Origin of the sequence: Cereibacter changlensis JA139, from assembly GCF_003034985.1 — a bacterium.
GTDB lineage: Bacteria > Pseudomonadota > Alphaproteobacteria > Rhodobacterales > Rhodobacteraceae > Cereibacter > Cereibacter changlensis.
The window spans coordinates 1-52,858 of record NZ_PZKG01000018.1 but is presented as its reverse complement, the minus strand read 5'-3'; the positions used below and the strand labels follow the sequence as shown (position 1 = coordinate 52,858).

General features: G+C 68.0%; 51 protein-coding genes and 1 pseudogene. 35 read left to right on the top strand and 17 right to left on the bottom strand.

The annotated features are described in order from the left end of the window. The 12 genes from C5F48_RS06300 to recN all read left to right on the top strand — a co-directional run. Nucleotides 1–552: glycosyltransferase (locus C5F48_RS06300; RefSeq protein WP_308812742.1), on the top strand; the 552-nt coding region annotated here is incomplete at its 5' end. Next, on the top strand, nucleotides 549–1,961 hold the full coding sequence (gene murC, locus C5F48_RS06295) for a UDP-N-acetylmuramate--L-alanine ligase (protein WP_107663061.1): 1,413 nt from the start codon (nucleotides 549–551) through the stop codon (nucleotides 1,959–1,961). The genes C5F48_RS06300 and murC, both read left to right, overlap by 4 nt. A gap of 13 nt (nucleotides 1,962–1,974) precedes the next feature. Beyond that, nucleotides 1,975–2,235, top strand: coding sequence for a DUF2484 family protein (locus C5F48_RS06290; RefSeq protein WP_181247673.1), 261 nt, complete (start codon nucleotides 1,975–1,977; stop codon nucleotides 2,233–2,235). After that, on the top strand, nucleotides 2,232–2,483 hold the full coding sequence (locus tag C5F48_RS06285; RefSeq protein ID WP_107663060.1) for a DUF2484 family protein: 252 nt from the start codon (nucleotides 2,232–2,234) through the stop codon (nucleotides 2,481–2,483). Before C5F48_RS06290 ends, C5F48_RS06285 begins: the two co-directional genes overlap by 4 nt. Further along, nucleotides 2,480–3,421 carry a UDP-N-acetylmuramate dehydrogenase gene (murB, locus tag C5F48_RS06280; protein ID WP_107663059.1) on the top strand — a complete coding sequence of 314 codons (942 nt, stop codon included), beginning with the start codon at nucleotides 2,480–2,482 and terminating at the stop codon, nucleotides 3,419–3,421. The genes C5F48_RS06285 and murB overlap by 4 nt, the downstream gene beginning before the upstream one ends. A gap of 54 nt (nucleotides 3,422–3,475) precedes the next feature. Then, nucleotides 3,476–4,399, top strand: a complete 924-nt coding sequence (locus tag C5F48_RS06275; RefSeq protein WP_107663058.1) for a D-alanine--D-alanine ligase — start codon at nucleotides 3,476–3,478, stop codon at nucleotides 4,397–4,399. Next, nucleotides 4,387–5,271 carry a cell division protein FtsQ/DivIB gene (locus tag C5F48_RS06270; protein ID WP_107663057.1) on the top strand — a complete coding sequence of 295 codons (885 nt, stop codon included), beginning with the start codon at nucleotides 4,387–4,389 and terminating at the stop codon, nucleotides 5,269–5,271. Before C5F48_RS06275 ends, C5F48_RS06270 begins: the two co-directional genes overlap by 13 nt. Further along, nucleotides 5,268–6,602, top strand: a complete 1,335-nt coding sequence (gene ftsA / locus C5F48_RS06265; protein ID WP_107663056.1) for a cell division protein FtsA — start codon at nucleotides 5,268–5,270, stop codon at nucleotides 6,600–6,602. The genes C5F48_RS06270 and ftsA overlap by 4 nt, the downstream gene beginning before the upstream one ends. Before the next feature lie 181 nt (nucleotides 6,603–6,783). Beyond that, on the top strand, nucleotides 6,784–8,439 hold the full coding sequence (gene ftsZ / locus C5F48_RS06260) for a cell division protein FtsZ (RefSeq protein ID WP_107663055.1): 1,656 nt from the start codon (nucleotides 6,784–6,786) through the stop codon (nucleotides 8,437–8,439). A 228-nt stretch (nucleotides 8,440–8,667) separates the two neighbouring features. After that, the gene (gene lpxC, locus C5F48_RS06255) at nucleotides 8,668–9,588 is read left to right on the top strand and encodes a UDP-3-O-acyl-N-acetylglucosamine deacetylase (protein WP_107663054.1); all 921 of its coding nucleotides are present in this window, start codon (nucleotides 8,668–8,670) and stop codon (nucleotides 9,586–9,588) included. A gap of 117 nt (nucleotides 9,589–9,705) precedes the next feature. Further along, nucleotides 9,706–10,548: an outer membrane protein assembly factor BamD gene (locus tag C5F48_RS06250; RefSeq protein WP_107663053.1), complete on the top strand. Its 843-nt coding sequence runs from the start codon at nucleotides 9,706–9,708 to the stop codon at nucleotides 10,546–10,548. A 42-nt stretch (nucleotides 10,549–10,590) separates the two neighbouring features. Next, nucleotides 10,591–12,234 carry a DNA repair protein RecN gene (gene recN / locus C5F48_RS06245; protein WP_107663062.1) on the top strand — a complete coding sequence of 548 codons (1,644 nt, stop codon included), beginning with the start codon at nucleotides 10,591–10,593 and terminating at the stop codon, nucleotides 12,232–12,234. Here recN and C5F48_RS06240 read toward each other — a convergent pair. From C5F48_RS06240 to C5F48_RS06230, 4 genes are all read right to left on the bottom strand, one after another. Then, complete coding sequence (locus tag C5F48_RS06240) at nucleotides 12,231–12,614, bottom strand: nuclear transport factor 2 family protein (RefSeq protein WP_245941419.1); 384 nt, start codon at nucleotides 12,612–12,614, stop codon at nucleotides 12,231–12,233. The genes recN and C5F48_RS06240 overlap by 4 nt on opposite strands. Nucleotides 12,615–12,702: 88 nt before the next feature. Then, nucleotides 12,703–13,359, bottom strand: a complete 657-nt coding sequence (locus tag C5F48_RS06235; RefSeq protein WP_107663051.1) for a DUF1638 domain-containing protein — start codon at nucleotides 13,357–13,359, stop codon at nucleotides 12,703–12,705. Further along, nucleotides 13,356–13,505 (bottom strand): hypothetical protein, encoded by a 150-nt coding sequence (locus tag C5F48_RS25080; protein WP_170139642.1) that lies wholly within the window; start codon nucleotides 13,503–13,505, stop codon nucleotides 13,356–13,358. The genes C5F48_RS06235 and C5F48_RS25080 overlap by 4 nt, the downstream gene beginning before the upstream one ends. A gap of 109 nt (nucleotides 13,506–13,614) precedes the next feature. Continuing rightward, nucleotides 13,615–14,316, bottom strand: coding sequence for a cobalamin B12-binding domain-containing protein (locus tag C5F48_RS06230; protein WP_107663050.1), 702 nt, complete (start codon nucleotides 14,314–14,316; stop codon nucleotides 13,615–13,617). A 154-nt stretch (nucleotides 14,317–14,470) separates the two neighbouring features. Here C5F48_RS06230 and C5F48_RS06225 point away from each other — a divergent pair, with 154 nt between their 5' ends. Then, on the top strand, nucleotides 14,471–15,556 hold the full coding sequence (locus C5F48_RS06225; protein ID WP_107663049.1) for a PA0069 family radical SAM protein: 1,086 nt from the start codon (nucleotides 14,471–14,473) through the stop codon (nucleotides 15,554–15,556). 175 nt (nucleotides 15,557–15,731) lie between these two features. Here the strand turns inward: C5F48_RS06225 and bmt are convergent, their stop codons facing one another. The 3 genes from bmt to C5F48_RS06210 form a co-directional block, all read right to left on the bottom strand. Continuing rightward, nucleotides 15,732–16,739 (bottom strand): betaine--homocysteine S-methyltransferase, encoded by a 1,008-nt coding sequence (gene bmt, locus C5F48_RS06220; protein WP_107663048.1) that lies wholly within the window; start codon nucleotides 16,737–16,739, stop codon nucleotides 15,732–15,734. Nucleotides 16,740–16,829: 90 nt separating this feature from the next. Beyond that, entirely contained in the window at nucleotides 16,830–18,689 is a 1,860-nt protein-coding gene (locus C5F48_RS06215; RefSeq protein ID WP_107663047.1) for a phosphatidylglycerol lysyltransferase domain-containing protein, read from the bottom strand. Nucleotides 18,690–18,781: 92 nt separating this feature from the next. Then, nucleotides 18,782–19,096, bottom strand: coding sequence for a DUF1476 domain-containing protein (locus C5F48_RS06210; RefSeq protein ID WP_107663046.1), 315 nt, complete (start codon nucleotides 19,094–19,096; stop codon nucleotides 18,782–18,784). Nucleotides 19,097–19,307: 211 nt separating this feature from the next. Here C5F48_RS06210 and C5F48_RS06205 point away from each other — a divergent pair, with 211 nt between their 5' ends. From C5F48_RS06205 to C5F48_RS06185, 5 genes are all read left to right on the top strand, one after another. Further along, nucleotides 19,308–20,069, top strand: coding sequence for a phosphoribosylaminoimidazolesuccinocarboxamide synthase (locus C5F48_RS06205; RefSeq protein WP_107663045.1), 762 nt, complete (start codon nucleotides 19,308–19,310; stop codon nucleotides 20,067–20,069). Between the two features lie 11 nt (nucleotides 20,070–20,080). After that, nucleotides 20,081–20,320, top strand: a complete 240-nt coding sequence (purS, locus tag C5F48_RS06200) for a phosphoribosylformylglycinamidine synthase subunit PurS (RefSeq protein WP_107663044.1) — start codon at nucleotides 20,081–20,083, stop codon at nucleotides 20,318–20,320. Nucleotides 20,321–20,660: 340 nt separating this feature from the next. After that, nucleotides 20,661–21,329: a phosphoribosylformylglycinamidine synthase subunit PurQ gene (gene purQ, locus C5F48_RS06195; RefSeq protein WP_107663043.1), complete on the top strand. Its 669-nt coding sequence runs from the start codon at nucleotides 20,661–20,663 to the stop codon at nucleotides 21,327–21,329. Between the two features lie 47 nt (nucleotides 21,330–21,376). After that, nucleotides 21,377–23,140, top strand: coding sequence for a sensor histidine kinase (locus tag C5F48_RS06190; protein WP_107663042.1), 1,764 nt, complete (start codon nucleotides 21,377–21,379; stop codon nucleotides 23,138–23,140). A gap of 7 nt (nucleotides 23,141–23,147) precedes the next feature. Next, a complete protein-coding gene (locus C5F48_RS06185; protein ID WP_107663041.1) occupies nucleotides 23,148–24,476 on the top strand; it encodes a sigma-54-dependent transcriptional regulator in 1,329 nt (442 codons plus the stop codon). A 28-nt stretch (nucleotides 24,477–24,504) separates the two neighbouring features. Here C5F48_RS06185 and C5F48_RS06180 read toward each other — a convergent pair whose 3' ends face one another. Further along, a complete protein-coding gene (locus C5F48_RS06180; RefSeq protein WP_107663040.1) occupies nucleotides 24,505–25,575 on the bottom strand; it encodes a hypothetical protein in 1,071 nt (356 codons plus the stop codon). Then, nucleotides 25,572–26,210 (bottom strand): hypothetical protein, encoded by a 639-nt coding sequence (locus C5F48_RS06175; protein WP_107663039.1) that lies wholly within the window; start codon nucleotides 26,208–26,210, stop codon nucleotides 25,572–25,574. Before C5F48_RS06175 ends, C5F48_RS06180 begins: the two co-directional genes overlap by 4 nt. A gap of 560 nt (nucleotides 26,211–26,770) precedes the next feature. On the opposite strand from C5F48_RS06175, the gene C5F48_RS06170 reads away from it, so the two are divergent. Beyond that, nucleotides 26,771–29,398 (top strand): Rne/Rng family ribonuclease, encoded by a 2,628-nt coding sequence (locus tag C5F48_RS06170; protein ID WP_107663038.1) that lies wholly within the window; start codon nucleotides 26,771–26,773, stop codon nucleotides 29,396–29,398. A 213-nt stretch (nucleotides 29,399–29,611) separates the two neighbouring features. On the opposite strand, the gene C5F48_RS06165 is transcribed toward C5F48_RS06170, so the two are convergent. Further along, nucleotides 29,612–29,845, bottom strand: coding sequence for a sulfurtransferase TusA family protein (locus C5F48_RS06165; protein WP_107663037.1), 234 nt, complete (start codon nucleotides 29,843–29,845; stop codon nucleotides 29,612–29,614). A 138-nt stretch (nucleotides 29,846–29,983) separates the two neighbouring features. Here C5F48_RS06165 and C5F48_RS06160 point away from each other — a divergent pair, with 138 nt between their 5' ends. Next, on the top strand, nucleotides 29,984–30,736 hold the full coding sequence (locus C5F48_RS06160; RefSeq protein ID WP_107663036.1) for a cytochrome c biogenesis CcdA family protein: 753 nt from the start codon (nucleotides 29,984–29,986) through the stop codon (nucleotides 30,734–30,736). 5 nt (nucleotides 30,737–30,741) lie between these two features. Here C5F48_RS06160 and C5F48_RS06155 read toward each other — a convergent pair whose 3' ends face one another. After that, nucleotides 30,742–30,993 carry a hypothetical protein gene (locus C5F48_RS06155; protein ID WP_107663035.1) on the bottom strand — a complete coding sequence of 84 codons (252 nt, stop codon included), beginning with the start codon at nucleotides 30,991–30,993 and terminating at the stop codon, nucleotides 30,742–30,744. Between the two features lie 90 nt (nucleotides 30,994–31,083). Between C5F48_RS06155 and C5F48_RS06150 the strand changes: the two genes are divergently transcribed. Further along, entirely contained in the window at nucleotides 31,084–31,671 is a 588-nt protein-coding gene (locus C5F48_RS06150; RefSeq protein ID WP_107663034.1) for a TetR/AcrR family transcriptional regulator, read from the top strand. A 3-nt stretch (nucleotides 31,672–31,674) separates the two neighbouring features. Here the strand turns inward: C5F48_RS06150 and C5F48_RS06145 are convergent, their stop codons facing one another. The 3 genes from C5F48_RS06145 to C5F48_RS06135 are packed head-to-tail and all read right to left on the bottom strand — an operon-like array spanning nucleotide 31,675 to nucleotide 34,546. Then, nucleotides 31,675–32,235, bottom strand: a complete 561-nt coding sequence (locus tag C5F48_RS06145) for a TadE/TadG family type IV pilus assembly protein (RefSeq protein ID WP_245941420.1) — start codon at nucleotides 32,233–32,235, stop codon at nucleotides 31,675–31,677. Beyond that, complete coding sequence (locus C5F48_RS06140; RefSeq protein ID WP_107663032.1) at nucleotides 32,235–32,777, bottom strand: TadE/TadG family type IV pilus assembly protein; 543 nt, start codon at nucleotides 32,775–32,777, stop codon at nucleotides 32,235–32,237. The genes C5F48_RS06145 and C5F48_RS06140 overlap by 1 nt, the downstream gene beginning before the upstream one ends. After that, complete coding sequence (locus tag C5F48_RS06135; protein WP_245941421.1) at nucleotides 32,774–34,546, bottom strand: pilus assembly protein TadG-related protein; 1,773 nt, start codon at nucleotides 34,544–34,546, stop codon at nucleotides 32,774–32,776. The genes C5F48_RS06140 and C5F48_RS06135 overlap by 4 nt, the downstream gene beginning before the upstream one ends. Before the next feature lie 275 nt (nucleotides 34,547–34,821). Between C5F48_RS06135 and C5F48_RS06130 the strand changes: the two genes are divergently transcribed. Then, on the top strand, nucleotides 34,822–36,252 hold the full coding sequence (locus C5F48_RS06130) for a Glu/Leu/Phe/Val family dehydrogenase (protein WP_107663030.1): 1,431 nt from the start codon (nucleotides 34,822–34,824) through the stop codon (nucleotides 36,250–36,252). Nucleotides 36,253–36,306: 54 nt separating this feature from the next. Here the strand turns inward: C5F48_RS06130 and C5F48_RS06125 are convergent, their stop codons facing one another. Next, complete coding sequence (locus C5F48_RS06125) at nucleotides 36,307–36,936, bottom strand: cation efflux transmembrane domain-containing protein (protein ID WP_107663029.1); 630 nt, start codon at nucleotides 36,934–36,936, stop codon at nucleotides 36,307–36,309. Nucleotides 36,937–37,010: 74 nt separating this feature from the next. On the opposite strand from C5F48_RS06125, the gene C5F48_RS06120 reads away from it, so the two are divergent. From C5F48_RS06120 to C5F48_RS06085, 9 genes and pseudogenes are all read left to right on the top strand, one after another. Further along, nucleotides 37,011–37,502 (top strand): MerR family transcriptional regulator, encoded by a 492-nt coding sequence (locus C5F48_RS06120; protein ID WP_107663028.1) that lies wholly within the window; start codon nucleotides 37,011–37,013, stop codon nucleotides 37,500–37,502. A 52-nt stretch (nucleotides 37,503–37,554) separates the two neighbouring features. Then, nucleotides 37,555–38,805 carry a sarcosine oxidase subunit beta family protein gene (locus C5F48_RS06115; protein WP_107663027.1) on the top strand — a complete coding sequence of 417 codons (1,251 nt, stop codon included), beginning with the start codon at nucleotides 37,555–37,557 and terminating at the stop codon, nucleotides 38,803–38,805. 12 nt (nucleotides 38,806–38,817) lie between these two features. Next, complete coding sequence (locus tag C5F48_RS24765) at nucleotides 38,818–39,336, top strand: hypothetical protein (protein WP_146170562.1); 519 nt, start codon at nucleotides 38,818–38,820, stop codon at nucleotides 39,334–39,336. Then, on the top strand, nucleotides 39,336–39,599 hold the full coding sequence (locus tag C5F48_RS06110) for a sarcosine oxidase subunit delta (protein WP_107663026.1): 264 nt from the start codon (nucleotides 39,336–39,338) through the stop codon (nucleotides 39,597–39,599). Before C5F48_RS24765 ends, C5F48_RS06110 begins: the two co-directional genes overlap by 1 nt. Then, nucleotides 39,596–42,518 (top strand): annotated as a pseudogene (locus tag C5F48_RS06105) (sarcosine oxidase subunit alpha family protein). The gene C5F48_RS06110 and the pseudogene C5F48_RS06105 overlap by 4 nt, the downstream one beginning before the upstream one ends. Then, the gene (locus C5F48_RS06100; protein ID WP_107663025.1) at nucleotides 42,511–43,053 is read left to right on the top strand and encodes a sarcosine oxidase subunit gamma; all 543 of its coding nucleotides are present in this window, start codon (nucleotides 42,511–42,513) and stop codon (nucleotides 43,051–43,053) included. The pseudogene C5F48_RS06105 and the gene C5F48_RS06100 overlap by 8 nt, the downstream one beginning before the upstream one ends. Nucleotides 43,054–43,241: 188 nt before the next feature. Then, nucleotides 43,242–45,176, top strand: a complete 1,935-nt coding sequence (gene dnaG, locus C5F48_RS06095; protein WP_107663024.1) for a DNA primase — start codon at nucleotides 43,242–43,244, stop codon at nucleotides 45,174–45,176. A 105-nt stretch (nucleotides 45,177–45,281) separates the two neighbouring features. Then, nucleotides 45,282–47,279, top strand: coding sequence for an RNA polymerase sigma factor RpoD (gene rpoD, locus C5F48_RS06090; RefSeq protein WP_107663023.1), 1,998 nt, complete (start codon nucleotides 45,282–45,284; stop codon nucleotides 47,277–47,279). 9 nt (nucleotides 47,280–47,288) lie between these two features. Next, on the top strand, nucleotides 47,289–47,687 hold the full coding sequence (locus tag C5F48_RS06085) for a hypothetical protein (RefSeq protein ID WP_107663022.1): 399 nt from the start codon (nucleotides 47,289–47,291) through the stop codon (nucleotides 47,685–47,687). A 55-nt stretch (nucleotides 47,688–47,742) separates the two neighbouring features. On the opposite strand, the gene yghX is transcribed toward C5F48_RS06085, so the two are convergent. Beyond that, entirely contained in the window at nucleotides 47,743–48,630 is an 888-nt protein-coding gene (yghX, locus tag C5F48_RS06080) for a YghX family hydrolase (protein WP_107663021.1), read from the bottom strand. Nucleotides 48,631–48,856: 226 nt separating this feature from the next. Here yghX and nrdR point away from each other — a divergent pair, with 226 nt between their 5' ends. Together nrdR and ribD are read left to right on the top strand one after the other, a co-directional pair. Further along, nucleotides 48,857–49,324, top strand: a complete 468-nt coding sequence (gene nrdR, locus C5F48_RS06075) for a transcriptional regulator NrdR (protein ID WP_107663020.1) — start codon at nucleotides 48,857–48,859, stop codon at nucleotides 49,322–49,324. A gap of 14 nt (nucleotides 49,325–49,338) precedes the next feature. Next, on the top strand, nucleotides 49,339–50,409 hold the full coding sequence (ribD, locus tag C5F48_RS06070) for a bifunctional diaminohydroxyphosphoribosylaminopyrimidine deaminase/5-amino-6-(5-phosphoribosylamino)uracil reductase RibD (RefSeq protein ID WP_107663019.1): 1,071 nt from the start codon (nucleotides 49,339–49,341) through the stop codon (nucleotides 50,407–50,409). A gap of 14 nt (nucleotides 50,410–50,423) precedes the next feature. On the opposite strand, the gene C5F48_RS06065 is transcribed toward ribD, so the two are convergent. Continuing rightward, complete coding sequence (locus C5F48_RS06065) at nucleotides 50,424–50,852, bottom strand: VOC family protein (RefSeq protein ID WP_107663018.1); 429 nt, start codon at nucleotides 50,850–50,852, stop codon at nucleotides 50,424–50,426. Between the two features lie 130 nt (nucleotides 50,853–50,982). Between C5F48_RS06065 and thyX the strand changes: the two genes are divergently transcribed. Both thyX and C5F48_RS06055 read left to right on the top strand, forming a co-directional pair. Beyond that, nucleotides 50,983–51,903 carry an FAD-dependent thymidylate synthase gene (gene thyX, locus C5F48_RS06060; protein WP_107663017.1) on the top strand — a complete coding sequence of 307 codons (921 nt, stop codon included), beginning with the start codon at nucleotides 50,983–50,985 and terminating at the stop codon, nucleotides 51,901–51,903. A 3-nt stretch (nucleotides 51,904–51,906) separates the two neighbouring features. After that, complete coding sequence (locus C5F48_RS06055) at nucleotides 51,907–52,740, top strand: DUF3800 domain-containing protein (protein WP_107663016.1); 834 nt, start codon at nucleotides 51,907–51,909, stop codon at nucleotides 52,738–52,740. Nucleotides 52,741–52,858 lie beyond the last annotated feature (118 nt).

Below are 52,858 nucleotides of genomic sequence, written 5' to 3'. Positions count from 1 at the left end.
CCGATGAGCCTGCTGGTCATCGGCGGCAGCCAGGGCGCGCGCATCCTCTCCGACGTGGTGCCCGAGGCCATCGCCGGCCTGCCGGAGGAGCTGCGCGGCAACGTCCGCGTCGCGCATCAGGCCCGGGCCGAAGACCTCGACCGCGTGACCCGCGCCTATGCCGAGGCGGGCATCCTCGCCGATGTGCAGCCCTTCTTCGCCGACATCCCGCGCCGCCTCTCCGAGGCGCAGCTGGTGATCTCGCGCTCGGGCGCCTCCTCGGTCGCCGACATCTCGATCATCGGCCGCCCCTCGATCCTGATCCCCTTCGCCGCCGCCACCGGCGACCACCAGAGCGCCAATGCGCGCGGGCTGGTGGAGGCCGAGGCCGCGATCCTGATCCCCGAATCCGCGCTTGACCCCGAGACGCTGAGGTTGCACATGACCGCCGTGCTGACCCAGCCCAAGGCGGCGCAGCAGATGGCGCGCAACGCGCTGGCGCATGGCCGCCCCGACGCCACCGAAAGGCTGGTCGAGGTGGTCGAGCACCTTGCAAGGAAAGAGACCACATGAACGCCGCGACCAAACTGCCGGGCGAGCTCGGCCCCATCCATTTCGTCGGGATCGGCGGCATCGGCATGTCGGGAATCGCCGAGGTGCTGATGACGCTGGGCTACCGGGTGCAGGGCTCCGACGCCAAGGCCTCGAAGATCACCGACCGGCTGGTGCAATTGGGCGCGACCTTCTTCGAGGGGCAGAAGGCCGCGAACCTCGGCGAGGCGGCGGTGGTGGTGATCTCCTCCGCCATCAAGAAGGGCAATCCCGAACTGGAAGAGGCCCGGCTGCGCGGCCTGCCGGTGGTGCGCCGGGCCGAGATGCTGGCCGAGCTGATGCGGCTGCGCTCCAACATCGCCATCGCCGGCACCCACGGCAAGACGACGACGACCACCATGGTCGCCACGCTCCTGGACAAGGGCGGCTTCGATCCCACCGTCATCAACGGCGGCGTCATCCATGCCTACGGCTCCAACGCCCGCGCCGGGGCAGGGGAGTGGATGGTGGTCGAGGCCGACGAATCGGACGGCTCCTTCAACCGCCTGCCCGCGACCATCGCCATCGTCACCAACATCGACCCCGAGCATATGGAGCACTGGGGCACCTTCGACGCGCTCAGGAAGGGCTTCTACGACTTCGTCACCAACATCCCGTTCTACGGTCTCGCCGTCTGCTGCACCGACCACCCCGAGGTGCAGGCGCTGGTCGGCCGGGTCACCGATCGCCGCATCGTCACCTTCGGCTTCAACGCGCAGGCCGACGTGCGCGCCATCAACCTGCGCTACGAGAACGGCTCGGCCCATTTCGACGTGGCGCTGCAGGGCGAGGGCGAGGGCGCGGTGATCGAGGGCATGGTCCTGCCGATGCCGGGCGACCACAACGTCTCGAACGCGCTCTCGGCCATCGCCGTCGCCCGCCATCTCGGCATGAAGAAGACCGAGATCCGCGAGGCACTGGCGGCTTTCGGCGGCGTCAACCGCCGCTTCACCAAGGTGGGCGAGGTGAACGGCGTGACCATCATCGACGATTACGGCCACCACCCGGTCGAGATCGCCGCCGTGCTGAAGGCCGCGCGTCAGGCCACCAAGGGTCGGGTGATCGCCGTGCACCAGCCGCACCGCTACACCCGGCTGCACACGCTGTTCGACGATTTCTGCACCTGCTTCAACGAAGCCGATGTCGTGGCCATCGCCGAGGTCTATGCCGCGGGCGAAGAGCCGATCCCGGGCGCGAGCCGCGATGATCTGGTGGCGGGTCTGATCGCCCACGGCCACCGCCACGCCCGTGCGATCCTGTCCGAGGAAGACCTCGAACGGCTGGTGCGCGAGCAGGCGCGGCCCGGCGACATGGTCGTGTGCCTCGGCGCGGGCACCATCTCGACCTGGGCCAACGGCCTGCCCACCCGGCTCATGGGGGCCGCCGCGTGATGCGGGCCCTCTGATGAGCCCGCCGCTCGTCCTCAGCTGCGTCTGGGTGCTTGCGGCCACCGGCACGGCGCTCCTGCCGATGCGGGCACAGATAATCCCCGGCCTCGCCCTCCTTGTCGCAGCCCCGCCGCTGCTCTGGGCGATCGCCGCCTCCCACGGCCTGCTTCCCACGCTGGCCGCCCTGTTCGCCGTCCTGTCGATGTTCCGTCGCCCGCTTTTCTTTGCCACAAGCCGTCTCATGCGCGCCGCCGCCGCGCGGGAGGATGACCGATGAGCCCCTCACTGATCGCCGCCTGCATCTGGGCCGTCGTCGCCTCGGTGGCGGCGATGCTGCCGCAGCGCACCCACTGGCCCGCGGCCTTCCTGCTGATCGCCTGCGGCATCCCGCTGATCGGCTGGGTCACCTATCAGAACGGCCCCTACTGGGGGATGATCGTGCTCGCCGCCGGGGTGTCGATCCTGCGCTGGCCGGTGATCTACCTGATCCGCTGGCTGCGCCGCCAGCCGGAGCGTCCCGAATGACCGACCTGTCCCTCCCCCCCGTCCGCGGTGCCCTCACCGCCAACCGCCCCTTGGCCGATCTCACCTGGCTGCGCGTCGGCGGTCCTGCCGACTGGCTGTTCCAGCCCGCCGACGAGGCCGATCTCCGCGACTTCCTCGCAGCCCTCGACCCCGGCATCCCGGTCTTCCCGATCGGCGTCGGCTCCAACCTCATCGTCCGCGACGGCGGGTTGCGCGCGGTGGTCATCCGCCTCGGCCGCGGCTTCAACGCCATCCGCGTCGAGGGCGACCGCGTCATCGCCGGGGCCGCCGCGCTCGATGCCCATGTCGCGCGCAAGGCCGCCGAGGCCGGGCGCGACCTCACCTTCCTGCGCACCATCCCCGGCGCCATCGGCGGCGCGGTGAAGATGAACGCGGGCTGCTACGGCAGCTACACCGCCGACCACCTGATCGAGATCCGCGCCGTGACGCGCGAGGGCAGGGCGGTGACGCTCCCCGCCGCCGACCTGCATCTGGCCTACCGCCAGAGCCGGCTGCCTGAAGGCTGGATCATCACCGAGGCCAGCTTCCGCGCCGCCCCCGGCGACCCCGCAACGCTCGAGGCCCGGATGGCCGACCAGCTCGCCAAGCGCGACGCGAGCCAGCCGACGAAAGAGCGCAGCGCCGGCTCCACCTTCCGCAACCCCGCGGGATTCTCCTCCACCGGACGTGCCGACGACGTGCAGGATCTCAAGGCCTGGAAGGTGATCGACAACGCAGGATTGCGCGGCGCCCGCCTGGGTGGCGCGCAGATGAGCGAGATGCACAGCAACTTCATGATCAACACCGGCGGCGCCACCGCCGCCGATCTGGAAGAATTGGGCGAGCAGGTCAGAAAAAGGGTTTTCGAGACAGCCGGAATAAGGCTAGAATGGGAAATCATGCGGGTGGGCGAAGCACCTGTAAGATCAGAAGAATAAACGAAGACAAAATCAAGAATAACGCAGCCGACAATAGGCGCGATGAGGCAGTAGATGGCGGGAATGTCTGGCAAGGCATCCCTCCGGGTGGCAGTGTTGATGGGTGGCCCCTCCGCGGAACGCGAGGTGTCGCTTGTCTCCGGGCGTGAATGCGCCAAAGCCCTGAGGGACGCAGGCTTTGAGGTGACGGAGGTCGATGCCGGCCCCGACCTCGCGCAGACGCTTGTCCAGCTGAAACCCGATGCCGTCTTCAACGCCCTGCATGGCCGCTGGGGCGAGGATGGCTGCGTTCAGGGCCTGCTCGAATGGCTCCGCATCCCCTATACCCATTCCGGCGTGCTGGCTTCGGCCCTCGCCATGGACAAGGCCCGCAGCAAGGAAGTCTTCGCCGCCGCCGGCCTGCCGGTGGTGACGAGCGTGCTCGCCTCCGCCGATGAGGTCCGTCAGCGCCACGTCCTGCCGCCGCCCTATGTGGTGAAGCCCAACAACGAGGGCTCCTCGGTCGGCGTCTATCTGGTGAACGAGGCCGCCAACTCCCCGCCTCAGCTGGGGCCGGAGATGCCGGCGACCGTCATGGTCGAGACCTACGTCCCGGGCCGCGAACTCACCGTCACGGTGATGCAGGACCGCGCGCTGAACGTCACCGACATCGTGACCACCGGCTGGTACGACTACGACGCCAAATACAAGGCCGGCGGCTCGCATCACGTCGTCCCCGCCGACCTGCCCGCCGAGATCACCGCCGCTTGCCTCGATTACGCCGAACGCGCCCACAAGGCGCTCGGTTGCCGCGGCATCAGCCGCACCGACCTGCGCTGGGACGAAAGCCGCGGCCTCGACGGGCTAATCCTTCTCGAAACCAACACCCAGCCCGGCATGACTCCGACCTCGCTCGCCCCCGAGCAGGCGGCCCGTGCGGGGATGTCCTTCGCCGACTTCTGCGCCTGGATCGTGGAGGACGCCTCATGCAATCGCTGAGCGCCACCCCGCCGCGCCGCGACCCGGCGCCCAGCCGCGCCGCCTACCGCATGCAGCGGCTCTGGCTGACGCCGCTGTTCCGCACCCTGATGCGCGTTGGCCTGCCGGCCTTCGGCATCGTCTTCCTGATCGGCATCTACCTCGCCAGCGACGCCCGCCGCGCCGAGCTTGCCGGCGGCTTCGAATCGATGATCGACGCCTTCCAGCAGCGCCCCGAGTTCATGGTCTCGCTGCTGTCGGTCGAGGGGGCCTCCCCCGGCCTGTCCGACAGCATCCGCGAGGCGATGGCGCTGAAGCTGCCGCTCTCCTCCTTCGACATCGACCTGGGCGCCGCGCGCCAGCGGATCGAGACGCTGGACGCCGTGGCCAAGGCCGACCTGCGCGTGCGCTCCGGCGGCGTGCTGGAGGTGAAGGTGACCGAGCGGGTGCCGGTCATCGTCTGGCGTTCCGCCGCCGGACTCGCCCTGCTCGATCATGACGGCCGCCGGGTCTCGATGATCCAGACCCGTCAGGACCGCGCCGACCTGCCCTTGGTGGCGGGCGACGGCGCCGACCTCGCCGCCGCCGAGGCGCTGGAACTGCTCGCCGCCGCGAAACCCATCCTGCCCCGGCTGCGCGGCCTCGTCCGCATGGGCGAACGGCGCTGGGATCTGGTGCTGGACCGCGGCCAGCGCATCCTTCTTCCGACCGAGGCCCCGGTGAAGGCGCTCGAGCGGGCGATTGCGCTCGATCAGGCGCAGAAGCTGCTCGACCGTGACGTTCTTTCCATCGATCTGCGCATTCAGGACCGCCCCGTCCTGCGGCTTGCCCCCTTCGCTCTGGGCGAGCTGCGGCGCTCGCGGGGCATAGATACAAGTGAGAGCGACCTATGACCGACCTGTACCAGTCCCAACGGGCCATGCGGAACATGCGTCAGGCCGCCATGCAGCGCGGCGTGATCGCCATTCTCGACGTGGGCTCCTCGAAGATCGCCTGCCTGATCCTGCGCTTCGACGGGCCGGAGCGGCTGCGCGAGCAGGACGGGGTCGGCTCCATGGCCGGGCAATCCTCCTTCCGGGTGATCGGCGCCGCCACCACCCGCTCGCGCGGGGTCCGCTTCGGCGAGATCTCGGTGATGAACGAGACCGAGCGCGCCATCCGCACCGCCGTGCAGGCCGCGCAGAAGATGGCCAATGTCCGCGTCGATCACGTCATCGCCTGCTTCTCCGGCGCCGAGCCGCGCAGCTACGGCCTTGCCGGCGAATGGGAGCTGCAGGATTCGGTCGTTACCGAACAGGACGTGGCCCGGGTGCTCGCCGCCTGCGACGTGCCCGACATCGGCCCGGGCCGCGAGGTGCTGCACGCCCAGCCGGTCAACTTCGCCCTCGACCACCGCACCGGCCTCGGCGATCCGCGCGGCCAGATCGGCAACCGTCTGGCCTGCGACATGCACCTGCTGTCGGTCGAGGCCGACGTGATCCAGAACCTGCTCTACTGCATCAAGCGCTGCGATCTGGAACTCGCGGGCATCGCCTCCTCCGCCTATGTCTCCGGCGTCTCCAGTCTGGTCGAGGACGAGCAGGAATTGGGCGCCGCCTGCATCGACATGGGCGGCGGCTCCACCGGGATCTCGGTCTTCATCAAGAAGCACATGATCTATGCCGACGCGGTGCGGATGGGCGGCGACCATGTCACCTCCGACATCTCCAAGGGCCTGCAGGTGCCGCTGGCCGTGGCCGAGCGGATCAAGACCAAGCATGGCGGGGTGCATGCCACCGGCATGGACGACCGCGACATGATCGAGATCGGCGCCGATTCCGGCGACTGGGAAAAGGACCGCCGCACCGTCAGCCGCACCGAGCTGATCGGCATCATGCGCCCCCGCGTCGAGGAGATCCTCGAGGAGGCCCGCGCCCGGCTCGACGCCGCCGGTTTCGAGCATCTCCCCAGCCAGCAGATCGTCCTGACCGGCGGCGCCAGCCAGATCCCCGGGCTCGACGGTCTGGCCGCCCGCATCCTCGGCCAGCGCGTCCGCCTCGGCCGGCCGCTGCGGGTGCAGGGCCTGCCGCAGGCGGTCACCGGACCGGCCTTCGCCTCGGCCGTCGGGCTCTGCCTCTTCGCCGCCCATCCGCAGGACGAATGGTGGGATTTCGACATCCCCGCCGAGCGTTACCCGGCGCGGTCGCTGAAGCGGGCGCTCAAATGGTTCAAGGACAACTGGTAACCCCCACATCCAGCGTTCCCAGCGAAATACCGCCGAAAACAGGCGGTATCGTCCCATATTTTGTGGGCGACTGATGTTTTTTAGTGACGTTTCCGGCGTCTCCAGATAAACTTCGGGGTAATGCGGGAAAGGCGCTTCCTGAATGCGCCGCGGGACAACGAAAAAAGCAGGCGGATTGGCAATGGCACTCAACCTTATGATGAACACGCAGCGCGACGAATTGAAGCCGCGCATCACGGTTTTCGGCGTCGGCGGTGCGGGCGGCAATGCCGTCAACAACATGATCGAGCAGAACCTTGAGGGCGTGGAGTTCGTGGTTGCGAACACCGATGCGCAGGCGCTGCAGCAGAGCCATGCCACCAACAAGATCCAGATGGGCCTCAAGGTCACCGAAGGTCTGGGCGCCGGCGCGCGCCCCTCGGTCGGCGCCGCCGCCGCCGAAGAGACCATCGAGGAGATCGTCGACCATCTCGCGGGCGCCCACATGTGCTTCATCACCGCCGGCATGGGCGGCGGCACCGGCACCGGCGCCGCCCCGATCATCGCGCAGGCCGCGCGTGAGCTCGGCGTGCTGACCGTCGGCGTCGTCACCAAGCCCTTCCAGTTCGAGGGCAACAAGCGGATGAAGCAGGCCGAGGACGGCATCGAGGCGCTGCAGAAGGTCGTCGACACGCTGATCATCATCCCGAACCAGAACCTGTTCCGTCTGGCCAACGAGCGCACCACCTTCACCGAGGCCTTCGCCATGGCCGACGACGTGCTCTATCAGGGCGTGAAAGGCGTGACCGACCTCATGGTGCGTCCGGGCCTCATCAACCTCGACTTCGCCGACGTCCGCGCCGTGATGGACGAGATGGGCAAGGCCATGATGGGCACCGGCGAGGCTGCGGGCGAAGACCGCGCCGTGCAGGCCGCCGAGAAGGCTATCGCCAACCCGCTGCTCGACGAGATCTCGCTGCACGGCGCCAAGGGCGTGCTGATCAACATCACCGGCGGCTACGACCTCACGCTGTTCGAACTCGACGAGGCCGCGAACATCATCCGCGAGAAGGTCGATCCGGACGCCAACATCATCGTCGGCTCGACGCTCGACACCTCGATGGAAGGCATGATCCGCGTTTCCGTCGTCGCCACCGGCATCGACGCCGCCAAGGCCGCGGTCGAGACCCCGGTGACCCGCCGCTCGATGGCCGCGCCGCTGCCGGCCACCTTCACCGCGCCCGAGCCGGTGACCGAGCGCCCGCTGCCGCGCCGCGACGCCCCGAAGCCCGTGGCCGCCGCCGCGCCGGCTCCCGCGCCGATGCAGGCCCCGGCCCAGCCGGCGCCGAGCCTCTATGGCGCCGCCGAGGAAACCGGCAGCGAGGATTACGCGGAAGAGCAGGGCTACGAGCAGGCTTCCGACGGTCTGCCGCCGCCGGCCTACCGGCCGCAGCCGGCCCCCGCGCCGCAGCCGCGCCCGACCTCCGCGCATGACAACGACGCCGCCGCTTTCGTCGCCCCGCGTCCGCGCAGCCCCGGCCAGCCCTCGCCCGAGGCCCTGGCCCGGCTGCAGGCCGCGGTCAGCAAGTCGCCGGCCCGCCAGCCGATCGCGCCGCAACAGCAGCCCCGCGGTCAGGCCCCGCAACAGCAGCGCCCGGCCGCCGCTGCCGAGAAGCCGCGCTTCGGCATCGGCTCGCTGATCAACCGCATGGCCGGCCATGCCGAGCCGCAGCCGGAACGGGCGCAGCCGATGGCCCGCCAGCAGCCGCCGGTGACGGCCTACGACGACGAGCCGGAGCTGAGCGCCGATCAGGAACGTATCGAAATCCCGGCCTTCCTGCGTCGTCAGGCCAACTGATCCAGATCACAACCTCTGTGGAAAAGGCCCGGGCAACCGGGCCTTTTTCTTTTGTAATACAGGCGCTTGAAGGGCGTTCTGCATGATGCCGCCCATCTGTCGTTCCTCTGTTACAAGCGGTCACAAAGAGTGAGTTGAGATAAATGTTCCAGACCCTTACCTCTCATCGGCAAGACGGGACCACCCGTCGGCGGCAACCGGGTCAACAAACCGGGAAAGGGTCTGAACGTGCAAAGCACCTTGAAATCAGCAGCGTCCTTCACGGGTGTCGGTCTGCATTCCGGCGCGCCGGTCCACATGGTCGTCAAGCCCGCCTCCGCCGATTATGGCATCTGGTTCCGCCGCACCGACATCACTGAAGGCGACGCGCTGATCCCCGCGCGCTGGGACGCCGTGGTGCCCTCCAAGCTCTGCACGCTGATCGCCAACGCCTCGGGCGCCACCGTCTCGACCATCGAGCATGTCACGGCGGCGCTGGCCGGTTGCGGCATCCACAACGCCCTGATCGAGATCGACGGCCCCGAAGTGCCGATCCTCGACGGCTCCGCCGTGCCCTTCGTCCAGACCTTCCTCGCCCGCGGCATCCGCCAGCAGGCTGAGCCGGTGCGCGCCATCCGCATCCTCGACACCGTCGAGGTCCGCGACGGCGAGGCCGTGGCCCGGCTGGAGCCCTCCGAGATGCTCGAGATCGACTTCGCCATCGATTTCGCCGAAGCCGCCATCGGCCGTCAGGCCAAGCATCTCAGCATGGCCAACGGGGCCTTCGTGCGCGAGCTCAGCGACAGCCGCACCTTCTGCCGCCAGTCCGATGTCGATGCGATGCAGGCCAATGGCCTCGCGCTCGGCGGCACGCTGGAAAATGCCGTTGTCTTCGACGGCGACCGGATTCTCTCGCCCGGCGGCCTGCGCCATGCCGACGAGCCGGTGCGGCACAAGATGCTCGACGCGCTCGGCGACCTTTCGCTGGCCGGTGCGCCGATCCTCGGCCGCTACACCGGCATCCGCGCCGGCCACGCGCTGACCAACCGCCTGCTGCGCGCGCTCTTCGCCCGCCGCGATGCGTTCCGCATGGTGGATTGCGGCCTGATGATGGGCTGCAAGCTGCCGGGCGTGGGCGTTCACCGCTCGGATATTCCCGCGCTTTCCTGAAGTCCACCGCGCCGATAAAGGCGTTTTGCGCCCCGGATTTTTCTGTGCTAGGACACAGGGAAAGCGCCACAGGGCACGGCTCCCGGGTGGCAGAGACAAGTCAGAGGTAAGCGGAACATGGCAGGCGGAAAGTCAGGCGCGCATTGGCTCGGCACGGCGCTGCTGGTCGCTGCGCTTGCAGGCTGCGGCGGCGGCAAGGAAGAAGGCCCGCCACTCGAAAGCTTCACCGCCGAAGAGATCTACAAGAAGGGCGAGTTCGAGCTCGAGGCCCAGACCAAGCCCGATTCCGCGATCCGCTACTTCTCCGAGGTCGAGCGGCTGTATCCCTATTCCGAATGGGCGAAACGCGCGCTCATCATGCAGGCCTTCAGCTATCACAAGGCCAAGAAATACGAAGACGCCCGCGGCGCCGCCCAGCGATTCCTCGATTTCTATCCGGGTGACGAGGATGCGGCCTATGCGCAATACCTGCTCGCCCTGTCCTATTACGACCAGATCGACGAGGTCGGCCGCGACCAGGGCCTGACCTTCCAGGCGCTGCAGGGCCTGCGCACCGTGATCGAGGATTACCCGGAGAGCGAATACGCCCGCTCGGCGATCCTCAAGTTCGACCTCGCCTTCGACCATCTCGCCGCGAAAGAGATGGAGATCGGCCGCTACTACCTGAAACGCGGCAACTACACCGCCGCGATCAACCGCTTCCGCACCGTGGTGCAAGATTTCCAGACCACCACCCACACCGCCGAGGCGCTGCACCGGCTGGTCGAATCCTATCTGGCGCTCGGCCTCACCGACGAGGCGCAGACCGCCGGCGCGATCCTCGGCTACAACTACCAGTCCAGCCCGTTCTACGACGACAGCTACAAGCTGCTCACCGGACGCGGGTTGAGCATGGAAGCCAAGGGCAACAGCTGGCTGAACCAGGTCTACCGGCAGGTGATCCGCGGCGAATGGCTGTAACGACGGGACGGAGCGCCGATGCGCATCCGACGGGGGCAATCCGTGCTGCGTTCGCTTGATATCCGCGACATGCTGATCATCGATCGGCTCTCGCTTGCCTTCCAGCCCGGTCTCAACGTGCTCACCGGCGAGACCGGGGCCGGCAAGTCGATCCTGCTCGACTCTCTCGGCTTCGTGCTGGGTTGGCGGGGCAGGGCGGAGCTGGTCCGCTCCGGCGCCGATCAGGGCGAGGTCATCGCCGTCTTCGACCTGCCGCCGGGCCATGCCGCCCGCGCCGTGCTGGAAGACGCCGGGATCGAGGCCGAGGACGAGCTGATCCTGCGCCGGGTAAACTACACCGATGGCCGCAAGACCGCCTGGGTCAACGACCGCCGCGTCTCGGGCGAGGTGCTGCGCCTCCTCTCCGACGCGCTCGTGGAACTGCACGGCCAGCATGACGACCGCGGCCTCCTGAACCCGCGCGGTCACCGCCAGATGCTCGACGCCTTCGCCGGGGTCGATCTCTCGACCTCGCGCCACGCCTGGACGGCGCTCGCCGCCGCCCGCAAGGCGCTGGCCGAGGCCGAAGCGGCGCTGGCCGTGGTGAAGGCCGAAGAGGACTTCCTGCGCCATGCCGTGGCCGAGCTCGACAAGCTCGACCCGCAGCCGGGCGAAGAGGCGCTGCTCGACGCCCGCCGCCGCGCCATGCAGGGGGCCGAGCGCATCCGCGACGACATCGCCCGCGCCCATCGCGCCCTCTCCTCCGAAGGCGCCGAGACCCTGCTGATCGACTCGATCCGCTGGCTCGAAGCCGCCTCCGACCGGGCCGAGGGCAAGCTGGAAGCGCCGCTCGCCGCGCTCAGCCGCGCGCTGATCGAGCTGGGCGAGGCGCAGGACGGGGTGGAGAGCTGCCTCTCGGCGCTCGACTTCGACCCGACCGAGCTGGAGCAGCTGGAGGAACGGCTCTTCGCCATCCGCGCGCTGGCCCGCAAGCATGGCGTGCTGCCCGATGATCTCGGCAATTTCGCCGATGACCTGCGCGCCCGGCTCGGCGCGCTGGACGGCGGCGAGCGTCACCTCGCCGATCTCGCCCGCGCCGTCACCGAGGCGCAGGCCGGCTACGACTCCGAGGCGCTGCGCCTCACCGCGATCCGCTCCGAAGCTGCCACCCGGCTCGACGCGGCGATGGCCGCGGAACTCGCGCCTCTGAAGATGGAACGCGCCGTCTTCGCCACCCAGATCACCGCCGGCGATCCCGGCCCCGAGGGCCGCGACGCCGTGGCCTTCACCGTCGCCACCAACCCCGGCGCGCCCGCCGGCCCGTTGAACCGCATCGCCTCCGGCGGCGAGCTGTCGCGTTTCCTCTTGGCGCTGAAGGTCTGCCTCACCGGCGACACGCCCGGCCTGACGCTGATCTTCGACGAGATCGACCGCGGGGTAGGGGGCGCCACCGCCGACGCCGTGGGCCGCCGTCTGAAGGCGCTGGCGGGCACGGCGCAGGTGCTGGTCGTTACCCACTCGCCGCAGGTGGCCGCGCTCGGCGCGCATCACTGGCGCGTCGAGAAGCGGGTGCAGGACGAGATGACCACCTCCACCGTTACCCCGCTCGACAAGCCCTCGCGGGTCGAGGAGATCGCCCGGATGCTGGCGGGCGACACCGTGACCGACGCCGCGCGCAAGGCGGCGCGGGTCCTCTTGGCGGGCTAGCCTTCCACGGCGGTGAACTGCAGGTTCAGCGCCTCCCAGTTCCGGCCGCGCGCCACCAGCACCGCGGTCAGCACCGTGGCGATGCGCCCGGATTCGTTGCCCTCCTCGTCGACGATCCCCGACAGCACGAAGCGCTGGTGCAGGATCTTCGCCTCGGTCCCCAAGGGCCGCAGCTGGGTACGGCCGGTCACCAGCCGCGCCCGGGCGCAGGCCCCGGCCATCTCGGCCCGCAGCCCCGAGGCGATCTCGCGCCGCCCCTCGCACCAGAGCCCGGTGATCGTCAGCATTGTGCCGTCGGCCGCCAGCATCATCGCCAGCCCGTCGGCCTCGCGCGCCGCGAAATAGGCGGCGAAGCGGCTCGGAAACTCTTCGGGCGTCATGCGCGCCACCCGGCCAGACTGGCCAAAACCCCGTTGCACGCTCCGCCCATACCGCTCTCCGCCGACTCGAAGATCGCACCCTAAGCGATTACTCTGCCCCGGAAAACCCCTCGGCAACGCCGGCCAGCACCGGGGCGAGGTCGCCATAGCCGGTGAAGCGCCGCTCATAGGCCAGCCCCAGCCTTGCGGCGCACTCCGCCGCCTTCAGATCCAGCGCCGGATCCTCGGTCTGGGCCTGATAGACGAGCTTGGTGTAATTGCCGAAATACATGTCGCGCAGCTCGGGATGCCGGTCCAGCCCCATCGGCCGCCAGACGAAGGCGTCGAACTGCCGCACCAGAAAATCGGTCAGGTAGAAGGCGGTGAACTCGGTCTCGGCGGTCGCCGCGAAAGCCGCATTGCCCTCGAAGAAGGAGTAGCAATGCGGCCCCTCCACCATGCCCACCCCCAGCTCGAGGCACTTCTCCTGCAACGCCCCGCCGGTGCCACAATCGGCATAGACGACGAAAACCTCGTCATAACCGGCGCGATGCGTCCGCACCGCCTCCTCCACCGCCGTCACGATCCGGTCGGGCCAGAGATGCAGCTTGGCCGGCAGGCATTGCAGATCCAGATGCTCCCAGCCATTCGCCCGCTTCAGCGCAAGGATCTCATGCGCCAGCGCGCCGCAGGCGATCAGCAGCACCCGCCCGGCGCGGGCAGGGGCCAGCCCCTCCTCGGTCAGGGTCCGGTCGTCCAGCCTCATCGCCACAGCCTCACGACCACGGCGGCCAGCAGCGCCACCAGCCCGAAACCGGCCAGCGGCAGGCCCGCGGCGCTGACCGCCGCCACCGTCAACGCGGCGGCGCCGATCACCCCGCAGAGCAGCATCGCATAGGTCTTGGGCGGCATGGCAGATCTCCCCTTCCCGAAAGATGCCTATCCGGCGCCGGCTTTCCAACCCCGGGCATGAAAAAGCCCCGGCTCGCGCCGGGGCCCTTTCGTGCCGAAGAAACCCGGCTCAGGCGCTCAGCTGGTTGTGCTTGCGCGCCACATAGACTTTGGCCGTCTCCACCGCCACGGCGGCGTCGCGGCAATAGGCGTCGGCGCCGATCGCCTTGCCGAATTCCTCGTTCAGGGGCGCGCCGCCGACCAGCACGATGTAATCCTCGCGCATGCCCTTTTCCTTCAGCGTGTCGATCACGACCTTCATATAGGGCATGGTCGTGGTCAGCAGCGCCGACATGCCGAGGATATCCGGCTTCTCGGCTTCCAGCGCCTCGATGTATTTCTCCACCGAGTTGTTGATCCCGAGATCCAGCACCTCGAAGCCGGCGCCTTCCATCATCATCGCGACGAGGTTCTTGCCGATGTCGTGGATGTCGCCCTTCACGGTGCCGATCACCATCTTGCCCATGCGCGGCGCGCCGGTCTCGACCAGCAGCGGCTTCAGGATGAACATCCCGGCCTTCATCGCATTGGCCGCCAGCAGCACTTCCGGCACGAAGAGGATGCCGTCGCGGAAGTCGGCGCCGACGATGGTCATGCCGGCGACCAGCGCCTTGGTCAGCACGTCATAGGGCGTCCAGCCGCGGGCGATCAGGATGTTGACGCCTTCCTCGATCTCCTCCTTCATCCCGTCGTAGAGGTCGTCATGCATCTGCAGGACAAGCTCGTCGTCGGAAAGCTCGGAAAGGATGATCTCGTCGTTGTCGTCAGCCATGGCGGGCTCCTGCGGGTATGGGTCTGGACTTGCATGGGGCGAAAGCGGGGCGGGCACTATTCGGATTGCGACACGGCGCAGGTGAAAGCCGACGCGGCCCTGTCGGCCCCGGATTTCCTTGCCTGATGTTCGCGTTCCGTTCTATAGTCGCGCGATGGAAAAAGACGATACCCTGCTGCCCGGCCAGCGCCTCCGGGCGCGCGGCGCTTCGGGCAATGCCTCGGGCCGGTTCGAGCCTCGGGCCCGTGTCGCGCATCACGACGGCTGGGACCTGCCGGAGGAGGAGCGGCTGCTGCGCACCGAGGTCCGGCTGGAGCGGCCGCGCTCGGCGCTCAGCTACAACCGCTCGCCGGATCTGCCCTTCGACCGCTCGGTGAACCCCTATCGCGGCTGCGAACATGGCTGCATCTATTGCTTCGCCCGTCCCAGCCACGCCTATCTCAACCTTTCGCCGGGTCTCGATTTCGAGACCCGGCTGATCGCCCGCCCCGGCATCGGCGCCGTGCTCGACCGCGAGCTGCGCGCCAAGGGCTACGAGGTCGCGCCCATCGCGCTCGGCACCAACACCGACCCCTATCAGCCGATCGAGGCCGAGCACCGGGTGATGCGCGAGGTGCTCGAGGTGCTCTCCGCTTTCAACCACCCGACGGCGATCACCACCAAGGGCACGCTGATCGAGCGCGATCTCGACATCCTCGCCCCGATGGCGGCGCAGGGCCTCGTCCGCGTCGGCCTGTCGATCACCACGCTCGACCCGGGTCTGTCGCGCCGGCTGGAGCCGCGCGCGCCGCTGCCCGCCCGCCGCCTCGCCGCGATCCGCCGCCTGACCGCGGCCGGCATCCCGGTACGCGTCATGGTCGCCCCGGTGATCCCCGGCCTCACCGATCCCGAGCTCGACGCCATCCTCGCCGCGGCGGCCGAGGCGGGGGCCTCTGCCGCCAGCTGGATCATGCTGCGCCTGCCGCTCGAGGTCTCGCCGCTGTTCCAGGATTGGCTCTCCGAACACGCGCCCGACCGCGCCGCCAAGGTTATGGCCCGGGTGCGCGAGGTGCATGGCGGCCGCGACTACGACCCCGCCTGGGGCAAGCGGATGCGCGGCGAGGGGCAGTGGTCCACGCTCATCGACCAGCGCTTCAAACTGGCGCTGGCCCGCACCGGCCTCAGCCAGCCGCAACCGCCGCTGCGCCGCGACCTCTTCCGCCCGCCGCCCCGCGCCGGGGAGCAGCTCGCCCTGTTCTGACCCTTGGCCAGAGCGCATGCGAAAAAATCGCCAAAAGATTGACGCCAACTCGATTTCCGTTGTCTATCAGCAGCTTGCCCGGATTTTCACGCGTGAAAACCCTCATTTTCTGTCGAAAAATATCCTCGGGGGTGGGGTCCGGGGAGGGGGCAGACAGCCCCCTCCCCGGCGCTTCCTACCCGCGCCGCCGCTTCCGCACCGGCGCGCCCGCATCATCCCCGGTCCCGTCCGTGGCCGAGGAAAATCCCCCCATCGCCTGCGACACCGCCTCAAGCGAGGGCCGCGGCCCGCGCGGCCGGGTCTCCAGCGCCTCGCGCATCGCCTTCAGATGCTCCGGCATGGTGCCGCAGCAGCCGCCGATGATCCTCGCGCCGGCATCCCGCGCCATCACCGCGTACTCCGCCATCAGCGCCGGGGTGCCGTCGTAATGGATGTGCCCGTCGTGGTACTTCGGGATGCCAGCATTCCCCTTGGCGATGATCGGCCGCTCGGTGCCCTGCGCCGAGAAGCCGAGCACGGTGCGCAGCAGGTCCGAGGCCCCGACGCCACAATTCGCCCCGAAGGCCAGCGGCGGGTTCGGCAGCTTCTCCACCAGGTCGACCAATGAAGCCGAGGTGATCCCCATCATCGTCCGCCCCGCGGTGTCGAAGCTCATCGTGCCGCACCAGGGCATGCCCGCCAGCCGCGCCGCCTCCGCCGCCGCGCGGAACTCCTCCGCCGCCGAGATCGTCTCGACCCAGAGCACATCTGCCCCGCCGGCCTTCAGCCCCTCGGCCTGCTCGTGGAACATCTCCACCGCCCGGGCATGGGTCAGGCTGCCCATCGGCTCGAAGATCTCGCCGGTCGGCCCGACCGAGCCCGCCACCACCACCGTCCGGCCCGAGGAGTCGGCGATCTCGCGCCCCAGCGCCGCCGCGACCCTGTTCAGCTCATGCACCCGGCCTTCCGCGCCGTGCAGCTTCAGCCGGCTGGCGTTGCCGCCGAAGCTGTTGGTCAGGAAGATGTCCGACCCGGCCTCGACCGCGTTGCGGTAGAGCGCGCGGATATTGTCCGGCTGGTCGATGTTCCACAGCTCCGGGGGCTCGCCGGAGGAGAGGCCCATGTTGAACAGGTTGGTTCCGGTCGCGCCATCGGCCATCAGCCAGTCGCGGGTGGACAGCAGGCGGGACAGCGCGTCGGTCATCGGATCCTCATTCATGCACGAAGGACCGCTGGCAGCGGCCCGTTTCCCAAGCTCTGCCATGCCGTGCCGTCTGGTGCAAACCCATATTCTTCATGATGATCTTGAAGCCTCGGGGGGAGATCGCGCCCCTTGGCGCGGCAGCCGGCCCGGGCGATGGATAGCCCGCGCGATCTCCACCCCGGCCAGCAACAGCGCGGCGCGCGAGGGGGCGGCGAGGTAGAGAGGGTCCCAGCGCGGGGCGAAACCGGCCTTGAACCTCTCCAGCCCGCTCAGGTCGACGCCGGCCAGCCGATGCGCCAGCCGGGCGGGCCAGCACTCCGGCCCGCCATGCAGTGGGGCGGCTGCGAGCGACAGCCGGCCGACGCCCGCCGCGGCGGCATCGGTGATGGCCCGCAGAACCAGCGCCTGCATCGTGCCGTCCGGCGCCGTGGCCGCCTGTCGCATCAGGTCCAGCACCCATTCGCCGCGCCCGTCGCGCCCCGGCCCCTCGTGGAAGGTGACGAATCCCACCAGCCGCGCCCCGTCCCAGCCGAGATAGACCCGCTGGCCGACCACATACTCCGGGCAGAAGCGCCCCATGGAAAAGCCGCGCTCGCCGCCCCGGGCGCGGGCCCAGCCCTGCGCCACCTGCTGCATCTCGGCCAGCGGCAGGGTCGCGGGGCGGGTGATCCGCAGCCCCGTCGCCTTGCGCAGCTTGCGCCGCAGCCCGGCCAGCGCCGGCCGATCGAGCCGGAAGCCCTGCGGGTCGAGCCAAGCCTCGCGCGCCACCGGCAGCAGGGCGAAGCCCTGGCGGCGGGCGGCGACGGCGGTGCGCGCGCCGCATTTGTAGAGACAGGGCAGCCGCGCCTCGGCCCGGGCCTCGGCAATCAGCCGGGGCAGGGCCTCGCTGGCCGGGGCGAAGGGGTCGAGCAGCCCGACCAGGAGATGCGGGGTGCGCCCGGCGAGCCAGCCGGAGTCCAGCAGCGCCAGCCGGCCCTGCCGCGCGAGCCCGGCTTCGGCCGGGGGCGGGCCCGCGACCGGCGGCAGGCAGGCCGGGGCAGGGCGCGCCGGCCCCCTTGCCAGCAGGGCGGCACCCAGCAATGCGGGCAAGGCGTAATAGACCCCGCGCCAGGCCAGCACCGCCGCCAGCAGCGGCGCCTCCGGCGCTTCGGGCAGCAGCGCGAGCAGCGTCACCTCGAAGGCTCCGACGCCGCCGGGCGTGCCGGAGACCAGCCCGGCGCCGAGCGCCAACAGGAAGGCGGGCAGGAAACGGGCGAGCGGCAGCGCCTCGCCGGGCGGGCAGAGCAGCCAGAGCGCGCCGCCCGCCGCCAGCGTGTCCAGCGCGGTCAGCGCCAGCAGCCCGCCCAGCGTGAAGCCATTCGGCCAGCGCAGCACCCGGTCGCGCAGCCGGAGCGGCGGCGCGGCAAGGCTGAGCAGCATCAGCCCGAAGCCCGCCGCCAGCACCAGAGCCGCCAGCTTCCGGAACGGCGCCTCGGGGATCAGCAGCAGGGTGGCGGCGGTCACCAACGCCCAGGCGGCGAGGAAGGACAGCGCAACCAGCGCCGACAGCCGCGAGGCCTGCCAGAGGCCGGCGCGGGGCAGCAGACGCCAACGCACCAGCCCGCCCGTCACCACTCCGAGGCCGAGCGTCTGGCTGAGCGCGATGGCCGCCATCCCGGCGCGGCCGGCGACGGTTGGATCGGCCCCCGAGCAGAGGTGGCGGTGGATCAGCACGTCGTAGCGGCCGACGGCATGGAAACTGAGCCCGGTCAGCGCCAGAGCGGCCAGCCATTGCCAGCCGGCGACGCGGGCGAAGGCCGCCTCCACCGCCTCGATGTCGACACTGTCCAGCCGCAGCTGCAACAGCCGCAGAAACAGCAGCACCAGCGCCAGCGACAACAACCCCTGTGCGCCGATCGACCAGAGCGGCCTGCCGGCCACCCGGGCGCTTGCGCCCACCTTCTTCCCCATCCCGATCTCCCGCCCCGCCTTGACGGCAGCTTAGGCGCTCGGGATGGACAGACCGTTAACGGCCGGACAGGATCAGGCTGGGAGCCGTCGGCTCAGTTTTCGCTCATCAGCTGGGCCTTGGCGACCGGCAGCATCTCGGCCAGCTTGGCGCGGATCGCCTCGGCGTCGGCCTTGTCGCCCAGATCGGCGGAGAGCTTGCGCACCACATCCTCCGTCCCCGGCTCGTCGAAATCGGCCTGCACCACGCTCAGCGCATAGGCCTCGGCCTCGGCGCCGGACTTGCCCAGCAGCTCGGCGGCCCAGAGGCCGACCAGCTTGTTGCGCCGGGCCTCGGCGCGGAACTGCATGTCCGCGTCATGCGCGTATTTGCTTTCGAACGCGCGCTCGCGGTCTTCGAATGTGGTCATGGCGGAACCTCCCCTGGATTTGCTTTTCTCCCATATGCCCCCTGACCCGGCGGCTCGCAAGATGGGGCGCGCGCCGGGCTGCGCGGAAAGGCTGCAGGCCGGGGGTCGGGGACGGGGACCGCTTGCGACAGGGGGCGGCTTGGCTTATAGCCCATCACAACTGAGCGGGGCGCTTCTGGCGCGCCTGTTTCGTCGTTCGATCGGAGAGTTCATGGCACGGCGCAAGAAGGTCTACGAAGGCAAGGCCAAGATCCTCTACGAAGGGCCGGAGCCGGGAACGCTGATCCAGTACTTCAAGGACGACGGGCTGGCCGGGGCGACGCCGCCGCAGGCGATGGTCGAGGGCAAGGGCGTGCTGAACAACCGGCTGTCCGAGTTCTTCATGGCCGGGCTGAACGGCATCGGCGTGCCGACGCATTTCATCCGCCGGATCAACATGCGCGAGCAGCTGGTGCGGATGGCGGAGATCCTGCCGCTGGAAGTGGTGGTGCGCAACTATTCCGCCGGCGAGATCGCGACCCGGCTGGGGATCCCGGAGGGGACGGCGCTGCCGCGGCCGATCGTGGAATATTACTTCAAGGACGACAAACTCGGCAATCCGATGGTGGCCGAGGAGCATGTCATCGCCTTCGGCTGGGCCAGCCAGCAGGATCTGGACGACATCGTGGCTCTGGCGCTCAGGGTGAACGATTTCCTGTCGGGCGTGATGATGGGCGTGGGCATCCGGCTCGCCGACTTCCGGCTGGAGGTCGGGCGGATCTGGGAAGGCGACTTCATGCGGCTGATCGTGGCCGACGAGATCTCGCCGGACAGCTGCCGGCTCTGGGACACCCGCGGGCTGGAGGCGCCGGACCGGGAAGGGCTGGCGCGCGAGCCGGGGCCCCTGGCCGACGTCTATACCGAACTTGCCCGGCGTCTGGGGGTGCTGCCCTCGAACGTCACCCATACAACCAAGCCCACGCTGATCAACTGAGAGGTCGTCCGATGAAAGCCCGCGTCCATGTCATGCTGAAGGATGGCGTTCTCGATCCGCAGGGCGAGGCGGTGAAACATGCGCTGGGAACGCTCGGCTTCGCCGGGGTCGAGGGCGTGCGGCAGGGCAAGGTGATCGAGCTCGATCTGGCCGCCGGCGACCGGGCGGCGGCGGAGGCCGAGGTGCGGGCGATGTGCGAGAAGCTGCTCGCAAATACGGTGATCGAGAAGTATTCGGTGGAGATCGTCTGATTTTCACGCGTGAAAATCGGGGTAAGTGATTGGGTTTGTTGTGAGTTTTTGGGCGCGTTAAGGGTTTGTTAGGCGTTGCGCGGGGGTGCGCAATGAATGCGCACCCTACGGGTTTTGCGTGGGGTGGGGTTCCGCCCCACCCCACGGGATGCGGCTGCGGGCTTCCGAAAGCGGGGGGCTGTCTGCCCCCCGACGCCGCCTGCGGCGGCTCCCCCCGAGGATATTTGGACAAGGTGAGGGGAAGCGGCGCGGGGGACGATTTGCGTTGTTTCTTGGGCTGGAGTTGGCTGCGGGATCGCGGTATGAGGCGGCATTCCCCTTGTCCCTTGCGGAGAGCGCCATGAAAGCCGCCGTCATCACCTTTCCCGGGTCCAATTGCGACCGCGATCTGGCCGTGGCCTTCGAGGCGGCGGGCGCCGAGGTGGTGCGGGTCTGGCACAAGGACACCAGCCTGCCGGAGGGCGTCGATGTCGTCGGCATCCCGGGCGGCTTTTCCTTCGGCGATTACCTGCGCTGCGGCGCCATCGCGGCGCGCTCGCCCATTGCATCGGCGGTGGCGGCCCATGCGGCGCGCGGCGGCTTCGTGCTGGGGATCTGCAACGGCTTCCAGGTGCTGACTGAGACCGGTCTGCTGCCGGGGGCGCTGATGCGCAATGCCGGGCTGAAGTTCATCTGCAAGACGGTGGAGCTGGAGGTCGCCACGGCCGACAGCGCCTTCACCGATGGCTGGGCCAAGGGGGCGGTGGTCCGCTTTCCGGTCGCGCATCACGACGGCAATTACACGGTGGATGCCGAAACGCTGGCGCGGCTCCGGGCCGAGGACCGGGTGGCCTTCCGCTACCGGGCCAATCCGAACGGCGCGATGGATGACATCGCCGGTGTCCTGTCGGAGAACCGCCGGGTGCTGGGGCTGATGCCGCATCCCGAGCGGGTGGTCGACCCGGTGCAGGGCGGCAGCGACGGCATGGGGCTGTTCCGCTCGCTGCTGGGCAGGATGGCGCTTGCCTGAGCGTCTGCGGCTTGTTGTGACAGGGCCCTGCGCGTAACTTGCGCCGCATGGATGGGGCGTTCCACAGCGACGAGACGGATGAGGCCGCGCCGGGGATCTCCTGGCGGGTGCGGCTGACCATCACCGCGCTGGTGCTGGTGGCCATTGCCGTCGTGCTGGTGACGAACCGCTGGATGAGCGAGCGTTTCACCGAGACCACGCGCAACCGTTCCGAAGTCAGGCTCGCGCTCTATTCGGGCAACATGCTCAGCGAATTGCAGCGCACCTCGGTGGTGCCCCTGCTGCTGGCGCGCGACCCGGCGCTGATCGGCGCGCTGGGGTCGGGCGATTTCTCGGCCACCTCGCAGCGGCTGATCTCGTTCCAGACCGAGATCGGCGCGGCCTCGATCCTGCTGCTCGACAAGGACGGGCGGACGGTGGGGGCGACCAACCGCAACCTCCTTGGCACCTCGCACCGCGCCGCGCCCTATTTCGTCGATGCGCAGCGCACCAAGGAGACGGTCTTCACCTCGGCGCAGCGCGAGGAGGGGATGTTCGATTTCACCTATTCCCGCGCGGTGCTGTCCGACAACCGGGTGATCGGGGTGATCGTCGTCGCGGTTGATCTGATGAAATACGAGCGCGCCTGGGCCGGGCTGCAGGACGCCGTGCTGGTGACAGACAGTCAGGGCGTGGTGATCCTCGCCACCGAGCCGCGCTGGCGCGGGCTGACCATCGACGAGGCGCTGGCGGTGCGCGATGCGCCCTCGGCGATCCGCCGGGCGCTGCAGGTGACCGCGGACTGGGCGCAGAACCCGCCCGACGCCTATCTCAAGGGCGAGGCGGTGATGAAGACCGAGGCGCGGGTGCCGTTCCGCGGCTGGCGCATCGTCACCTTCACCGCCTATGATTCCGTGCGCGAACGGGTGAACGGCATCCTCGCGCTGGAGATCATGGGCTTCGCCATCCTGCTGGCGCTGGCCTTCTACCTGCTGTCGCGGCGGGCCTGGTCGCAGAGCATGTCGTTCCAGCGGGAATCGGCGGAACTCCGCCTCCTGAACGCCCGGTTGCAGCGGGAAGTCGCCGAGCGCGAGAAGGTGCAGAAGGACCTGGCGGTGGCCGAGCTGACGCTGGCGCAATCGTCGAAGCTGGCGGCGCTGGGCGAGATGTCGGCGGCGGTGAGCCACGAGCTGAACCAGCCGCTGGCGGCGATGAAGACCTATCTCGCCGGTGCGCGGCTCTTGTTGCAGCGGCGGCGGCCGGACGAGGCGCTGAGCTCGTTCCAGCGGATCGACGACCTGATCGAGCGGATGGGGGCCATCACCCGACAGTTGAAAAGCTATGCCCGCAAAGGCGGTGACGCCTTCGAGCCGGTGGATGTTCGGCTCTGCGTCTCCTCGGCGCTGTCGATGATGGAGCCGCAACTGAAGGTCCGGGTGGTGCGCATCACCCGCACCCTGCCGCGCCAGCCGGTGATGGTGATGGCCGACCGGCTGCGGCTGGAGCAGGTGATCATCAACCTGCTGCGCAATGCGCTCGATGCAACCAAGACGGTAGCCGCCCCGCAGATCGATCTGCTTCTGTCTGCGGGCGAGACCGCGACGCTGACCGTGCGCGACAATGGCCAGGGGATCACCGATCTCGACAACCTGTTCGAGCCTTTCTACACCACGAAGAAGCCCGGCGAGGGGGTGGGGCTTGGCCTCGCGATCTCGTCAGGCATCGTGACTGATCTCGGAGGCCGGCTGACCGCGCGCAATGCGGAAGGCGGCGGGGCTGTATTCGAGGTTCAGCTGCCCATATTGGGCAAGGAAGTGGCAGCAGCCGAGTGAGGATTCTATGGCCCGTGCGATGAAGGTGGCGATCGTTGATGACGAAGCCGACATGCGGCAGTCGATCAGCCAGTGGCTGGCTTTGTCCGGTTTCGACACCGAGACCTATGCGAGTGCGGAAGAGGCCCTGAAGGGGATCGGCGCGGAATTTCCCGGCGTCGTGGTGAGCGATATCAAGATGCCGGGGATGGACGGGATGTCCTTCCTGAAGCGGCTGATGAGCATGGATTCCGGGCTGCCGGTGATCCTGATCACCGGCCATGGCGATGTGCCGATGGCGGTCGAGGCGATGCGCGTCGGGGCCTATGACTTTCTGGAGAAGCCGTTCAACCCCGACCGGATGACCGAGCTCGCCAAGCGCGCGACGCAGCTGCGCCGGCTGACGCTGGACAACCGGGCGCTCAGGCGCGAGCTGTCGGATGGCACGGTGCTGATGAAGAAGCTGATCGGGTCGTCCCCGGTGATGGAGCGGCTGCGCGAGGATATCCTCGACCTCGGCCAGGCCGACAGCCATGTGCTGATCGACGGCGAGACCGGGACCGGCAAGACGCTGGTGGCCCATGCGCTGCATGCCGTGGGGGCGCGGGCGGGGCGCAAGTTCGTCACGATTTCGTGTGCGGCCTGGGGCGAGGACCAGCTGTCGGCCAAGCTGTTCGGCCCGTCGGAGGAGGGCACGCTGCCTCTGGTCGAGGAGGCGCGGGGCGGGACGCTCTGCCTCGAGGACATCGAGGCGCTGAGCCATCCGCTGCAGTCGCGGCTCTTGACGCTGATCAACGAGCAGGGCACGCCGCCCGAGACGCGGATCATCGCGATCTGCAACGAGCACGCGCCGGATACGACGCTGGAGAACGTGCTGCGCTCGGATCTCTATTACCGGCTCGGGGCCATGACCATCGTGCTGCCGCCGCTCAGGACGCGGGGCGAGGATATCCTGACGCTCTTCACCCGGATGTCGGAGCAGTTCGCCGAGGAATACGGCTGCGAGGCGCCGCAGGTGACGGCGCAGGAGGCGGCGCAGCTGTTGCAGGCGCCCTGGCCGGGCAATGTGCGCCAGCTGGTTAACATCGCCGAACGCGCCGTGCTGCAGAACCGGCGGGGGTCGGGCTCGATCGCCTCCTTGCTGATGGCCGACAACGAGGCCTCGGGTCCGGCGCTGACCACCGAGGGCAAGCCGTTGAAGGATTATGTGGAAGCCTTCGAGCGGATGCTGATCGACAACACGATGCGCCGCCACAAGGGCAGCATCGTCGGCGTCATGGAAGAGCTGTGCCTGCCGCGCCGGACGCTGAACGAGAAGATGGCGAAATACGGGTTGAGCCGGGGCGATTACGTCTGAGGCGGCTGGAGGGGGCCGCTGCCCCCTCTCAACTCACCATCATCAGCGACATCAGCTTTCCGGCGGCTCTGGCGGGGCGCGTGTTGCTGACGAGCGGGGTCTGCATCTGTGCGATGCAGGCATCCGCCATCTCGCCGATATAGGCGCGCAGCTCTGCCGGGGCATGCTCGCGCGCCTGGTTGATCAGGGCTGTCACGGTGTCCTGCGTGAAGGCGCTTTCCCGAAAGCCGGTCGCCCTTGCGCGATGGAGCAGGCCGCTCAGCGGGCCGCCCATCGTGGGAGACGGCTTGCCGATCACCTTGTAGGGCTCGACAGGCCCGAGCCTGCCCAGAACGGCGAGACGGTTGGAGATCCGCGTTGCGTCCAGCGCTTTCTTCTCCTCGTCGAAGGGCAGGGCCGCGAGATCCGGGCTGATGTGGATGAGGAGGTCGGCGATCATCGACTCCGCCGGTTTCGCGGGTTTGCCCTGCGCGTCGAACCGCTGGTGAGCGGCGCCGACCAGCCGGCGGTCGAGGAGCGGTCGAAGAGCGTAGATCGTCGCGTTGGTCATGCGGCTGCCGTGCAACGCGTTGCGATACCCGAGATAATGCCATTCACTGCCATCAGGAGCGTCCGGGTCAATGGAGAGGGCCTCGAGCCCCGATCTGAGGGCGGCGCGGAGGAAGGGCTGCACGACCGGCGTTGTATCGCGGGCGATGGCGCTCACCCTCCGCCAGTTGTAGTTGCCCTTCAGCGTTTCCGCCCCGTGCCCGCCCGCCAGGAAAAAGGCCTCGTCGCCGATCCGGCTGTTGGCGGCGTAGAGCGCGTCGTAGATACCCCCGCTCGCCGCGTACCAGAGCGGCGCCAGAGGGATGCGCACCGAGGGTTTCTCGCCATCCCAGGGAGGGGCGTTGAGCACGAGACCGGTGGCGTCCGCAATCTGCTTCGCGATCTTCATATCCTCGACGGCTGTTTGAGAGGATTGGATATGGATGCGGTCCAGATTTTCGCTGCCTGCCAAGGCTGCGGCGAGCACCAGACGACTGTCCTGCCCGCCGGACAGATCGAAACGTATCGCCGGCACTTCGACGCTCAGCAGGCCCGCCAGAAGCCCGGTCATCGATGCGGCCGCGTCTCGCAGCGCCTCTTCATAGCTGGCGCCCCGCCATGGCTCGCCGAGCAGACAATCCGCTCGTCCCGCCATGAGACATCCAGCCGGCCGCCGGGCAGGTTGTAGGTGATGTCGTTTATGAAGGTTTGCGTGTTCAACAACTGATCGCCGACCACCCAGACGCTGGTTCGCGCCATGAAGAGCGGTTCATTCAGACTATTTGGGAGGCCGAGCGCGCGTCGGACTTCCGTCAGCCCGAGCAGGCTGTCGGAACAGGCGAAGAAATCGTTTCCGGCGGTGTAGAGGATCGGCAACTGACCGAAGACATCGCCGCGGAGGCTGATCCCGCAGGGCGCGCGCTGTGTGAGCGAGGCGCTGAAGAAGCAGCCTTCGAGATCGTCGGCGCCGAGCTGGTCGGGTTGCGGGTCGAACCATATCTCCCGCCGCTCGTGGTTGATCGCGTAGCCTAGAAACACCGAGCCGTCCGGCCGGATCGACGGGCGCGGACCGCGGCTGAGGAAGGTGAGTGTGTAGCCTCTTCCAAGGGGGAAAGTGCAGGTTTCGTCGGCGGAGAAGGTGGAAAGGAAAGGCGAGAGCGCGGTCTGAAGATGAGGCGCCGCGATGAGATAGACATAATTCGACATGACAGTGCCGCGCGAAATGCGCGTCCTTTACTCGTTATCGGAACAGCTACAAGCAACGGGTCGGCCGCGAGTCCCTAGCATCGAACGGCGCGGAGGCGATACCCGGTGCGACGGATGGCCACTCTCCCGCTTCCCGCCCGGGTTGCATGGCGGGCAGAAAATAGACCATTGTCTTTTGCCCACCCGTGCCGCTAATGTCGCAGTACGCGGATATTTCGTCCTTCGGACATGGTCCCGCGCCTCAGTTTCGCTGCCGTGCGCGCAGACCGGGCGATCAGCCCGAAAGCGTCGCCTCGTGCAGATCGTCAGGCCGAAAGGCCTCCAGTTTGCCCGCCAAGTCATTGACGCGACGGGCTTTTCAGATGGATGCCACAAGGCGTCCGGGATAGAACCGCGATGAGCCGCGCAACACTGACGGGAAGACGCGCGAGGTGCCTCACAGGCGCCGCGCCGCTTTGCCCGCCGCGCAGCCCCGCCCGAACAAGCCGCCACGTTCACTTGGACCGACCCGCCGGAGCTTGCTCCGGCCCGGTGCGATTGTCCGGGCGCCATGGATTCAAATGGTCAAGAAAATGCTTATCGATGCCACCCACTCCGAGGAAACTCGGGTCGTGGTGGTCGACGGAAACAAGGTCGAGGAATTCGACTTCGAGACCGTCAACAAGCGGCAGATCGCCGGCAACATCTATCTCGCCAAGGTAACGAGGGTCGAGCCCTCGCTGCAGGCGGCCTTCGTCGATTACGGCGGCAACCGGCACGGCTTCCTCGCCTTCGCCGAGATCCACCCCGACTATTACCAGATCCCGGTTGCCGACCGTAAGGCGCTGCTCGAGGAAGAGCGCGCCTACAACCGCGACGAGGAAGAGGAAGAGAGCCGTCCGCGCCGCAAGCCGCGTCAGGCCCGCGCCGAGGCGGTGCAGAGCGGTGACGCGGTGCAGACCGGGGCGATGGATGTCGTCGACCTGGGCGAAGAGACCGGCGCCGATGCGCTGTTCCAGTCTCAGCGCAACGAGGCGCCGCAGCCCGAGGCGGAAGAGGCCGAGAAGCCCTATCGCGCGATGGATCACGCCTCGGACACCGATGACGAGATCGAATCCGTCGCCGAAGAGGATGTGGCCGAAGAGATCCGCGCCCCGCGCAAGCCGCGCGCCCGGCGCTACAAGATCCAGGAAGTCGTCAAGGTCCGGCAGATCATGCTGGTGCAGGTGGTGAAGGAAGAGCGTGGCAACAAGGGCGCCGCCCTGACCACCTATCTGAGCCTTGCTGGCCGCTATTGCGTGCTGATGCCGAACACGGCGCGGGGCGGCGGGATTTCCCGCAAGATCACCCAGGCCGCCGACCGCAAGAAGCTGAAGGAAATCGCCTCGGAGATCGAAGTGCCGGAAGGCGCGGGGCTGATCATCCGCACGGCGGGCGCCAAGCGCACGAAGCCGGAGATCCGGCGCGACTACGAATACCTGATGCGGCTCTGGGAGCAGGTGCGCGAGCTCACGCTCAAATCCATCGCCCCGGCACCGATCTACGAGGAAGGCGACCTCATCAAGCGGTCGATCCGCGATCTCTACAACCGCGAGATCGAGGAGGTTCTGGTCGAGGGCGAGGCGGGCTATCGCACCGCCAAGGACTTCATGCGGATGATCATGCCGGCGCATGCGCGGCAGGTGATGCGCTATGACGAGCCGATGCCGCTCTTCGCGCGCTACCAGGTGGAAAGCTATCTCGGCGGCATGTTCAACCCGACGGTGCAGCTGAAATCCGGCGGTTACATCGTGATCGGCGTCACCGAGGCGCTGGTGGCGATCGACGTGAACTCCGGCCGGGCGACCAAGGAAGGCTCCATCGAGGAGACCGCGCTGAAGACCAACCTGGAGGCCGCCGAAGAGGTGGCGCGCCAGCTGCGTCTGCGCGACCTCGCCGGGCTGATCGTCATCGACTTCATCGACATGGAAGAGCGCAAGAACAACGCCGCCGTCGAGAAGCGCCTGAAGGACAAGCTGAAGACCGACCGCGCGCGCATCCAGGTCGGCCGCATCTCGGGCTTCGGTCTGATGGAGATGAGCCGCCAGCGGCTGCGGCCGGGGATGCTGGAATCGACGACCCAGCCCTGTTCGCATTGCCATGGCACCGGGCTGATCCGCTCGGACGACTCGCTGGCCCTGCAAGTACTGCGGGCGCTGGAGGAAGAGGGCACGCGGAAACGCTCGCTGGAGGTGCTGCTGCGCGCCCCGGTGGCGGTGGTGAACTTCCTCGTCAACCAGAAGCGCGAGCATATCGCGCTGATCGAGGCGCGTTACGGCATGGCGGTGCGGATCGAGGCCGATCCGACGCTGGTCAGCCCGGATTACGTGATCGAGAAGTTCAAGACCGCGACGCGGGTCGTGCCGAAGGCGGGCTCGGTCATCTCGGGCAATGCCGATCTGATGGGCGCGCCGGTGGACGAAGAAGAGGATGACTACGTCGAGGAGATCGACGAGGTCGAAGAGGCCGAGGACGTGGCGGAAGCCGCGCCGGCCGCCGTCGCCGCCGTGGCCGAGGCTGCGGGCGAGGGTTCGCCGAAGAAGAAGCGCCGGCGTCGCCGCCGTCGCCGCAACGGCGCCGGGCCGAATGGCGAAGCGACGGGCGCCGAGGGCGATGACGAGGCCGATGGCGACGACAGCGACGAGGCGGAGACCGATGCGGTTGCCGCCGAGGCTGCCGAGCTGCCGATGATCGAGGCCGTGGCTCTGGCCGAGGTCGCGGTGGAGCCGGCGCCGGTTGCGTCGGAGGCCGAGCCCGCCGCCGAACCGGAGGCGCCGAAGAAGCGCACCCGCAGCCGGACCCGCAAGGTCGCGGAGCCGGTGGCCGAAGCTGCCCCCGAGGCCGCGCCTGTGGCGGAAGAGGCCCCGGTGAAGCCGAAGCCGAAGCGCACCCGCAAGCCGAAGGCGGCCGCGGTGGAGCCGCAGATGGCCGACCTGCCGGTCTCGGAGCCGACGGCGGTGGAAACACCGGCCGCCGAGCCGGAAGCGGAGGCGGTCGCCGCGCCCGCAGCGGCGCCTGCGCCGGAACCGGTCGCCGCACCCGCGCCGGAACCGGTCGCTGCTCCGGCAGAACCGGCGGCGGAGCCCGTGGCCGAAGCCGCCCCGGCGGAAGCCGCTGCCGAGGACGCGCCGAAGCCCAAGCGCAAGGGCTGGTGGTCGATCGGCCGCTGAGCCGTCCGACCGAGACCGATGCGGAAAAGCCCGGCCAACTGGCCGGGCTTTTTCATGTGGAGGGGCAGGGGGGCGCGGGGTGACTGCGTTGGGTTGGTCCCGTCGGAACAGCCGCGTCGGGTCAGTCCCGCCGGAGCAACCGTGTCGAAGCAGCCGATCAACCCACTTGGGTCAGCCGTCCCGGCTCCGCCCCGTCGTTTCCGTGCTGCCGGATCAGCCCCGCCGGATCAGGTAACGCGTGACCGCGCCGTCGCGCTCGGCGCCGAGGAAGGCGTGGCCGGCTTCGGCGCAGAAATGCGGCAGGTCGATCGCGGCCATCGGGTCGGTCGCCGTCACCCGCAGCACCGCGCCGGGCGCGAGGCCCGCCAGCCGCTTGCGGGCGCGCAGGACCGGCAGGGGGCAGAGCAGCCCCTCGCAGTCCAGATCCTCGTCATATGCCTGTGCCATGACGCGCGGCCTAGCGAAGCGCCGCCTCCTTGTCCAGCAGGCCGGGATGTCCCGGTGTCGCGGCACGTCAATGTGACAGCCAAACCCCGTGACGCGGCTGGGAGATTTGGCTAGGACGGTCGGGAAGGGGATGCTGAGATGTTCGGACTGGATCTTATCGACGCCGGGCTGCTGCCGGCGATGCTGATCGCGCTGGTGGCGGGGGTGCTGTCGTTCCTCAGCCCCTGCGTGCTGCCGATCGTGCCGCCCTATCTGGCCTATATGGGCGGGATCAGCATGGGCGAGCTGTCGGGCAGCACGGCCGAGCGGCGCAGCCCGCTGCTGGCGGCGCTGTTCTTCGTGCTGGGGCTGTCGACGGTCTTCCTGTTCCTCGGCTTCACCGCCTCGGCCTTCGGGGCCTTCTTCCTGTCGAACGCCGACCTGTTCAGCATGCTGGCCGGGGTGATCGTCATGGTGTTCGGCGCGCATTTCGTCGGAGTCTACCGCATCCCCTTCCTCGACCGCGAGGTGCGGATCGACGCCGGCGACCGCGGCGGCTCGGCCTTCGGCGCCTATATCCTCGGCCTCGCCTTCGCCTTCGGCTGGACGCCCTGCATCGGCCCGCAACTGGGGGCGATCCTGTCGCTTGCCGCCTCGGAGGCGAGCATCGCCCGTGGCACCACGCTGCTCGCGGTCTATGCGCTGGGGCTCGGCATTCCCTTCCTGCTGGTCGCCGCCTTCTTCCCGCGGCTGACCGGGGTGATGGGCTGGATGAAGCGGCACATGGAGCGGATCGAGCGGATCATGGGCCTGCTGCTCTGGACCATCGGGCTTCTGATGCTGACGGGGGGCTTCTCCAGCTTCTCCTACTGGCTGCTGGAGACCTTCCCGGCGCTCGCCGCGCTGGGGTGAGCGGGTCAGCCGCCGCTTGGCAGCGGGGTGGCCTGCAGCGCCTTGGCGCGCGCGCGCAGCGCCGCCGCCCGCGCCTCGACGCTGCCGGTGACCTCGGGGCCGATGCGCGGCGTCCCGGCCTCGGCCACCAGCTGATCCAGCGGCAGCAGGGGCGGCGCGGCATCCGGCCCGCGCAGGGTCTGCGCCGGGTCGGAGCCGGGAAGCGGGGCGCAGGCGGCGAGGCCGGCGAGCAGGGAGAGGCGGAGGATCAGTTGCATGGCGCGACACTATCCGCGCGGGGGGCGCGGCGGCAAGGGGAAGACGCAGCGGCGCTTGATCTGAACGCACGTTCAGATAATCTGCGGCCCATGGCGCGCAAGACCGGCTCTCATTCCGACATCACCGGCCCGCGGGTCCGCGCCGCGGCGCAGCGGCTGATCGCGCGGCACGGCTATGCCGCGGTCTCGATGCGGCAGATCGCGGCGGAGGTGGGGGTTCAGGCCGGGGCGCTCTATCTCTACACGCCCGACAAGCAGACGCTGCTCTACGACCTGATGCGGCTGCACATGGACGAGCTGCTGTCGGCGCTTGCGCTCTTGCCCGAACCCGCCGACCCGCGCGAGGCGTTGCAGCAGTTCGCCCGCTTCCACATCCGCTTCCATCTCGACCGGCCGGAGGCGGTGTTCATCGCCTATATGGAGCTGCGCAACCTCGAGCCCGAAAATTTCGCCGCCATCGAGGCGCTGCGCCGCCGCTACGAGGACCGGCTGGAGACGATCCTGCGCCTGGGCGCGGCGGAGGGCTGCTTCGTGCTGCCGGACGCCAAGCTGGCGACGCTGGCGCTGATCGCCATGCTGACCGGCGTCACCGGCTGGTTCCGCCCCGACGGCCGGCTCAGCGGCGCCGAGGTGGAGGCGATCTATGCCGACATGGCGCTGAAGGCGGTGAGCGCCTGAGGGTCAGCCGTCGTATTCCAGCTTGGGCATGAAGCGCGGGGCGGTGACGGTGAAATTCTCGAAGGTCTGGCTGGGGAGGCCGACCGAGAAGCTCGGGACATAATTGAGCCAGGTTTCGACCACGATCACGTAATCGCCTTCCGGCAGATCGGGCAGTTGGCCGGCGTGGTCGGCGATGCTGACATCGGTCTGAAGCGGCCTGCCGCCGGAGGTATAGGACCAATGCACATCATAGGCCTCGTCCTCCACGTCGTAGGAGACGCTGCTGACCCGCAGGGCGCTGACCCCGTTGCCGGCCAGCAGCCAGTCGAACAGGTCATGCGCCTCGCCGAGGAACTGGGCGTCGACCTCCTCGCGCTGGCGCGACAGCAGGTCGGCGATGGTATAGGTCGCCTTGGCGGCGTTCGACTGCACGTTGTAGGCGTCGAAGAACACCGAGGTCGCGACATAGCCCCAGAGCAGGACCGGCAGCATGATGACCAGCTCGACCGTCAGGCTGGCCTCGGTCTCGCGCAGGAAGCGGCGCAACAGTTGGGGTAGGCGCATCAGTTGGGGTAGGCGCATCAGTTCGCCCTCGGCTCGTTGACGAAGGCGCTCTGGGTCATCAGCCGGAAGCCGTTGGGCGAGGCCTCTTCCATCGCCTTGCCGAGGCCCACGGTGGGGAACCACGGGTCGAGCAGGGCGCAGACCCGCATCAGCATGATGTCGTTCGGCCCGCCCGCGTTCAGCGCCTTCAGCTCCTGCACCTCGGCGTCGCGGTCGACGCATTGCGCCGCCGCTTCCGGCAGGGCCCAGTCGCCCACCGTGCTGATCGGGGCCAGCTCCAGCGCAATGCTGGTCATGCAGTCGGGCACATAGGTCGCCTGACCGCAGATCGCCTGTTTCAGCACGTCATGGTCGGGATCCTCGAACTGCCCCAGCCGCAAGCCGCGCACGGTGATGTCGAGCGCGCGTTCCAGCATGACCTTGCGGGTCAGCAGCAGGCCGGATTCGAAGGAGGACAGCAGGAAGACCATCATCACCGGGAAGATCAGCACGAATTCGACGGTGACGGCGCCCTCCTCGCGCCGCAGCAGGCCGGCGAGGCGGCGGAGTGGCCCGGTCATTGCGTCAGCCTCAGCTGGCTGATGTGACTGGCGATGGAGCGGAAGGCGGTGCGGATCTCCAGCCCGCGGACGTCGAAGTAGTGGCCGCTGGTGGTGGCGCAGTATTTCAGCAGCGACTGTCCGGTGCTCGGGGCCTCGAAGGCGACCGAGAAGACCGTGATGCCGCGGCCGCGGGCGGCGTCGCAGACCGACTTGGTCCGGGTGTTCTTTTCCGACGGTCCCAGCTTGCTGACCCAGCTGTTGTATTTGCCGGAGATGCCGGCGGCGGAGTAGAGGCTGCTCGCCACCCAGCCGACGCGCGCCCTGTGCCAGAGCTCGGGGTAGGTCAGCCTTGTCGCGGTGCTGGAATAGTTGCTGCTGCTGCACTGCTGCTTTTCTTCCCAGGACCGACAGCTCCCCCAGTAACTCCAGCTGGTGCACACCGACTGGGTCGTGCAGCTTGTGTTGCCTGCCGTCTTGTCGGGTTCCGTGTTGGTCTTGGTGCCGGTGCGGCTCCAGTAGTATTTCCCGTCGGACAGCAGGAGCGACCAGTTCCTTGTCGTGTCCGTATCCGACCCGCTGAGCCAGAGGTCGGATGGACCGGTCTTCACCGCATTCGCCAGACGCGGCTCGTCGTTCACGTGCTCGCCGTCGGTCATCAGCACGATGACCTTCATCGTGTTCGCCTCGTCATAGGCGAAGGGCCGCCCGCTGAAGGCCCCGCTCACCTTGCCGTTGGCCACGAGGGCCGAGACCGAGGGCTGGGTCGAAGGGTCGAGCAGGGTGACGCCCCATTTCATGCCGATGTCGATGGCGGTCGATCCGTCGGGGCGCAGGGCGTCGATGGCGGCTTTCAACGCTTCCGGATCGTCCGAGAAGGCGGTGACGCGCGGATCTGCACTCCCGTCCGGTTCCGGGCACCAGTAGAAGGTCGGCGTCATCGGGTCACGGGTGCTCGCGAAAGGCTCGCTGTTGCCGGAGCCGACGAGGGCCGTGCTGTTGGCCAAGGTGGTGACGCTGTAATCGCTGGCGGGGAAGTCGACGCAGTAGGAGTAGCTCTGGCCGTATTGCGCGTTCGGATAGGTGTTCCACAGGTCCTGACCGATATTGACCTGCCCGGTATAGGGCACGATGGAGATCGAGATGACAGGGGCGCCTTCGGCCCCGGTATTCGCGCCCTTGAGCACGATGTCGACGAAATCCCTCGCCGCGGTGCGCAGGTTGCCGATGCGGCCGTTGTCGTTCATCGAGTTCGAGATGTCGAGCACCAGCGAGACCTCGACATTGGTCACCTTCTCCTCGGCGGCGCTCAGCGCCGTGGCGTTCAGGCTGTCGACGCCCGACATCTGCATGAAGAAGGAGGGGATCAGCGCCTCGGCGGTGGCGGTGACGCCGCGCGCGTTCAGCGTGTTGTCGGTCACCGTGGTGCCGGTCAGGTATTCCGCCATCCCCGCCTTGGTCACGTAATCCGTCACCACCGCATCGGGCTCTTTGGTCTGGCTGAGGTTCGCCGCCGCCAAGACCGCCCGGTCGAGCGTGCCCTGCATGCGCGAGCGGGTGCTCTCGTGGCGCATCACGTCCACCGCGATGCCGCCGATCATCAGCATCAGCGTCAGGAAGAAGATCGACAGCACGATGATCGAGCCATCTTCGGCCTTGGCGAAGGCGGGGGCCCTGGCGAAGGCGGGGGCCCTGGCGAATGCGGCGGCCCGGCGGAGCGCGGCGATGCGCCCGACATCGCGGGCCGGAGGGGAAAGGCTGTCGCGCATCGTGGCAGGGTCCTCGCTCATGCGCCCCCGACTCGGTCTGCGCCGCAGGCGGGCCGGACCGGGAGCAGCGGCATTTACCCCGTTCTCTGGGGCGGAAATATGGCGCAAGATCAGGGAAATATGACGGAAACGGCGCCGGCCGCGGGGCTGGCCGAGGCCGCTGCCCCTGCCGGCCCCGGCAGCGGCCCGCTTTTGACGACGGGTCAGGCGCGGATGCGGGGTGCAATCCCGGGTTTCCGCCTCTAGGGTGTTCGCGGCATCCCGCTGCGGGGGCCGGAGCAGACAGGAGGATAGTCATGCACGTCGCTGGTGAACCGAGCTTTCGCGAGTCCGTCGATCTGATGTTCAACCGGGCCGTCGGCCTGATGGATCTCTCGCCGGGGCTGGAGCAGAAGATCCGGGTCTGCAACTCCACCTATACCGTGCGCTTCGGGGTGCGGCTGCGCGGCAAGATCTTCACCTTCACCGGCTACCGCTCGGTGCATTCCGAACATATGGAGCCGGTCAAGGGCGGCATCCGCTATGCGCTGTCGGTCAGCCAGGACGAGGTCGAGGCGCTGGCGGCGCTGATGACCTACAAATGCGCGCTGGTCGAGACGCCGTTCGGCGGCTCCAAGGGGGGGCTCTGCATCGACCCGCGCGCCTGGGACGAGCACGAGCTGGAGCAGATCACCCGCCGCTTCGCCTATGAGCTGATCAAGCGCGACCTGATCAACCCGGCGCAGAACGTGCCCGCGCCCGACATGGGCACCGGCGAGCGCGAGATGGCCTGGATCGCCGACCAATACGCCCGGATGAACACCACCGACATCAACGCCAAGGCCTGCGTCACCGGCAAGCCGCCGCATGCCGGCGGCATCCGTGGCCGGGTCGAGGCGACGGGGCGGGGCGTACAATACGCGCTGCGCGAGTTCTTCCGCCATGCCGAGGACAAGGCCAAGGCCGGGCTTTCCGGCGATCTCGACGGCAAGCGGGTCATCGTGCAGGGGCTGGGCAATGTCGGCTATCACGCCGCCAAGTTCCTGTCGGAGGAGGATGGCGCGATCATCACCGGCATCATCGAGCATGACGGCGCGCTGGTGTCGGAGACCGGGATCGATGTCGAGGCGGTGCGGCAGTGGATCACCAAGACCGGCTCGGTGAAGGGCTATCCGCTGGCCACCGTGGTCGAGGACGGCGCCTCGGTGCTGGAGGAGGCCTGTGACATCCTGATCCCGGCGGCGATGGAGGGGGTGATCACGCTGGCCAATGCCGACCGGATCAAGGCCCCGCTGATCATCGAGGCGGCGAACGGGCCAATCACCTATGGCGCCGACGAGATCCTGCGCAAGCGCGGCGTGGTGATCATCCCCGACATGTATGCCAATGCCGGCGGGGTGACGGTCTCCTATTTCGAATGGGTGAAGAACCTCAGCCACATCCGCTTCGGCCGCATGCAGCGCCGGGCGGAGGAGGCGCGCAGCCGGGCGCTGGTGGAGGAGCTGGAGCGGCTCTCGGCCGATCAGGGGCTGGGCTGGCAGCTGATGCCGGACTTCAAGCAGAAGTTCATGCAGGGCTCGGACGAGCTGATGCTGGTGCGCTCGGGTCTCGACGACACGATGCGCGCCGCCTATCAGGCGATGCGCGAGGTCTGGCACAGCCGCAATGATGTCGAGGATCTGCGGGTGGCGGCCTATATCGTGTCGATCGACCGGGTGGCCAAGACCTACCGCTCGAAGGGGCTGTAAGCCGCCTTTCATTCGGCGCGGCGGCTTGCGCCGCCGCGTCTTCCTCCGGCGGGCTCAGGCCATCGCCGCCTCGCGCCGCTCGGCCAGGGCCTGGCGCAGGATCTGGAACGAGGAGGACAGGAACAGCCCCGACATCAGCCCGGCGACCAGCAGGTCTGGCCAGGCGGCGCCGGTCAGCGCCACCGCGCCGGCCGCGCCCATCACCGCCACATTGCCCACCGCGTCGTTGCGGCTGCAGAGCCAGACCGAGCGCACATTGGCGTCGCCATCCTTGTAGCGCATCAGGATCACCACGCTGGCGAGATTGGCCGCCAGCGCCAGCGCACCGACCACGCCCATCACCGAGGCCTCGGGCACGCCCAGCACCATCAGTTGCCAGAGCGTCGAGCCGAAGACCCAGAGCCCCATCGCGCCCAGCGAAAGCCCTTTCAGCAGCGCGACCTGCGCCCGCCGGGCCAGCGGCATGCCGATGACCGCGAGGCTCAGCCCGTAGGTCAGCGTGTCGCCCAAGAAATCCAGCGCGTCGGCCCGCAGCGCCTGCGACCCGGCCAGCGCCCCGGCGGTCATCTCGACGAGGAACATCGCCCCGTTGATCGCGATCACCAGCCAAAGCGCGCGGCGATAGGCGGGCGACAGCCCCTCGAACCGCGGCGGGGCGGCGTGGCAATGGCATCCGGCTGACATGGGGAACTCCGTTTGTATCTGCGTCGAGTCGGGCGTAACATCTACAGTCGCTGTAGCTGCAAGGAGTTTTTTTCATGTCTATCACCATCGGCGAAGTCACCATCGGCGAGGCCGCCCGGCTGAGCGGCGTGAAGGTGAACACGATCCGCTTCTACGAGGACCGCGGGCTTTTGCCCGCGCCCCCTCGCTCGGACGGCAACCAGCGGCTCTACGGCGATGACCATGTGGCGCGGCTGCGCTTCATCCGCCACGCGCGCGATCTGGGCTTTCCGCTGCCCGAGGTGGCCGAACTGCTGGACCTCGCCCACCGGCCCGAGGCGCCCTGCGATGCGGCCGACGCCATCGCCCGGCGCCAGCTGGCCGAGGTTCAGCGGCGGATCTCGCAATTGCAGAGCCTCGCCGGCGAGCTGGAGCGGATGATCGGTTTCTGTGCGCATGACCGGGTCGCGACCTGCCGCATTCTGGAAACGCTCGCCGATCATGCACTCTGCGCCACGGATCACCATGCTGGCCGAGATGCGACGTCGGATGTCGCGATAGGAACAGCATCGCACGCCGGTCCTTGAAACTTGGGATCAACCCGGTTCAAGCTGCCGGGAAACGAGGGGGCAGGGCGCGATGCGATATTCCGGGCTGAAGGTGATTGCCGAGGGGCTGGCCGGCAACCGGGGCTGGCGCGGCATGTGGCGCGACCCGGCGCCGAAGCCGGAATATGACGCGGTGATCATCGGCGGCGGCGGGCATGGGCTCGCCACGGCCTATTACCTCGCCAAGACCTTCGGCCTGACCAATATCGCGGTGCTCGAGAAGGGCCACATCGGCTCCGGCAACATCGGGCGCAACACGACCATCGTGCGCGCCAACTACTTCCTGCCCGGCAACTCCGAGTTCTATTCCCATTCGCTGAAGCTCTGGGAGGGGTTGGAGGCGGATCTGAACTACAACGTGATGCATTCGCAGCGCGGGCTGATCAACCTGTTCCACTCCGACGGCCAGCGCGACGCCTTCGTGCGGCGCGGCAACGCGATGATCAACCAGGGCGACGACGCGATCCTTCTGGACCGCGAGGGAGTGCGCGAGCATCTGCCCTATCTCGATTTCGAACAGACCCGCTTTCCGATCTACGGTGGCCTGCTGCACCCGCGCGGCGGCACCGCGCGGCACGATGCGGTGGCCTGGGGCTATGCGAGGGGGGCCGACCGGCGCGGGGTGGATCTGATCCAGAATTGCGAAGTGACCGGGATCGATATCGAGAACGGCCGCGTCACCGGCGTGCAGACCACGCGCGGCGCGATCCGGGCGAAGAAGGTCGGCATGGTCGCCGCGGGCCGCTCCGGTCAGGTGGCGGCGATGGCCGGGATGCGGCTGCCGGTCGAAAGCCACATCCTGCAGGCCTTCGTCACCGAGGGGCTGAAGCCGGTGATCGACCATGTGATCAGCTTCGGCATGGGGCATTTCTACATCAGCCAGTCCGACAAGGGCGGGCTGGTCTTCGGCGGCGATCTCGATTTCTACGCCTCCTACGCCAGCCGCGGCAACCTGCCGATGGTCGAGCATGTGATGGAGGCCGGCATGACGCTGATGCCGATGATCGGCCGCGCCAAGGTGCTGCGCTCCTGGGGCGGCATCATGGACATGACGCCCGACGGCTCGCCGATCATCGACCGCACGCCGGTCGAGGGGCTCTACGTCGATTGCGGCTGGAACTACGGCGGCTTCAAGGCGGTCCCGGCCTCCGGCTGGTGCATGGCGCATCTGATGGCCACCGACCAGCCGCACGAGGTCGCCCGCCGCTTCCGCCTCGACCGTTTCGCCACCGGCCATCTTCTCGACGAAGAAGGCACCGGCTCGCAGCACAACCTGCACTGAGGAAATGATGTGATGATTAGACCAATCGTCGAGTACGCAGCCTTAGATTGCTCACATAAATCAAACTACGAGTATAAGATTTTTGATGATGTTGAGTGTAGCTCTCACTCATACTGGGGCGAAATTGTAGGGCGTCTAAAGACCTCCAATGGGTTGTACATCTTCTATGATAGCGTCTCTAAGCCTCTATACGTCGGAATCGCGCCGTCACAAACAATCTGGGTGCGCGCTAACCAATCCTATAACAAGTTTCGAGATCGCCAAGCTAGACTGGTTGGAGTAAAACACCCTTCAAGCAACGTAATGTACAATCCCTCGCAAGTGCGCCCCGTTCGCAGAACCGGTTTCACGCTTGCAGATGTGGCGTCGTACTTCTCGGCTTATGAGGTCTCGCCAGATCTATTGGGCGGACTAGAAGCATTCGCCATCAGGGCCTTTGGTGGTGCGTTGCTGAACACCAAAATGGAAGGAAATGGCGGACTTGGATTGGCGCCAGTTGAAGTCGAATCAAGCTCGACTGAGGAAGACTGATGCGCATCACCTGCCCCCTCTGCGGCACCCGCGACCGGCGCGAGTTTTATTACTACGGTGCGGAGGATTACCTGCACCGTCCCGCGCCCGATGCCGCGCCGGAGACCTGGGACGACTACCTGCATCTGCGCGACAACCCGGCCGGGGAGACGCGCGATCTGTGGTATCACGAGCTGGGCTGCGCCTCCTGGCTGGTCGTCACCCGCAACACGGTCACGCATGAGATTTCCGCGGTCGAACTGGTGGCGGAGGTCTCGGCATGAGGATCGACGGCAAGGGACTGGTCGACCGCTCCACCCGCATCGACTTCCGCTTCGACGGGCAGGCGCTGACGGGGTTCGAGGGCGACACGCTGGCTTCGGCGCTGCTGGCCAATGGCGTTAAGCTGGTCGGGCGCAGCTTCAAGTATCACCGCCCGCGCGGCATCCTCACCGCCGGATCGGAGGAACCCTCGGCGCTGGTCGAGATCCTCGAGGGCAATCAGCAGACCCCGAACGTCCGCGCCACGGTACAGGAGCTGCACGAGGGGCTGGTCGCCCGCAGCCAGAACCGCTGGCCCTCGCTGAAATACGATCTTCTGGCGGTCAACGATCTGGCCGCGCCCTTCCTCTCGGCGGGGTTCTACTACAAGACCTTCATGTGGCCGCGCGCCTTCTGGGAAAGCCTGTACGAGCCGATGATCCGCCGCGCCGCGGGGCTCGGCAGCCTGTCGGGGCAGCACGACGATGCGGCTTACGAGAAGGCCTATGCCTTCTGCGACCTGCTGGTGATCGGAGCGGGGCCGACGGGGCTGATGGCCGCGCTCACCGCCGCCCGGGCCGGGGCCGATGTGATCCTCGCCGACGAGGACGCGAGGATGGGCGGACGGCTGCTGGCCGAGACTGCGCCGCTGGATGGCGGTCCGGCGGTCGACTGGGTGGAGCGGGTGCTGGCCGAGTTGCGCAGCATGCCCAATGTCCGGCTGATGACCCGCACTGCCGTGACCAGCGTGCATGACGACGGCACCTATGGCGCGCTGGAGCGGGTGGGGCTGCATCTTGCGCCCGCGGCCGATCTGCCGCGCGAGTGCTTCTGGCGCATCGTGGCGCGGCAGGCGGTGCTGGCGGCGGGCGCGCTGGAGCGGCCCATCGCCTTCGCCAACAACGACCGCCCCGGCGTGATGACCGCCAGCGCGATCCGCACCTATCTCAACCGCTATGGCGTGGCGCCGGGCCGCAAGGTGACGCTGTTCGCCAACAACGACGAGGCCCGCCGCACCGCCCGCGACCTGATCGCCGCCGGCGTCAGCGTCGCCGCCATCATCGACAGCCGCCCCGACGCCGCCCCCGAGGACGGCTGCCGCGTCATCGCCGGCGGCACGGTCACCGACACCAGGGGCCGTCACGCGCTGAGCCAGATCAGCGTCAGCCACCCCGGCGGCAGCCTGACGCTCGACACCGATTGCCTCGGCATCTCCGGCGGCTGGAACCCGACGCTGCACCTGACCTGCCACCTGAACGGCCGCCCGACATGGGATGCGGGGCTGGCGGCCTTCGTGCCGACACCCGGCGCGGTGCCGGGGCTGATCCCGGCCGGGGGGGCTAAGGGCCTGTTCTCCACCGCCGCTTGCCTTGCCGACGGGCGGCGCGCGGCGGTCGAGGCGCTGGGCGCGCTCGACCTCACCGCCCCCGAGATGGCGCTGCCCGAGGCGGAGGATGCGGCCTACACCCTGCACCCGCTCTGGGCCGTGCCGGGGAAGGGCCGGGCCTGGCTCGATTTCGCCAATGACGTGACGGTGAAGGACGTCGAACTCGCCGCGCAGGAAAGCTTCCGCTCGGTCGAGCACATGAAGCGCTACACCACGCAGGGCATGGCGCCGGATCAGGGCAAGAACTCCAACGTGGGCGCGCTGGCGGTGCTGGCCGATACCACCGGCCGCGGCATCCCCGAGACCGGCACCACCACCTTCCGCCCGCCGTTCAGCCCGGTCTCCATCGCCGCGATGGGCGCGGGCGGGCGGGCCGAGGGCTTTGCCCCGCAACGCTTCACCACCTCGCACCGGCCCACCGTCGAACGCGGCGCGCCGATGATCGAGGCCGGGCTCTGGTATCGCCCGAGCTATTTCCCCAAACCCGGCGAGACCACCTGGCGCGAGGCCTGCGACCGCGAGGTGCGCATGGTGCGCGGCTGCGTCGGCGTCTCCGACGTCTCGACCCTGGGCAAGATCGACATCCAGGGCGCCGATGCCGCGCGCTTCCTCGATCTGGTCTATACCAACACCTTCTCCACCCTCCCGGTCGGGCGGGTGCGCTACGGGCTCATGCTGCGCGAGGATGGCCATGTGCTCGACGACGGCACCACGGCGCGGCTGGGCGAGCAGCACTACCTGATGACCACCACCACCGCCGCGGCGGGGCTGGTGATGCGGCATCTCGACTTCGTGCAGCAGGCCTTCTGCAAGGGCTGGGACGTCCGCACCATCTCGGTGACCGAGGCCTGGGCGCAATTCGCCATCGCCGGGCCCAAGGCCCGCGCGCTGCTGAACTCGCTGCTCGATGCGCCGCTCAGCGACTTCCCCTTCATGGCCTGCGGCGCCGTCAGCGTCCACGGGACGCCGGCGCGGCTGTTCCGCATCTCCTTCTCCGGCGAGGAGGGCTATGAACTCGCCGTCCCCGCCCGCTATGGCGAGGCGCTGTTCCGCGATCTGGTGAACCGCGCCGAAACCCTCGGCGGCGGCCCCTACGGGATGGAGGCGCTGAACGTGCTGCGGATCGAGAAGGGCTTCATCACCCATGCCGAGATCCATGGCCGCACCACCGCCTTCGACATCGGCATGGAGGGCATGGTCTCGGCCAAGAAGGACTGCATCGGCAAGGCGGCGGCACAGCGCCCGGGCCTCGTCGGCCCGGCGCGCGAGCAGCTGGTGGGCCTGCGGCCGCTTGGCGATCAGGCGCCCACGGCCGGCGCGCATCTCTTCACCCTGGGCGAGGAGGGTGAAGCGCGAGACCGATCAGGGCTATGTCACCTCGGTCTGCTGGTCGCCGACGCTGGGCCATTGGCTGGCGCTGGGCTTCCTGCGCAACGGCCGCGCCCGCAAGGACGAGACGGTGCGGCTGGTCGACCATCTGCGCGGCATCGACATCCTCTGCGAGGTCACCCATCCGGTTGTGCATGACAAGGAAGGAGTGAAGCTCCGTGGCTAGTCTCATCGCCCGCTCACCGCTCGCCGGCCAGGCGCCGCTGGTCCTCGGCCGGCTGCGGCTGGCGGAGGGCCGGCCCGGCCCGATCACCTCGCTGGCCCGGCTGAAGGACCGCCCGCTGGACGCGCTGCTGGAGGCGGCGGGGCTGAGTTTCCCGGCGCCGAACAGCATGGTCAGCACCGAGACGCACCGTCTGGTCTGGACCGGGCGCGATCAGGCCTTCCTCTTCGGCCCGCCGCTCGAGGGGTTGGGCGCGGCCTGCGCCGCGACCGACCAGTCCGATGGCTGGGCCAGCCTGCTGCTGGAAGGGCCGGGGGCGGAGGAGGCGCTGATGCGGCTCGTCCCGCTCGACCTGCGGCTGACCGCCTTCCCGCAGGGCCGCACCGCCCGTGCGCCGCTGAACCACATGCAGGCGATCCTGATGCGGACCGGGCCGGAGGCCTTCACCGTGCTGGTGTTCCGCTCGATGGCGCAGTCGGCCTGGCACGAGATCGGCACGGCGATGCGGAGTTTGGCGGCGCGGGCGGCGATCGGCTGAGGGCGTGCTCGGGGCCGCGCGTCCTTCGTTGGAACCCTGCTGCCGGCAGGGTTTCCGGGCGCTTAGAACCCCCGAGGATAGTTAGGCCAAGATGAAAAGGGGAAGGGGGCTTGGCGTGACGCCGCCCTGCGCAACCGGGCTGTTGCGCGCCGCTGGACTTGCGCGGCCTCAGCCCCGATATAGGGAGCATGAGCCTGCCCCCCGGATTCCTCGACGAACTGAACAACCGCATCTCGCTCAGCCAGGTGGTCGGGCGCAAGGTGACGTGGGATCTGCGCAAGTCGAACCAGGGCAAGGGCGACATGTGGGCGCCGTGCCCCTTCCATCAGGAAAAATCGGCCAGCTTCCACGTCGACGACCGCAAGGGCTTCTACTACTGCTTCGGCTGCCACGCGAAGGGCGACGCCATCGGTTTCATCAAGGAGACCGAGAACGTCAGCTTCATCGAGGCGGTCGAGATCCTCGCCCGCGAGGCCGGGATGCCGATGCCTGCCCGCGACCCGCGCGCGGCGCAGAAGGCCGACCACCGCACCCAGCTGGTGCAGGTGGTGGAGGAGGCGGTGAAATACTACCGCCTGCAGCTCCGCTCCGGCGCGGGCGCGGCGGCGCGCGACTATCTGGCCAAGCGCCGGCTGGGGCAGGAGGGGCAGGACCGTTTCGAGCTGGGCTTTGCCCCCGATGCGCGGCAGGGGCTGCTGAATGCGCTGAAGGCCAAGGGGTTTTCGCCAGAGCTCATCGTCGCCTCCGGCGTCTGTGCCAAACCCGAGGATGGCGGCGAGCCCTATGACCGGTTCCGCGGCCGGATCATCTTTCCGATCCGCGACGGGCGGGGCCGGGCGATCAGCCTTGGCGGGCGGGCGATGGACCCGAACGCCCGGGCGAAATACCTCAACGGCCCCGAGACCGAGCTCTTCGACAAGGGCCGCAACCTCTACAACCACGGCCCGGCGCGCGAGGCGGCGGGCAAGGGGCAGCCCCTGGTGGTGGCCGAAGGCTACATGGACGTGATCGCGCTGAGCGAGGCGGGGTTCCATGCCACGGTCGCGCCGTTGGGCACTGCCGTCACCGAAGCGCAGCTGCAGCTGATGTGGCGCATCCATGCCGAGCCGGTGATCGCGCTCGACGGCGACACCGCCGGCATCCGCGCCGCGCTGAGGGTCATCGACCTCGCCCTGCCGCTGCTGGAGGCGGGGCAGGGGCTGCGCTTTGCGGTGATGCCGCCGGGGCTCGACCCCGACGACCTGCTGAAGTCGCAGGGCGCGCCCGCGATGCAAAAGGTGATCGAGACCGCGCAGCCGATGGTCAACCTGCTGTGGCGGCGCGAGACCGAGGGCAAGGTCTTCGACAGCCCCGAGCGCCGGGCGGCGCTGGACAAGACGCTGCGCGCGGCGATCCTGCGGATCAAGGACCCCTCGATCCGCCACCATTACGGCGAGGAGATCAACCGGCTGCGGCGGGAGATCTTCGGGTCGCTGCCGAAACGGTCCTTCACCGCCTTCGGCAAGGGCTTCCGCAAGGATGCGCCGCAGCCGCCGGCGGCCGCCACCCGCGCCTCGCTGCTGGCGAGCTCGGCCTCGGAGCATGTCGAGGACGAGATGCGGATCGCCGTCATCCTCGCCACGCTGGCGGTGCATCCGAACCTCGTGCACCGCTTCGAGACCTCGCTGGAGCTGCTGACGCTGCAGAGCCTCGACCACCAGCGGCTGCGCTCGGCGCTGCTGGCCGAGGCGGACACGCCGGATGTGGTGATGGCGCGGCAGAATCTGGCGGCGAACGCCGGCCAAGCCCTTGAAAGACTGCTCGAGCTCACCCATGTCCGCATCTGCCCGCCCGTGCGCAATCCGCAGGATACCGAGAAGGCGATGATGTGCCTCGCGGAGGAGCTGGCCAAGCTGGAAGCCCGGCGCGGAGCGAGACAGGAAATCGAGGATGCGGTGGAAGACTTGTCGGGATTGGCCGACGAAGGTCTGACATGGCGTCTCTCGCAGGCCGCTGCGGCGCGTCATCGCGCCGACAGATCGCGTCTGGACGACTCATCCGACTTGGGCGAAGACCGGTCAGCCCTGTCGAAACACCTGCAAAACTTGATCGACGGGCAGGTCTGGGTAAAGAAAAAAGGCTAATGCGCTTCCCCCTTCTGTGATTCGCGCTATTGATTCGATAGACCGGCTGGAACGATTCGAACCTATCCGGCTTATACCTCTCGGCCCCGCCCCCTAGGAGCATCCATGGCAGTCAAAGACACCGACGACGGCAAACCCGAAGAGCAGGACGCCGAATCCTCTCTCGATATGAGTCAAGCCGCCGTCAAACGGATGATCGCCGATGCCCGTGAGCGCGGCTACATCACCTATGACCAGCTGAACGCCGTCCTGCCGCCCGAGCAGGCCTCGTCCGAGCAGATCGAGGACGTGATGTCGATGCTCTCGGAAATGGGCATCAACGTCATCGAGAATGACGAGGCGGAAGAGGGCGAGACGGCGGGCGAGCTGGTGGAGACCACCTCCTCCTCGCGCGAGATTGCCGTCTCCGGCACCTCGGCCGAGGCGCTGGACCGCACCGATGACCCGGTGCGGATGTATCTGCGCGAGATGGGCTCGGTCGAACTCCTCAGCCGCGAGGGCGAGATCGCCATCGCCAAGCGGATCGAGGCCGGGCGCAACACGATGATCGCCGGGCTCTGCGAAAGCCCGCTGACCTTCCAGGCCATCACCATCTGGCGTGACGAGCTTCTGTCGGAAGACATCCTGCTGCGCGACGTGATCGACCTCGAGGCGACCTTCGGCCGCTCGCTCGACGGCGACGACGAGCTGGAGGGCGCCGGGCTGGAAGGCGTCGACGTGACGGCGGCCCCCGCCGCGCCGCGCCGCAACGGCGCCGAGGAGCCGGAGCTCGACGCCGACGGCAACCCGATCAGCCGCGCCGAGGAAGAGGATGACGACGACGAGGCCTCGGCCATGTCGCTCGCCGCGATGGAGGCCGCGCTGAAGCCGCGCGTGCTGGAGACGCTGGAGCTGATCGCCCGCGACTACGCCACGCTGGCCGAGATGCAGGACCTGCGGATGTCGGCGACGATGAACGCCGAGCGGCGGTTCTCGCAGACCGACGAGGCGGCCTATCAGAAGCTGCGTTCCGAGATCGTGGTGCTGGTCAACGGGCTGCACCTGCACAACAACCGGATCGAAGCGCTGATCGACCAGCTCTACGGCATCAACCGCAAGATCATGGCGATCAACTCGGGCATGGTGAAGCTGGCCGACGCGGCCCGCATCAACCGCCGCGAGTTCATCGAGGAGTATCAGGGCTACGAGCTCGATCCCTCCTGGGCCGACCGCATGGCGGCCAAGGCCGGGCGGGGCTGGCAGGCGCTGATGGAGAAGAGCCGCGACAAGGTCGAGGATCTGCGCAACGACATGGCGCAGGTCGGCCAGTATGTCGGCGTCGACATCAGCGAGTTCCGCCGCATCGTCAACCAGGTGCAGAAGGGCGAGAAGGAAGCGCGGCAGGCCAAGAAGGAGATGGTCGAGGCCAACCTGCGTCTCGTGATCTCGATCGCCAAGAAATACACCAACCGCGGTCTGCAGTTCCTCGACCTGATCCAGGAAGGCAACATCGGCCTGATGAAGGCGGTGGACAAGTTCGAATACCGCCGCGGCTACAAGTTCTCGACCTATGCGACCTGGTGGATCCGTCAGGCGATCACCCGCTCCATCGCAGATCAGGCGCGGACCATCCGCATCCCGGTCCACATGATCGAGACGATCAACAAGCTGGTCCGCACCGGCCGGCAGATGCTGCACGAGATCGGCCGCGAGCCGACCCCGGAAGAGCTGGCCGAAAAGCTGCAGATGCCGCTGGAGAAGGTCCGCAAGGTGATGAAGATCGCCAAGGAGCCGATCTCGCTCGAAACGCCGATCGGCGACGAGGAGGACAGCCAGCTCGGCGATTTCATCGAGGACAAGAACGCGATCCTGCCGCTGGATTCCGCCATTCAGGAGAACCTGAAGGAAACCACGACCCGGGTTCTGGCCAGCCTCACCCCGCGCGAGGAGCGGGTTCTGCGGATGCGCTTCGGCATCGGCATGAACACCGACCACACGCTCGAGGAAGTCGGCCAGCAGTTCAGCGTGACCCGCGAGCGCATCCGCCAGATCGAGGCGAAGGCGCTGCGCAAGCTCAAACACCCCAGCCGGTCGCGGAAGCTGCGCAGCTTCCTCGACCAATAGGAAGACGCGATGAAAACCTTGCTTGCCGCGCTGGCCCTGGGTGGGGCCCTGACCGGGGCCCTCACCGTCCCGGCCCATGCCTTCCGGGCGCAGAACGATCTGATCGTCGACGGGTCGGGGACCGAGTTCCACGTGCAGGCCTCGCCGGGGCAGGGGGCGTCGCAATCCTGGTGCGCGGCGGGTGATTACGTGATCCGCGATCTCGGGATGGCGCCGACCACCCGGATCTGGCGCACCTCCGAGCCGCCGCGGCGGCAGGGTCAGGGCGTCAGCTTCTCGCTGACCCCGGAGGGCGCGGCCAGCAAGACCGGGCTTCTGGTGCTCGGGGCCGAGGGCGCCTCGCTCACCGCGGCCTTCGCCCAGCAGCATTGCTTCCGCTATCCGGAGCAGGACGACGACGACAGCTGAGCCTTTAGGCCGGTATCGAGAAAGGCGCAGGGCGATGGCCCTGCGCCTTTTGCGTTCAGGCGAGGTTTTCCTTGAAGAACTCCACCGTCCGCTGCCAGGCCAGCTCTGCCGCCGCCTCGTCGTAGCGCGGGGTGGAGTCGTTGTGGAAACCGTGGTTCACGCCGGGGTAGATGTGGGCCTCGTAGTCGACGCCCGCCTCCTTCAGCGCCGCCTCATAGGCCGGCCAGCCCTCGTTCACCCGCTCGTCCATCTCGGCGTAGTGGATCAGCAGCGGCGCCTCGATCTTCGACACATCCGCCGGGTTCGGCTGGCGACCATAGAAGGGGACGGCCCCGCCCAGCTCCGGATAGGCTACCGCCGCCGCATTGGCGACGCCGCCGCCATAGCAGAAGCCGGTGATCCCCACCTTGCCGGTGGATTGCGGATCGGCCATCAGGAACTCGACCGCCGCGAAGAAGTCGTTCATCAGCTTCTCGGGATCGACCGAGGATTGCAGCTCGCGGCCCTTCTCGTCATTGCCCGGGTAGCCGCCGACCGTGGTCAGCCCGTCCGGCGCCAGCGCGAGGAAGCCGTCCTTGGCCAGCCGCCGCGCCACATCCTCGATATAGGGATTGAGCCCGCGGTTCTCATGCACCACCACCACCGCGGGCCAAGGGCCCTCGCCCTCGGCAGGCCGCACCCGGTAGCCGCGCACCTCGCCATGACCGTTGGGCGAGGGATACATGATGTATTCGCCGACGATGCTCTCGTCGTTGAAGCTGACCTGCTCGGCCAGCGCATAGTTCGGGCTCATCATCGACAGGATCGCCGCCGCGGTCAGACCGCCCACCGCGAACTTGCCGGCGCGGTCGAGAAACTCGCGTTTGCTGATCTTGCCATGCGCGTAATAGTCGTAAAGCTCCAGCAGCTCCTGATCGAAGTCCTTGGCCGTCATCCGGGTCATCGGGGTCTCCCTGTTTCATTGATGCGCATCAAGGGTAGCCCGGTTGCGCCGGAAGTCGCCATCACAGCCGCGTCAGCGATTGAGTCTCCCGCGCCACAGGTTCGCCCCCTCATCTAGTGGTGGGAACTTTCCCCTGTGCAACAAATCGACCCTTGCCTATAGTCTTGTGGATAAGAAGGGGTGCAACCCCCGATGAGGCAGGCACCGGACAATCGAAGGGGGAGGCATGCGCTGCCCATTCTGCGGAAACATCGATACCCAGGTCAAGGACAGCCGTCCCGCGGAGGATCACGTCTCGATCCGTCGCCGGCGCTTCTGCCCGGCCTGCGGCGGCCGCTTCACCACCTATGAGCGGGTGCAGCTGCGCGACCTCGTGGTCATCAAATCCTCCGGCAAGCGCGAGGATTTCGACCGCACCAAGCTGGAACGCTCGATCCGCATCGCCATGCAGAAGCGGCCGATCGACCCGGAGCGCATCGACCAGATGATCTCGGGCATCGTGCGGCGGCTTGAATCGCTGGGCGATACAGACATCTCCTCCAAGGTGATCGGCGAGATCGTGATGGAAAGCCTCGCCCGGATCGACACCGTGGCCTATGTGCGCTTCGCCAGCGTGTACAAGAACTTCCAGGCCGCCGACGATTTCGACAAGTTCGTCTCGGAACTGCGGCCCGCCGGCGCCGTCGAGGAGTGAGCGACGCGCGCTACATGGCGCTCGCGCTCTCCCTCGGGGCGCGGGGCCTCGGGCGCACCTGGCCCAACCCCGCCGTCGGCTGCGTCATCGTGCAGCGCAACCGCATCGTCGGTCGCGGCTGGACCCAGCCCGGCGGCCGCCCGCATGCCGAGGTCATGGCGCTGCGGCAGGCGGGGGAGGCGGCGCGCGGCGCCACCGCCTATGTCAGCCTCGAACCCTGCGCCCATCACGGCAAGACCCCGCCCTGCGCCGAGGCGCTGATCGCGGCGGGCGTATCGCGGGTGGTGACGGCGCTGGAAGACCCCGATCCCCGGGTGGCGGGCCGCGGCCATGCCATGCTGCGCGCGGCGGGGATCGAGGTGACTGAAGGGGTGATGGGGGCCGAGGCGGCGGAGGCCAATGCCGGCTTCCTGAAGCGCGTGACCCAAGGGCTGCCGCTGGTGACGCTGAAGCTCGCCACCACGATTGATGGCCGTATCGCCACCGCCTCCGGCGAGAGCCGCTGGATCACCGGGCCCGAGGCGCGTCGCGCCGTGCATGGGCTGCGGATGAGCCATGATGCGGTGATGGTGGGCGCGGGCACGGCGCTCGCCGACGACCCCGACCTCACGGTGCGCGACATGGGGGCAGGGCATCAGCCGGTCCGCATCCTGATCGACAGCCGGCTGCGCCACAGCCCGGAGAGCCGCCTCGGCCGCACGGCGGATCAGCACCCGGTCTGGATCTGCCACGGCCCCGGCGCGCCGACGGCGGCGCGCGAGGCCTGGGCGCGGACGGGCGCGCTGCTGCTGGACTGTCCGGAGACCGATGGTCGCATCGACCTGCGCGCGGCGCTGGCGCTGCTGGCCGGCAGGGGCCTGACCCGCATCCTCTGCGAGGGCGGGGCGCAGCTTGCCGCGAGCCTGGTGGCCGGGCGGCTCTGCGACGCGCTGCTGCTGTTCCAGGCCGGAAAACTGATCGGGGCCGAGGGCCATCCCGCCCTCGGCCCCCTCGGCCTCCCGCTCCTCGCCGCCGCGCCGCGCTTCCGCATGGTGGCGGCGGAAGCGGTGGGCGAGGATCTCATGCAGCGTTGGCTGCCCGAGTGATCACCCCCGCCTGATCACCAATGCCCGGTGTTGGGCATCGAGACCCAGGGTTCCGCCGGCTCCAGCGGGTCGCCTTCCTGCAGCAGCTCGATCGACACGTTGTCGGGGCTGCGCACGAAGGCCATGTGCCCGTCGCGCGGCGGGCGGTTGATCACCACGCCATTGGCCTGCAGATGGGCGCAGAGCTCGTAGATATTGCCGACGCGGTAGGCCAGATGGCCGAAGTGGCGGCTGTCGGACGGCAGGCCCTCGTCGCCATCCCAGTTGTAGGTCAGCTCCACCGGCGTCTCCGGCTGGCCCGGCGCGGCCATGAACAGCAGCGTGAAGCGGCCCTTCTCGTTGTCGATCCGCCGGGTCTCTTCCAGCCCCAGCAGCTTGAAGAACGCGACCGTCGCGTCGAGATCCTTAACCCGGACCATGGTGTGAAGGTATTTGAGCTGCATCTTGGTCTCCTTTTCGTCGGGCAGGACAGTAGCACGCGGAGCGGCGAAGGAAAGGCGACCGCGTTACCGGTTTTCAAATCCCCGTCCACGCCCTAAACAGGGCCAAACCGTCCAGCCGGAGGCCCCGCCCATGCCGATCACCCCCGAACAACAGGCCGAGATCGAGGCGGCCCGTGGCGCCCCGCAGGCCACGCTGCGCGCCGTCAGCCCCGGCATGGAGGCGCATCTCTACCGCGCGCATGAGGTGCTCGACCACGGCTTCATCCGGGTCATCGACTACATGGGCGACGACGCCGCCATCGTGCAGGCCGCCCGGGTGTCCTACGGCGCCGGCACCAAGCATGTGTCGAATGACGAGGGGCTGATCCGCTACCTGATGCGGCACTGGCACTCCACCCCCTTCGAGATGTGCGAGATCAAGCTGCATGTGAAGCTGCCGGTCTTCGTCGCCCGGCAGTGGATCCGCCACCGCACGGCGAATGTGAACGAATATTCGGCCCGCTATTCGATTCTCGACCGGGAGTTCTATATCCCGCATCCGTCCCAGCTTGCCGCGCAGAGCACGGTGAACAACCAGGGCCGCGGCGCGGTGCTGGAGGGCGAGGAGGCGGCGCGGGTGCTGGAGATCCTGAAGTCCGACGCCGGCCGGGCCTATGACAATTACGAGGCGATGCTGTCGCCGGAGGGCCCCGACGGCGCCCCGCAGCAGGGCCTCGCCCGCGAGCTGGCGCGGATGAACCTGCCGATGAACATCTACACCCAGTGGTACTGGAAGGTGGACCTGCACAACCTGTTCCACTTCCTCCGCCTGCGTGCCGACGCCCATGCGCAATACGAGATCCGGGTCTATGCCGACGAGATCTGCAAGGTGGTGGCCGACTGGGTGCCCTTGGCCTTCGCCGCCTTCGAGGATTACCGGATGGGCGGGGTGAACCTGTCCGGCAAGGCGATGGCCTGCCTGCGGCGGATGCTGAAGGGCGAGACCGTGACGCAGGAGAGCTCGGGCATGTCGAAGGGCGAGTGGCGGGAGTTTATGGCGGCGGTGGGGTGATGAATGAAGTTTATTTTCTTAGATGACTCTAGGCAAAAGAATCCAAAGCGGGCTCGTATGGGGCCTTTGGTCGGAGTTGGAGGGATTATCGTTGACGCAGACGCGTTAGGCAGTCTGGAATCCGAGATCGATTTGATTTGTACGAAGAGCTATCGGTTTCCGGCTCGAGCGATGTTCAAGTGGTCGCCGGGAAGCGGCGATTGGTTTCGGAGCGCAATCATTGGTGAAGAGCGTGAGGCATTTTACGCTGATGTGCTTTTGGCTTGTAAAAATCATGCCGCTAGGGCTGTAGTCGCGGTTTGCGACGTGACAAAAACGAAGGCAAATTCCAGTGCGACTGATAGCGAGATCGATGCGCTAATTCTAACGTTGGAGCGATTTCACACGTCTTTGTCCTCCTCTGAACCGGGGTTTGTTGTTGTCGCAAAGCCATCAGGCGGCACAACGTCCGAGAACAAAATGCTCGCAACCTGTATGGAGCACAAATCTATCGGCACCGATTACGTTAAGTTTTCTAAACTTGCTCAAAATCCTGTTGTGATGCAATCGGCGCATTCTCGTGTTTTGCAGGCCGCAGATTTGGTAGTGTCGGTGACGACTGCCATGGTGTCCGGCAATACAGAGTATGCTGAGAAAATTTTCCCTATGGTGTCGCGGTTATTCTTACGCGACTGGCGCGGACTAATCGGTGGTACTGGATTAAAGGTGCATCCATTTCTTCTCTACAAGAATTTGCACTTTTGGGTCCTTCAAGAAGACGCGTATGCAAAGGGATCGACAGGTTGGTCGCTCCCTGAAAACTCTTGCCCATATGCAAGTAATCCATTGATATATTAGCACCTCGTAGGGTGCGTATTCATTGCGCACCATGATCCGGGCGCCGCATAGGTGCGCAATGAATGCGCACCCTACGGGGTCCGCCCTGAACAACCCCCATACCATTGATTTTGCGATG

Coding starts and splice junctions, on each gene's coding strand:
- murC (WP_107663061.1), top strand. CDS start 549: ATGAACGCCGCGACCAAACTGCCGGGCGAGCTCGGCCCCATCCATTTC.
- C5F48_RS06290 (WP_181247673.1), top strand. CDS start 1,975: ATGAGCCCGCCGCTCGTCCTCAGCTGCGTCTGGGTGCTTGCGGCCACC.
- C5F48_RS06285 (WP_107663060.1), top strand. CDS start 2,232: ATGAGCCCCTCACTGATCGCCGCCTGCATCTGGGCCGTCGTCGCCTCG.
- murB (WP_107663059.1), top strand. CDS start 2,480: ATGACCGACCTGTCCCTCCCCCCCGTCCGCGGTGCCCTCACCGCCAAC.
- C5F48_RS06275 (WP_107663058.1), top strand. CDS start 3,476: ATGGCGGGAATGTCTGGCAAGGCATCCCTCCGGGTGGCAGTGTTGATG.
- C5F48_RS06270 (WP_107663057.1), top strand. CDS start 4,387: ATGCAATCGCTGAGCGCCACCCCGCCGCGCCGCGACCCGGCGCCCAGC.
- ftsA (WP_107663056.1), top strand. CDS start 5,268: ATGACCGACCTGTACCAGTCCCAACGGGCCATGCGGAACATGCGTCAG.
- ftsZ (WP_107663055.1), top strand. CDS start 6,784: ATGGCACTCAACCTTATGATGAACACGCAGCGCGACGAATTGAAGCCG.
- C5F48_RS06250 (WP_107663053.1), top strand. CDS start 9,706: ATGGCAGGCGGAAAGTCAGGCGCGCATTGGCTCGGCACGGCGCTGCTG.
- C5F48_RS06240 (WP_245941419.1), bottom strand. CDS start 12,614: ATGACGCCCGAAGAGTTTCCGAGCCGCTTCGCCGCCTATTTCGCGGCG.
- C5F48_RS06235 (WP_107663051.1), bottom strand. CDS start 13,359: ATGAGGCTGGACGACCGGACCCTGACCGAGGAGGGGCTGGCCCCTGCC.
- C5F48_RS25080 (WP_170139642.1), bottom strand. CDS start 13,505: ATGCCGCCCAAGACCTATGCGATGCTGCTCTGCGGGGTGATCGGCGCC.
- C5F48_RS06230 (WP_107663050.1), bottom strand. CDS start 14,316: ATGGCTGACGACAACGACGAGATCATCCTTTCCGAGCTTTCCGACGAC.
- C5F48_RS06225 (WP_107663049.1), top strand. CDS start 14,471: ATGGAAAAAGACGATACCCTGCTGCCCGGCCAGCGCCTCCGGGCGCGC.
- bmt (WP_107663048.1), bottom strand. CDS start 16,739: ATGACCGACGCGCTGTCCCGCCTGCTGTCCACCCGCGACTGGCTGATG.
- C5F48_RS06215 (WP_107663047.1), bottom strand. CDS start 18,689: ATGGGGAAGAAGGTGGGCGCAAGCGCCCGGGTGGCCGGCAGGCCGCTC.
- C5F48_RS06210 (WP_107663046.1), bottom strand. CDS start 19,096: ATGACCACATTCGAAGACCGCGAGCGCGCGTTCGAAAGCAAATACGCG.
- C5F48_RS06205 (WP_107663045.1), top strand. CDS start 19,308: ATGGCACGGCGCAAGAAGGTCTACGAAGGCAAGGCCAAGATCCTCTAC.
- purS (WP_107663044.1), top strand. CDS start 20,081: ATGAAAGCCCGCGTCCATGTCATGCTGAAGGATGGCGTTCTCGATCCG.
- purQ (WP_107663043.1), top strand. CDS start 20,661: ATGAAAGCCGCCGTCATCACCTTTCCCGGGTCCAATTGCGACCGCGAT.
- C5F48_RS06190 (WP_107663042.1), top strand. CDS start 21,377: ATGGATGGGGCGTTCCACAGCGACGAGACGGATGAGGCCGCGCCGGGG.
- C5F48_RS06185 (WP_107663041.1), top strand. CDS start 23,148: ATGGCCCGTGCGATGAAGGTGGCGATCGTTGATGACGAAGCCGACATG.
- C5F48_RS06180 (WP_107663040.1), bottom strand. CDS start 25,575: ATGACCGGGCTTCTGGCGGGCCTGCTGAGCGTCGAAGTGCCGGCGATA.
- C5F48_RS06175 (WP_107663039.1), bottom strand. CDS start 26,210: ATGTCGAATTATGTCTATCTCATCGCGGCGCCTCATCTTCAGACCGCG.
- C5F48_RS06170 (WP_107663038.1), top strand. CDS start 26,771: ATGGTCAAGAAAATGCTTATCGATGCCACCCACTCCGAGGAAACTCGG.
- C5F48_RS06165 (WP_107663037.1), bottom strand. CDS start 29,845: ATGGCACAGGCATATGACGAGGATCTGGACTGCGAGGGGCTGCTCTGC.
- C5F48_RS06160 (WP_107663036.1), top strand. CDS start 29,984: ATGTTCGGACTGGATCTTATCGACGCCGGGCTGCTGCCGGCGATGCTG.
- C5F48_RS06155 (WP_107663035.1), bottom strand. CDS start 30,993: ATGCAACTGATCCTCCGCCTCTCCCTGCTCGCCGGCCTCGCCGCCTGC.
- C5F48_RS06150 (WP_107663034.1), top strand. CDS start 31,084: ATGGCGCGCAAGACCGGCTCTCATTCCGACATCACCGGCCCGCGGGTC.
- C5F48_RS06145 (WP_245941420.1), bottom strand. CDS start 32,235: ATGCGCCTACCCCAACTGATGCGCCTACCCCAACTGTTGCGCCGCTTC.
- C5F48_RS06140 (WP_107663032.1), bottom strand. CDS start 32,777: ATGACCGGGCCACTCCGCCGCCTCGCCGGCCTGCTGCGGCGCGAGGAG.
- C5F48_RS06135 (WP_245941421.1), bottom strand. CDS start 34,546: ATGAGCGAGGACCCTGCCACGATGCGCGACAGCCTTTCCCCTCCGGCC.
- C5F48_RS06130 (WP_107663030.1), top strand. CDS start 34,822: ATGCACGTCGCTGGTGAACCGAGCTTTCGCGAGTCCGTCGATCTGATG.
- C5F48_RS06125 (WP_107663029.1), bottom strand. CDS start 36,936: ATGTCAGCCGGATGCCATTGCCACGCCGCCCCGCCGCGGTTCGAGGGG.
- C5F48_RS06120 (WP_107663028.1), top strand. CDS start 37,011: ATGTCTATCACCATCGGCGAAGTCACCATCGGCGAGGCCGCCCGGCTG.
- C5F48_RS06115 (WP_107663027.1), top strand. CDS start 37,555: ATGCGATATTCCGGGCTGAAGGTGATTGCCGAGGGGCTGGCCGGCAAC.
- C5F48_RS24765 (WP_146170562.1), top strand. CDS start 38,818: ATGATTAGACCAATCGTCGAGTACGCAGCCTTAGATTGCTCACATAAA.
- C5F48_RS06110 (WP_107663026.1), top strand. CDS start 39,336: ATGCGCATCACCTGCCCCCTCTGCGGCACCCGCGACCGGCGCGAGTTT.
- dnaG (WP_107663024.1), top strand. CDS start 43,242: ATGAGCCTGCCCCCCGGATTCCTCGACGAACTGAACAACCGCATCTCG.
- rpoD (WP_107663023.1), top strand. CDS start 45,282: ATGGCAGTCAAAGACACCGACGACGGCAAACCCGAAGAGCAGGACGCC.
- C5F48_RS06085 (WP_107663022.1), top strand. CDS start 47,289: ATGAAAACCTTGCTTGCCGCGCTGGCCCTGGGTGGGGCCCTGACCGGG.
- yghX (WP_107663021.1), bottom strand. CDS start 48,630: ATGACCCGGATGACGGCCAAGGACTTCGATCAGGAGCTGCTGGAGCTT.
- nrdR (WP_107663020.1), top strand. CDS start 48,857: ATGCGCTGCCCATTCTGCGGAAACATCGATACCCAGGTCAAGGACAGC.
- ribD (WP_107663019.1), top strand. CDS start 49,339: ATGGCGCTCGCGCTCTCCCTCGGGGCGCGGGGCCTCGGGCGCACCTGG.
- C5F48_RS06065 (WP_107663018.1), bottom strand. CDS start 50,852: ATGCAGCTCAAATACCTTCACACCATGGTCCGGGTTAAGGATCTCGAC.
- thyX (WP_107663017.1), top strand. CDS start 50,983: ATGCCGATCACCCCCGAACAACAGGCCGAGATCGAGGCGGCCCGTGGC.
- C5F48_RS06055 (WP_107663016.1), top strand. CDS start 51,907: ATGAAGTTTATTTTCTTAGATGACTCTAGGCAAAAGAATCCAAAGCGG.